Here is a 54672-nt window from a genome sequence, read left to right as displayed (position 1 = left end):
TCAGAAGGTGAGCGGCGCGACGCGCTGCCGGGCTGGTTGCACTTCTACAATCATCACCGGCACCACTCCGCGATCGGTGGCCCGCCCTTCAGCAGACTCAACAACCTGCCCGGACATCACACCTAGGAGTCATGCGCTCCCGAGCTGCCGAGCTCCGCCCCGGCGGCCACGAGCTGGTCGAGAGCCGCGCTGCTCGTGTCGGGGCCGACGCCGGCGATGAGATCGGTGAAGACCCGTACGCGGCGCCCGGCGGCCAGAGCATCGCGTGCCGAGGCGAGGACGCAGTGATCGGTCGCGATGCCGACGACGTCGACCTCCGTGATGCCCTCGTCGTCGAGGATCTGCGGCACCGTGGATCCGTCGTCTGTCGCTCCCTCGAACATCGAGTAGGCGGGAACGCCCTGCCCCTTCTTGACGTGATGGGTGACGGCGGCCGAGTCGAACCAGGGGTCGTACTCGGCGCCGGGCGTGCGGGCGACGCAGTGCACGGGCCACGTGTCGACGTAGTCGGGACTCTCGGAGAAGTGACCGCCGTTGTCGCTGTCGGGATCGTGCCAGTCGCGCGACGCGATGATCGCGGCGTAGTCACGCGCGCGAGCGGTGAGGAGCCTCGTCACCCCCACCGCGACCGCGTCCCCTCCCGCGACGGCGAGCGCGCCGTCCTCTGTGAAGTCGTTCTGCACGTCCACGATCAGCAATGCCCGGCTCATGTCCCGAGCCTACGTGGCCGCGCCCCGCGCGTGAACAGGCATCCGACGAAGCTCGCCGACTGCACTCCGCTCACCAGCCGCACCGTGTCCCAGGACACGCCGTCTCGAGGGAGTCGAGACGGCGTGTCCTGGGACATGGGGGTCAGCTCGTGAGCGCCTGCTCGATCGGGACGTCGCCGTTTCCGAAGGCGATCGTGCGATGCGCCGTCACGGGCTCCGCGAGCGTCGCCGCGATCACGGCGGCGACATCGGCACGGGAGACCTGACCGCGGCCCGGCTCGCGCGTCTCGATGAGCCCCGTGGGCTCGTCGAGCGTGAGGGGACCGGGCCCGAGGACCGTCCACTCGAGGTCGCTCGCTCGCAGGTGCTCGTCGGCCGCGACCTTCGCCTCGGCGTAGTGGTAGAGCGCGTCGGCCTCGGTGAGACCGTGATCGCGCTTCGCCCCGAGGAACGACACCATGACGTAGCGCTTCGTGCCCGCGTCGGCGGCCGCGTCCATGGAGCGGATCGCGGCATCGCGGTCGACGGCGTACGTGCGCTCCTTGCCGCCGGCGCCGCCCGCACCCGCGGTCCACACGACCGCGTCGTGCCCGGCGAGGAGCTCGGCGAGCTGCGCCCGGTCGAGATCCGAGACGTCGGCGACCTGCGGAGTCGCCCCCGTCGCCTCGATGTCGGCCGACTGCTCGGGATCGCGGATCACGCTCGTGACCTCATCACCGCGACCGGTGAGAAGAGGAGCGAGGCGGAGGGCGACCTTGCCGTGACCGCCGATGATCAGAACGCGCGCCATGGCGTCTCCTTTCGTGAAAGAACGAGGTCCTCCCACGCTATCCGCGCGTGGAGCGGGCGGATCCGCTGTGACGAATCGCGTCACGCGATCGGCGCGTGCTGCTCCAGGAACTCGTAGACGTCGGTCGTGTCAACCCCGGGGAATGCGCCCGTCGGCAGCGTCGCGAGCAGCGTGCGCGGCGTCGCGACGTTGGGCCACGCGCCGTCGCGCCAGCGCTGCTCGAGCTCCTCCGGCGGCCGACGGCAGCACACCTCGTCGGCGTGACGGGAGACGCCCCGATTCTGCGTGTCGCGCCCGACGAACCACCGAGTGTCGTCGAACCGCACGCCCACACTGACCGAGTGCGCGCCCTGGCTCGAGTGCTCGACCCGCGCCGTGCACCAGAACGTGCCGCCGCCCGTGTCGGTGTACTGGAAGTAGGGGTTGAACCGGTCGTCGACGTCGAAGACCGCCCGACTCGTCCATCGGCGGCAGCAGAGCTGACCTTCGATGGATCCGATCCGGTCGGTCGGGAAGTTGACGTCGTCGTTCTCGTACGCCTTCGTGATCGTGCCCGACTCATGCACCTTCAGGAAGTGCACCCGGATGTCGAGGTGCCACGTCGCGAGGTTCGTGAACCGGTGGGCCGCCGTCTCGTACGAGACGGAATAGGCGTCGCGCAGATCCTCGATCGAGATCGCCCGCCGTTCCTTCGCCTCGCGCAGGGCGCCGACGGCCTTCTGCTCGGGGATGAGCAGCGCGCCCACCAGGTAGTTCTGCTCGACGCGCTGCCGCAGGAAGTCGGGGTAGGAGGTCGGCGCGGTGTGTCCGAGGATCCGGCTCGCGAGCGCCTGCAGCATGGGGCCGCGCGGATCCGTCGACACGCGATTCGGCAGGTACAGCCGGCCGTGACGCAGGTCGACGACGCTGCGGGTCGTCTGCGGCAGGTCGGGGACGTAGTGCAGCGTGATGCCGAGGTGCGCGGCGATGTCGCCCGCCGCGCGCTGCGTGAGCGGACCCCCCGGATGATCGATCGTCGCGAGCAGGTCGCGCGCGGTCTCCTCGAGCTCCGGGAAGTAGTTGTCCTGCGCGCGCATGAGGCGGCGCAGCTCGAGGTTCGCACGCCGGGCCTCCTCCGGCGTCGCCTGCCGCTCGTCGCGCAGCCGGTCGATCTCGCCCGTCAGCCGCAGGATCGCCTGCAGCGCCTCGTCGGGCATCCCCTTGGGGATCCGGAACGGCTCGAGCCCGAGCTCGCGGAACCGCGGCGAGCGCATCTCCCGCTCGAGGGAGATCTCGAGCTCGCTGCGCGGATCGAGCTCCTCCCCGGCGAGGAGCTCGTCGGGCGACACCTCGAGCGCCCGTGCGATCGCGCGCAGCATCGACAGGCGCGGTTCGCGGTGGCCGTTTTCGATCATGGACAGCTGGCTCGGCGCGCGGCCGACCTGAGCGGCGAGCTCCGAGAGCTTGATGCCGCGTGCGGCGCGCAGCGCACGGATCCGTCGGCCGACCGCGATGGCGTCGGCGCTGTCGTCGATCTCCTCGTCGAGCATCGTCATGTGGCAGATCCTGCCACACGGATCCGCGGAGCAGAAGAACCACAGAAGTTCTGTCCAGCAATCCTCGCAAAAGGGGTTGCGGTTCACACATCGTGGACTCATCAGCCAGCGCGGCACCCGCCGCCCACCGGAGGAGATCACCGATGACCACCACCTCGAACCGTCCCGGAGCCCAGAACCAGACCGCCGACGAGCTGCGCCTCGAGTGGGCCGCCGACCCGCGCTGGAACGGCATCACGCGCGACTACAGCGCCGAGGACGTCATCCGTCTGCGCGGCAGCGTCCGCGAAGAGGCGACGCTCGCGAAGCGCGGCGCCGAGGTCCTCTGGGAGCGGCTGAACAGCGACGAGTACGTCCGCGCGCTCGGCGCCCTCACGGGGAATCAGGCCGTGCAGCAGGTGCGCGCGGGCCTGCAGGCGATCTACCTGTCGGGCTGGCAGGTAGCCGCCGACGCGAACCTGTCCGGCCACACGTACCCCGACCAGTCGCTCTACCCCGCCAACTCGGTTCCCGCAGTCGTGCGCCGCATCAACAACGCGCTGCTGCGCCAGGACCAGCTCGAGACCGCGGAGGGCGCGCTCACCCGCGACTGGCTCGCCCCGATCGTCGCCGACGCGGAGGCCGGCTTCGGCGGCCCCCTCAACGCGTACGAGCTGGCGCACGGCATGATCCAGGCCGGCGCCGCGGGGATCCACTGGGAGGACCAGCTCGCGAGCGAGAAGAAGTGCGGCCACCTGGGCGGCAAGGTCCTCGTGCCGACGAGCCAGCACATCCGCACGCTCAACGCGGCCCGCCTCGCGGCCGACGTCGCCGGCGTGCCGACGATCCAGATCGCTCGCACCGATGCCCTCGCCGCCGACCTGATGACGAGCGACGTCGACGAGCGCGACCAGCGCTTCGCGACGGGCGAGCGCACGAGCGAGGGGTTCTATCGCGTGAGGAACGGCATCGAGCCGGTCATCTCCCGCGGTCTCGCGTACGCGCCGTACGCCGACCTCCTCTGGGTGGAGACGGGGACCCCGGACATCGAGCTGGCGCGCGAGTTCGCGAACGCGGTCCACGCCGAGCACCCCGGCAAGATGCTCGCGTACAACTGCTCGCCGAGCTTCAACTGGTCGGCGGCCCTCGACGACGCGCAGATCGCGTCGTTCCAGGCCGAACTGGCCGAATTGGGTTACCGCTTCCAGTTCATCACCCTCGCAGGCTTCCACGCCCTCAACCATTCGATGTTCCAGCTCGCGCGCGGCTACGCCTCGACGGCCATGACCGCCTACGTGGAGCTGCAGAACGCCGAGTTCGCCGCCGAAGCCGACGGCTACACCGCGACCAAGCACCAGCGCGAGGTCGGCACCGGCTACTTCGACCACGTGTCGACGGCCCTCAACCCCGAGGCGTCGACCCTCGCTCTGGTGGGATCCACCGAGTCCGAGCAGTTCTGAGACCGGCCGCCCGAGAGGCGCCTGGCTCCATTCCGACAACGGCGGATCCGGCCCGCCGTCCGCTGCACTTCAGAGGAGACATCATGACTCTCATCGACACCACCACCGACCGTCCGACCGACCGCGTGTCCGAGCGCACCTTCCCCGCGATCGACATCGTCGGGCCCCTGCGGGAGCGCTATGAGGAGATCCTCACCCCCGACGCGCTCGCGTTCCTCGCCCAGCTGCACGACCTGTTCGCCGGGGCGCGCTACGACCGTCTCGCGGCGCGCATGCGCCACGGATACGAGATCGGCAACGGCCGGGATCCGAAGTTCCGAGAGGACACGGCGCGGATCCGCGAGCGGGCCGACTGGCGCGTCGCAGGCGCGGGCCCCGGCCTCGAGGACCGCCGCGTCGAGATCACGGGTCCGACGGATCCGCGGATGACGATCAACGCGCTCAACTCGGGAGCGAAGGTTTGGCTCGCCGATCAGGAGGATGCGACGAGCCCCACCTGGGGCAACGTCATCGGCGGGCAGCTGTCGCTGTTCGACGCGATCCGGGGCCAGCTCGAGTTCACGGCGGACAACGGCAAGCACTACGCGGTCACGGCCGATGAGACGCCGACGATCGTGATGCGCCCGCGTGGGTGGCACCTCGAGGAGCACCACCTGCACTTCACCGACGCGCACGGCCGCACGATGGCCGCGTCGGGATCGCTCGTCGACTACGGCCTCTATGTGTTCCACAACGCGAAGGAGCTCATCGCCCGGGGCCGCGGTCCGTACTTCTACCTGCCGAAGATCGAGCAGGCCGAGGAGGCGCGCCTCTGGGATCAGGTCTTCACCTTCACCGAGCAGTACCTGGCCCTCCCGCACGGCACGATCCGCGCGACCGTGCTGATCGAGACGCTGCCGGCGGCCTTCCAGATGGAGGAGATCCTCTACGAGCTGCGCGACCACTGCGCGGGCCTCAACGCCGGTCGCTGGGACTACATCTTCTCGATCATCAAGACCTACCGCGGTCGCGGGTCGCGCTTCGTGCTCCCCGACCGCAACGAGGTCACGATGACGGTGGGCTTCATGCGGGCATACACCGAGCTGCTCGTGAAGACCTGTCACAAGCGCGGCGCGTTCGCCATCGGCGGCATGAGCGCGTTCATCCCGAGCCGCCGCGACCCAGAGGTCAATGAGAACGCGGCGCAGAAGGTGGCGGCCGACAAGAAGCGCGAGGCCGGCGACGGCTTCGACGGCACCTGGGTCGCGCACCCCGACCTCATCCCGATCGCGCGCGCCGAGTTCGACGCAGTGCTCGGCGACCGGCCGAACCAGCTCGATCGGCAGCGCGACGACGTCACGGTGCGTGAGCGTCACCTGCTCGACCTGTTCATCGGGCGCGGCATCACCGACGAGGGCGTGCGAGGCAACGTCGACGTGGCGATCCGCTACATCGAGGCGTGGCTGCGCGGCCACGGTGCCGTCGCGATCAACAACCTCATGGAGGACGCCGCCACCGCCGAGATCTCGCGTTCGCAGATCTGGCAGTGGATCCGTCAGGACCGCATCACCGAGGAGGGCACCCCGATCACGCACGAGTACGTCTCCGGCCTGATCGACGACGTCCTCGCCTCGGCGGAGCGCACCGATGGCGACCGGTTCGACGAGGCGGCGGCGGTGTTCCGAGACGTGGCCCTGTCGAGCACCTTCGCACCGTTCCTCACCACCAAGGCCTACGCCGACCACCTCGTCGAGCGGGCCTGATCGCGAGGCGAGCTCGACCGGCGGCGCCGGGCATCGTCCCCACCCGGGGAGGGTGCCCGGCGCTCTCGTGTGCGCGAGACTGGATCCATGACTCACGCACGTGCGCCGCGTCGCGGTGGGGGCTTCCTCGCCCGCGCCGCGCAGCCGATGGTCCTCCTCGCGATCATGTGGGCGGTCTTCCTCCTCGATGCGATCCTGCCGGGCAGCTTCAGCGCCGCGTTCGGCATCGAGTCGTGGATGCTCCGTGGTCTCGACGGGGTGCTGCTGTCGCCCCTCCTCCACTCGAGCCTCGGGCATCTGATCGCCAACACCGTGCCGTTCGCGATCCTCGGCGTGATGGTCGCCCTCGACGGCGTCGGGCGCTTCTGGGCGGTGACCGCGATCATCGCCCTCGTCGGCGGCCTCGGCACGTGGGTCGTGAACGCCCCGGGCACGCTGACGGTGGGCGCGTCAGGCCTCGTGTTCGGCTACTTCGGCTACCTGCTGCTGCGCGCGTTCGTCGCGCCGTCGCTCGGGCACGGCATCGGCTACGCCATCATCGCGGTCGTCGTCGCCGTCGTCTACGGCGGATCCATGCTGACGGGGATCTTCGGCGCGGCGAGCGGGATCTCGTGGCAGGCGCACCTCTTCGGCGCGATCGGCGGCGGGATCGCGGCGCTCGCGCTGAGGCCGCGCGGACGCCCCTCGACGCGCGACGGGGCGGCGCGCTCGTCATGAGCCCGGCCGCGCCGCGACGGGCTCACCGGTGCGCGCGGATGTCCGCGAGCGCGAGGGCGCGCGAGCGGTGTCCCCAGATCTCCTCCGCGACGACCTGCGTCACGGGGGCGAGGCCGGCGATCGCAAGGCCCACGACGAGCGGCACGCCCGCCGAGACGAGCAGGATCGCCCCGACGAGGATCACGACCGACGCGATCATCGCCCAGGTCTCCGCGCGGGAGTGGGCCCAGCCGAGAAGCAGCACGCGCATGACCTCGAACCCGATCAGCGTGAGCGAGAGCGGCGCCGCGACGGCGATGAGCGCCCGCGCCGGGTCGGCATGGGCTGGGTCCTCGATCGCGTACGCGGCGACGTGCAGCCCCGCGCCGATCGCGGCGACGGCGGCGAACACCAGGATGTGACCGTAGCCCCACGCGAACGCCCGCTGGCGACGCGCGTGGAGCGCATCGCCGGCCGGAGTGAGGAACCACAGCCACCAGAGCGAGAACGTGATCGTGAGGCCCGCGAGGGCCAGGACGATGATCTCGATCGACCACCCCGTCGTCTCGAGCACGGTCGCGACGGCGACCTCGGTGCCGACGACCCCCTCGCCGAGCGCGATGATCATGAGCAGCCCGTATCGCTCCGCGATGTGATGCGCGTGCCACGGCGTCGCACCCCGACGCTCGGCGAGAACCGGCCCCGCGAGCTCCACGGAGTAGAGCACGACGGATCCCACGAGCATGACGAGCGGCGTCGTCTCGATGAACGCGAGCACGACCCACCCGACCTGGGCGATCGCGAGCGCGGCCGCATAGCGCAGCGCCGTCGGGCGGTGCGCCGGACTCTGCACCGCCACGCGCAGCCACTGCAGGAGCATCGCCACGCGCATGATCACGTAGCCGATCACGATCCCCGTGTTGTCGAGCGCGCCCGCACCGGATCCGAAGTCCTCCAGCGAGGCGAACAGCTGCGGGATGGACACCGCGAGCACCACGACGCCGACCATCTGGAGCAGCGTCAGGGCGCGGAAGAGCCAGTCGTCGGTGTCGAACGCGGAGGCGAACCAGGTGTAGTTGATCCATGCCCAGACAGAGGCGAACATGGCGAAGCCGAAGCCGATGAGGCCGCCCGCGAGATTGTCATGGTGGATCAGATCCGCCAGGCCGTCCGCCGCCTGCGCGAACGAGATCACGAAGACGAGATCGAACAGCAGCTCGAGGGAGTTCGCGACGCGCCCGCGCTCGTGCGGATCGCGCCCCGTCATCCGTCGGATGTGGTGGTGCAGGGGATCAGCGCTCATGATTCCGTACGGTAGCGCTCAGACCCGCCGCTCGGCGGGCGCCACGTCAGCGCGGGACGCGATCCTCGCCCGCGGCGGAAGGAGCGACGGCCACGTCGATCGGGTCGGCGCCGCGGCGAGACGACCACTGCAGCTCGCGCCCGTCCGCGGCGTGATGCGACGCGCGCACAGCGCGCTCGTCGGCCCAGCTGTTGAGACGATGCCCGGCGTGGCCACGCACGTGCTCGAGCTCGGCGTCGGGCAGGCCCTTCTCGCGTCGCTCGTCGCGCGCCACGATGAGCGCCTCGAGGATCTCGCGGTTCTTCACGGGCTTCTTCGCCGACGTCTTCCATCCGCGACGGCGGTGACCGTCCATCCACTTCGTGTAGGTGTCGATGACGTACATCGAATCGGCCTGCACTGTGAGGTGCTCGATGTCCGCGTGATCGCGCAGCGCCTGAAGCAGCGCGATCAGCTCGCCGATGTTGTTCGTCCCCTCGAGAATGGATCCGGCCGACCACTGGCCGTCCTCCCCCACCCACGCCCAGCCGGTGGGACCGGGGTTGCCCTTGCAGGCACCATCTGTCGCGAGCACGTAAGAAGACATGCCTTCCAGCGTATGCGCTCGAATCCGCGAAGAAACCGCGCACCGAGGCGACAGGGCGATTCGAGGTGTACCATCGGCGCGTTGTGTCCACGAGTGCCCCTGCGGGGAGTGAGGAGGTCGTCGATGCGCTCTGCGTCGACGGACTCGAGAGCCTGACCGGCCCTCATCTTCTGCGCGCGTCCGATTCGGACCGCGCTCCTCACCCGTACCTTCCGCACAGAAAGCACCACTCGATCATGCGCGTCATCGACGCTGCCCGCATCCGGGCCTCCTTCATCAATGTCTCCGTCCGAGAGCGCAAGTCGCTCGTCCTCCCCGACCTCTCTGCCGTCGCGTGGGACCGCATCGACTACCTCGGCTGGCGGGACCCCAAGCTGCCGCGCGTCGGCTACGTCGTCGTGATCGTCGACGACGAGCCCGTCGGCATCATGCTCACGCAGACCGAGGCGTCGCCGCGCAGCCGCACCCAGTGCGTCTGGTGCGCCGACGTGCAGCTGCCGAACGACGTCGTCCTCTTCAGCGCGAAGCGCGCGGGAGCGGCCGGACGCCGTGGCGACACCGTCGGCACCTACGCGTGCGCGGCGTTCGAATGCAACGCCAATGTGCGCAGGAAGCCCCGCACGGCCTACATCGGCTTCGATGTCGAGGCCGCGCGACAGGCGCGCATCGCGGCGCTGGGCGCCAACGTCGAGCGCTTCGCGCGGGACGTCGTCTCGACGGCCTGAGACCGGTCGGTGCCCGGCGAGGTCTCTCGTCGCCGGGCACCGGCACGTCATCGCCGCGAGCGTCGACCGCGCGGGCGGGACGACCCGCCGGTTGTCGGGGTGCGACAACGCGACTGCGTTCCCGTGCCGCGCCCGGATAGCATCGCCGATCGTGAACGTTCTCTGGCGCACTCTGTTCGTGATGGCCCGCGCGATGCTGCGCCGACGGCGCGAAGGCACCCTCCCCCTCGACGCCGTCACGAGGGTGCGGCTCACCACACTGCCCACCGACATCGACCTCCTGCGCCACATGAACAACGGCCGATACCTGTCGCTGTTCGACCTCGGGCGCTGGGACATGACGACGCGCACGGGCCTCGCCGACACGTTCCGTCGCAACGGGTGGTACGCGGTCGTGTCGAACGAGACGATCACCTTCCGCAAGTCGCTCGAGCTGTGGCAGCGATTCGACATCGAGACGCGCTGGATCGGCCACGACGACCGCGCGCTCTACCTCGAGCACCGCGCCGTCGTCGGCGACGAGATCTACGCCCGCGCGGTCATCCGGGCCCGGATCGTCCGGCGCAGCGGCGGATCCGTCTCGCACGAGGAGTTCTTCGCGGCCCTCGACCTGCCCGACGAGCTGCCGGAGGTCGACGCCTGGCTGCACGACTGGGCCGAGGCCTCGCGCCTGCCGAGCACCCGTCGCCCCGCGCCGAGCGACTGGACGTAGCGGGAGCAGAGGAAAGGCCCCCGGAGTGGAGTCCGGGGGCCTGACCGAGCCACCTGTCGGAATCGAACCGACGACCTATTCATTACGAGTGAATCGCTCTGCCGACTGAGCTAAGGTGGCGTCTCGCACCGCAAGCGGCACGATCAACCATATTACTCGGCCGCGAGCGATCTCGCGAATCGCACGCGGATCCCGGGCGCGCCGCAGACTCTCGTCAGTCCATCTGGCAGGCGAGTCCGTCTTCCGGCACCGTGCCCTCGACGAGATACCCCTCGACCGCGTCGTCGATGCAGGAGCTGCCCGTCTGATAGGCAGTGTGTCCCTCGCCTTCCTTCGCGACGAGCACCCCGCTCGAGAGCTGGTCGGCGAGGGACTCGGCCCACGCGAACGGGGTGGCCGGGTCGCCCGTCGTGCCGATCACGACGATGGGCGGCGCGCCGTCGGCGGCGATCGCCTCGCGCTCGCCAGACGGCGGATACGGCCAGAACTCGCAGACGTCAGCGCCCATCATGTACTTCCACGTGACGGGTGCCTCCTTCTGGAGGATCTCCTTGTCGCGCTCCCACTGTGCGTCCGACTCGGTCGGATAGTCCATGCAGTTATACGCGTTGAAGGCCTCCGTCGAGTTCGACGTGTAGACGCCCTGCTCGCGCCCGTTGTAGAAGTCGGCGAGGAACAGCGCGGGCGTCGGGTCGCCCTCGAGCGCACCGGCGAAGGCCTCGGTGAGGTAGGGCCAGTTCTCCTCGCTGTAGAGCGCGGCGACGACGGCGGTCATCATCGTGTCGCCGCCGAGCTCGCGCCCGTCCGGCGCGGCGAGCGGGCGCCGATCGAGCGCGGCCAGGAGCGACGCGACCTCGTCCATCGCCTGGTCGACGGATCCGCGGAACGGGCACGAGGATCCATCGAGACAGGTCTGCAGGTAGGCGCGCAGCGACTGCTCGAAGGCGATCACCTGCACGCGGCCGACCTCGCCGCCGGAGACCGAGGGGTCGAGGGCGCCGTCGAGGACGAAGCGGCCCACCTTGTCGGGGAACAGCTCGGCGTAGGTGGCGCCGAGGTACGTGCCGTACGAGTAGCCGAGGTAGTCGAGGGCCGTGTCTCCGAGCAAGGCGCGCAGCAGATCCATGTCGCGCGCCGCCTGCTCGGTCGTGATGAACTCGAGCTCCTCGCCCGTGTTCGACTCGCACGCCTCGGCGAACGTCTGGGCGCTGTCCTCCTGGCTCTTCTCCCACTCCGAGGAGCCGCGCTCGCCCTCCGGGACGCCGTAGAGGTACGCGTCCATGCCCTGCGCGTCGAGGCATGTGACGGGAGTCGATCGCGCGACGCCGCGCGGGTCGAACCCGACGACGTCGAAGGTATCGAGAAGCGGCTCGCCGAATCCGCCGTACTCGAGCGAGCTGTGCAGCATGTCAACACCGGAGGCGCCCGGACCGCCCGGGTTGACGAGCAGGGATCCGCGAGGGTCGTCCGGCCGGTCGGCGGGACGGGAGATGCTCAGCTCGATGTCGCCGCTCTGCGGGGCGCTCCAGTCGAGCGGGGCCGTGACCGTCGCGCATTCGACGGGCTCACTTGTGAGCGGCTCGTCGCACGAGCCCCATTCGAGGATCTGTCCGTAGTACGGCAGAAGCTCTTCCGGGACGCCGTCGGTGATCGGCGCCTTCTGTTCGTCGGCGCCGGCGCCGCCCACGAACGGGGCGAGGGGATTCGCGCACCCCGCGAGGAGTGCGAGACCGGCGAGGGATGCGACGGCGGCTGTCGCCACGCGGCGGATGCGGGAGTTCACGGTTTCCTTCCGCTGACGATCGTGACCAGGAGGCTCTCGAGGGCGAGCGCGGGCTGCACGTTGTGCGCGAGCGCGGCGCGCGTGGTGGCGATGTCGTCGAGCGCGAGCAGCGTGCGGCGCGGCGTCCACGCGTCGGCCGTGGCGCGGAGGCCGTCGAGCATCTCGAGGTTGATGATGCCCGTCTCGCGGCCGAGCTGCAGCAGCAGCACGTCCCGGTAGAGCGACTGGAGGTCGGTGAGCACGCGGTCGAGGCCGTCGCGCACGCTGCGCTTCGCGCGGCGCTCCTGCTCGTCCTTCAGCGCGTTGATCTGCGACCGCACCGCCGGCGGGACCTTGCCGCCCTCCGCGACTCCCACCGTGCGCAGGAGCGAGGCGCGCTCCGCCTCATCGCGCTCCGCCGTGAGCGCCTTCGCGTCGTCGTTGGCCGCCTGCACGATGCGGCCGGCGACCTCGACGACATCGCCGATTCCGCGGACGTGCAGCACATCGCGCAGCGTCTCGTCGCGACGCCGGCGGGACGACTCGTCGGTCGCCAGGCGCTGAGCCATGCCGATGTGCCGCTGCGCGTGCCGCGCCGCCTGCTCGGCCACGGAGGGGTCGGCTCCCGTGCGTTCGACGAGCAGCCGTGCGACGTCGTCGATCTCGAGCTCGCGCAGGCGCATCGAGCGCACACGCGAGCGGATCGTCGGCAGCAGATCGGCTTCGCTGGGCGCGCACAGCACCCACACCGTGTGCTCCGGCGGCTCTTCGAGCGCCTTGAGGAGGACGTTCGACGTGCGCTCGGTCATGCGGTCGGCGTCTTCGACGACGATGACGCGATGGCGGCCGACCGACGGCGCGTAGTACGACCGCTCGACGATCTCGCGCGCCTGCTTGATCGTGATGATGACGCCCTCGGTGCGGAGGCGCGTGAGGTCGGGGTGCGTGCCGGCGATGACCTGCGACATCGTCGCCGTGTCGTCGTCGCCCTCGGCGATGAGCGCAGCCGCGAAGGCGAGCGCGAGCGTCGAGCGCCCGGAGCCGGGGGGCCCAGTGAGCAGCCAGCCGTGCGCGAGCTGCTGGGGATCGGACGCCGCACGTCGGAGCGTCTCGACGGCCTCGTGCTGACCCAGAACGTCGCCCCACGGAAGGGCGGGTGCGGCGGTGACGGTCATGGATTCAGCCTAGGCGGGACCTCTGACAAACGACGACGCGGCCGGCCGTCAGGATGACAGGCGATCCGTGACACGCGCGCGGATCGCGGCCGCGATCTCGTCGACGGGCCGCACCGCGTCGAGCACGAGGAACCGCTCGGGCTCGGCATCTGCCAGAGCGAGGTATCCGTCGCGCACGCGCGCATGGAACTCCGCCTTCTCGGCCTCGAGGCGATCGAACGGCTTGTCATCGGCGTCGAGGCGCTCGCGCGCGGCGGCGGGCTCGATGTCGAGCAGCACCGTCACATCCGGCAGGGCGCCCTCAGTCGCCCACAGAGAGAGCCGCCGCACCTCGTCGGGCCCGAGCGACCGCGCCGCCCCCTGATACGCGACGGACGAATCGAGGTAGCGGTCCTGGATGACGACCTCGCCGCGCTCGAGCGCCGGCGTCACAAGCGACGCGACGTGGTGCGATCGATCGGCCGCGAACAGCAGCGCCTCGGCCCGCGGGCCGATGTCGCCGCGGTGGTGCAGCACCAGCTCGCGAATGGTGCGTCCGACGTCGGTGCCGCCGGGCTCGCGCGTGCGCACGACCCGGTGACCGCGCCCCTCGAGATGCGCCCGCAGCAGTTCAGCCTGGGTCGTCTTGCCCGATCCGTCGCCGCCCTCGAAGGTGATCCAGAGCCCGCGCGCGGCCATCAGCTCTCGTCCGCGGCCTGTGCGGCCTTGGCCGCCTTGTTCGCCGCACGCGTGGCGGCGGCCTTCTTCGCCGCCTCGGACCGCGACGCCGAAGTCGCGGTCTTCTTCTTCGCCGTCGTCGCCTTCTTCGCGGGGGCCTTCTTCGCGGGGGTCTTCTTTGCGGGCGTCTTGCCCGTCGTGCGCTTCTTGGCCGGGCCCTTCGCGCGCTTGTCGACGAGCAGCTGCACGGCGCGGTCGAAGTCGATGTCCTCCACGTTCTCGCCGCGCGGAACGGTCGCGTTCGTCTCGCCGTCGGTGACGTAGGGGCCGAACCGGCCGTCGCGGATCTTGATCGCCTTGCCGCTCGTCGGGTCCTCCTTCTCGAACTCCTTGAGCGAGCTCGCTGCACGGCGCGCCCCGTACTTCGGCTTCTTGTAGACCTCGAGAGCGTCCTCGAGGGTGATGTCGAAGATCTGCTGCTCGGTCTCGAGCGACCGCGAATCGGCGCCCTTCTTGAGGTACGGACCGTAGCGGCCGTTCTGCGCCGTGATCGGCTCGCCGCTCTCGGGATCGTCGCCGACCGTGCGCGGCAGGTTCAGCAGCTGGAGCGCCGTGTCGAGCTCGATCGTCTCGGGAGACATGCTCTTGAACAGCGACGCACGACGCGGCTTCGGAGCGGCCTTCTTCTTCGTCGGCTTCTTCTTGGGCGCCTCATCGGAGACCTCGCCGGTGGCCGCGTCCGCCTCGTCGGGATCCACGGGATCCGTCTCCTCGAGATACGGGCCGAAGCGGCCGTCCTTGACGACGACGATCTTGCCGCTGTCGGGGTTCTCGCCGAGGACGCGGTTGCCGGCGACCGGGGCTTCGATGAGCTCCTGCACCTTCTCCTGCGTGAGCTCGTCGGGCGCGAGCTCCTCCGGCACGTTGATGGTGCGCGGCTTCGCGTCGGGCGCCTTCGGATCCGTCACCTCGAGGTACGGGCCGTACTTGCCGAAGCGCAGGATCGCCGTGTCGGTGATCTGCGTCGCGTTGAGCTCTCGCGCGTCGATCTCGCCGAGGTTGTCGACGATCGTGCGCAGGCCGGGGTGGCCATCGCCGCCGAAATAGAACGACTTCAGCCAGTCGGATCGATCGGCCTCGCCGCGCGCGATGCGGTCGAGGTCCTCCTCGAGCTCTGCCGTGAAGTCGTAGTCGACGAGGTCGCCGAAGTGCTGCTCGAGCAGTCGGATGACGCTGAAAGCGAGCCACGTCGGCACGAGCGCCTGGCCGCGCTTGGTCACGTAGCCGCGATCGAGGATCACTCCGATGATGCTCGCGAAGGTCGAGGGACGGCCGATGCCCTTCTCCTCGAGCGCCTTGACGAGGCTCGCCTCGGTGTAACGCGGCTTCGGGGAGGTGCTGTGGCCCTTGGCCTCGGCGTCCTTGACATCGAGCACGTCGCCGGCCGTGACCTGGGGCAGCTGCTGGTTCGCGTCTTCGTCCTTGTGGCGCTTCTCGTCCGCACCCTCTTCGTAGGCGTCGAGGAAGCCCTTGAACGTGTAGACCGTGCCGGAGGCCGTGAACTCGAGAGCCTTGCCCGCCACGTCGGCTGCGAGCGTGACCGTGGTCGTCTCGAGTTTCGCGTCGCTCATCTGGCTCGCGATCGTGCGCTTCCAGATGAGGTCGTACATGCGCTGCTCGTCGCGGCCGAGCTGTCCGGCGACGTCCTTGGGCGTGCGGAAGGTCTCACCCGAGGGACGGATCGCCTCGTGCGCCTCCTGCGCGTTCTTCGACTTCGACGCGTACATGCGCGGCTTCGCCGGGACGGCCCTGTCGCCGTACAGCCCGACCGCCTGCGACCGCGCGGCCTGCACCGCCTGGGCGCTGAGGTTGGTCGAGTCGGTGCGCATATAGGTGATGTATCCGCGCTCGTACAGGCTCTGGGCGACCGACATCGCGACCTTGGCCGTCATGCCGAGCTTGCGGCCGGCTTCCTGCTGCAGCGTCGAGGTCGTGAACGGCGCATACGGGCGGCGCGTTCCCGGCTTCGCCTCGACCTTCGCGACCGTCGCGGATCCCGCCTCGTCGATCGCGGTCGCGAGCTCGGACGCCGCCTTCTCGTCGAGGACGACGACGGCGCGCGTGAGCTGACCCTTGTCATCGAAGTCGCGCCCGGAGGCGAGAGGCGCCCCGTCGACGCGGGCGAGGCGGATCCGGAAGTCATCGGAGGACCGCTGGGCCATCGCGCCGATCGACCAGTAGTCGGCCGACACGAACGCCATGCGCTCGCGCTCGCGGTCGACGACCATGCGCGTCGCGGCGGACTGCACGCGGCCGGCGCTGAGCGCCTGACCGGAGGCGCCGGATCCGACCTTGCGCCAGAGAACCGGCGAAACATCCCAGCCGTAGAGCCGGTCGAGCACGCGGCGCGTCTCCTGCGCATCGACGAGGGACGTGTCGAGCTCGCGCGTCTCGTCGACGGCCTTCTGGATCGCGTCCTTCGTGATCTCGTGGAAGACCATGCGCTTGACAGGGACCTTGGGCTTCAGGGTCTCGAGCAGGTGCCACGCGATGGCCTCGCCCTCGCGGTCGCCATCAGTCGCGAGCACGAGTTCGCTCGCTCCCTTCAGTGCGCGCTTGAGCTCGCTGACGGTCTTCGTCTTGCGGTCGCTGACCACGTAGTACGGCACGAAGCCGCCCTCGATGTCGATCGAGTACTTGCCGTACGTCGCGCGATCCTTCTCGGGGATATCGCGCTTGCCCGCGAGATCGCGGATGTGACCCACCGAGCTCAGCACCTCGTAGTCGTCCCCGAGGTACCCCTGGATCGAGCGCATCTTGGTGGGCGACTCGACGATCACGAGCTTCTTGCCGTCTGCCAAAGGGGGCGTCCTTTCGTCGTTGCACACCATACACACCGTGGACGGGGCGCCGAGACCGGCGTCTCCACGCGAATCTCCGGGGTCACGAGGGCGGATCTTCGCGAGACGACGCACCATCGGGCGGCGGGCCGGCGCGGGCCGTCGCGACGACGGGGATTCCCGCGTAGTCGCCCGCGACCTCGATCGTGGCCGTTCGACCTGAGAGTTCGCACATCCGCACCGTCGCGCCCTGCGCGGTCGCCACCTCGCCGGCCCTCCCGCACGCGTCTCCCGTGGCGTAGCCGGCGAGGACGTCGGCCGCCGCGAAAGCCGCCGCGTCGGCGACCCCGCTGAGGCGCTGCGCCTCGACGGAGCCCGCGCCGACGGCGGCGAGCGCGAGCGCAAGCGCGGCGGCCGCGCCGATCGAGATGGCGCTGAATGCCGACGCACCCATCAGAGGCCCCCGGCGAGCGCACAGCTCGTCGCCGAGAGCGGCACCCGGGCGGATCCGACTCCCACCTCGATCGCGGCGCTGACGCAGATGAGATCCCCCTCGTCTGACAGGGAGGACGTCGCGCCGGCCACCGCATGCTCGATGACGGACGCGGCGCGGTCGGGCTCCCCGCGGGCGGCGAGCCGTGCCGCGTCCGCCGCGGCGTCCTGCAGGCGCACGTGCGTCGAGGAGGCCAGGAGCGCGCCGACGCCGAGCAGGATCACGAGGATGAGGGCGGGCAGGGCGACCGCGAACTCCGCAGAAGCGGAGCCGCGGTCGCCGAGCGGGTGTCGCGTGGTCACGGCACCTGCAGCGCCTTCTCGACGATGCCGCTGAGCAGCGACTGCACCTCGCCGGATCGCATGACGGCCACGAGCACTCCCGCGATCGCCACGGCGGCCATCGTCACGATCGCGTACTCGGCGGTCGAGGCCCCCTCTTCGTCGTTCCACAGGTCGGTCATGTGCGTGTCCTCTCTATATAGGGGTGTGTTGAAGCCCGCCGGGTCATCCGGCGAACGCGGGGATCGGAGTCGCGGTGATGACGCTGAGCAGCATCGGCGCGACGCCGAGAAGCAGGAAGGCAGGGAGGGTGCAGACGCCCATCGGCAGCAGCAGGCGCGTGCCGAGGCGGGCACCGCGCAGACGTCCGTCGGTGCGCGCCCGGTGCCGGGCATGGGCGGCCGATGCGCGCAGCAGCTCCACGGCCGGAACGCCTGCCTCCCGCGAGAGCGCGAGCACGCGATCGGCGTCGCCGGGCGCGCCGGTGACGGCGGCGGTCCATTCGTCGCATCGCGCCAGAACGTCGCGCGCCCGGCGCACCGAGACGCCGCCCGAGAGGGCGACGGCGAGCAGCTCCTCGTGCATGCCGGGGGTGCCCGGCGCGGGCTGGGCCGCGCGGACGAGTCGCCGTGTCCAGACGCGCGCGAGCACGATCAGCGCGAGCCCCAGGACGAGACACACGACGCCGATCGTGTTGCCCACCAGCACTCCGAGCGGGTCGAGCCCGAGGCCGATGCCGACGACGATGCCCAGGACGGGCAGCCACGTCATGAGTCGTGCGGAGGCGAGCGGCTCCGCGAGGGCGACGCGCACGTCGTCGCGCAGCTCGCCGGCGTCGCGCAGGGATCCGGCGATGGCCCGGAGCGTCTCGGCGAGCGGCGCCCCGACCGTCTCGGCCGTCTCCCACGCCGCCGCGACGTCTCCCCACGCGGTGTCGCCGGCGGATCCACGCGTCTCCGCGGCGATCGCGGGCACCAGGGCGGATCCGCTCTCGAACCGCTCCACGATGCGGCGCGCGATCGCGTCTCCGCTGTCGGCCAGGTGACGCCACGCGGCGACCGGGCTCGCCCCCGCGCTGAGCAGGACGGCGAGCGGGAGCAGCGTCGCGGCCGGATCCGCCGCCGGTGCGCCGCGACGCCGCCTGCTCACTCCCACGGCCGCACCTCCTCGATCTGCAGGCGTCCTCCGTCGATGCGCAGCTCTCCGGCAGCGGCGAGACGACGGGATCCGTCCGCGTCGCGCGACAGGTGGAGCACGACGTCGAAGGCGCTGGCGGCCTGGCGAGCGACCGCATGGTCGTCCCACCCGGCGAGCGCGCCGAGCGCTTCGAGCCGGGCGGGGACGTCGGCGAGGCTGTTGGCATGAAGCGTGCCGGCGCCCCCGTCGTGGCCGGTGTTGAGAGCGGTGAGGAGGTCGCGGATCTCCTCACCACGGCACTCCCCCACCACGATCCGGTCGGGCCGCATGCGGAGGCTCTCGCGCAGCAGCCGCGCGAGGCCGATCTCGCCCGCTCCCTCGCGGTTCGCCTGGCGCGCCTCCAGCGAGATGTGGTGGGGATGGTCGAGCCGGAGCTCTGCCACGTCCTCGATCGTGACGATGCGCTCCGAGCGCGGCGCGGATCCGAGCAGCGCCGACAGCAGGGTCGTCTTGCCGCACCCGGCGCCTCCGGTGATGAGCACGTTCGCCCGCTCGCGCACGAGCGCGCCGAGCCATCCACAGGTCTCCGGGGAGAAGGAGCCGCCCGCACGCAGGTCGTCGAGCCCGATCTGCGTGAGCCGCGGCACGCGCACCGAGATCGCCGTCCCCGCGGTCGCGACGGGTGCGAGCGCGACGTGCACGCGCACGCCGCCCGGGAGCCGCACATCGACCAGCGGCGAGTGGTCGTCCACGTGCCGCCCGCCACGCCCCACGAGCTCCGTCGCCAGATCGCGCACCTCGCGCTCCGAGGCCCGCCATTCGGGCACCCGGTGCGCCCCGGCGCCTCGATCGACGAAGAGTCCGGCCGATCCGTTCACGAACAGATCGGTCACGCGCTCGTCGGCGACGTACGGTGCGAGCGCGCCGAACACATCGTCGTGCGAGGCAGGCACGCCTGACGACGACGGTGCGGCGGGCCGCCGAGGGCCGCGGCGTTGGACGACGAAGGGTTCCGACATGCAGGCGACGCTAGGAATCGCGCCGCTCCCTCCGTACGGCCAGAGGGTCGGATCCTCAGATAACTCGGCCGGATCCGCGAATGTGGACACGCTGACCCCAGGCGACACGCCCACCCCACTTTCGGAGGTAGTCGCACCGGCGCGCGCGCCGTACCGTCGTCGTCAGGGCAGTGCCGCTCTGCGCACGACAGTTCCGCAGCCAGGTGGTCACGGCCCCACCCGTCCCCGTCGCAAAGGAGCGCACCATGTCCCAGCAGATCGACCACCTCCTCAACGAGGACCGTCGGTTCGCCCCCCGCCCCGAGTTCGCGGAGAATGCTGTCGCCGGGCCCGGCATCTACGACGCGGCGAAGGCCGACCGTCTGGGCTTCTGGGCCGAGCAGTCGCGCGAGCTGCTGCACTGGCACAAGCCGTTCACGAACGTTCTCGACTGGACGAGCCCGCCGTTCGCGAAGTGGTTCGACGACGGCCAGCTCAACGTCGCGTACAACTGCCTCGATCGACATGTCGAGGCGGGCAACGGCGACCGCGTCGCGATCCACTTCGAGGGAGAGCCGGGCGACTCGCGCTCGATCACGTACGCCGAGCTGACCGATGAGGTGAAGCGCGTCGCGAACGTGTTGCAGAGCTTCGGCGTCGGCCAGGGCGACCGCGTCGCGATCTACCTGCCGATGATCCCCGAGGCGATCGCCTCGCTGCTCGCCGTCGCTCGTCTCGGCGCGGCGCACTCGGTCGTCTTCGGCGGCTTCAGCGCCGACAGCCTGCGCGCGCGCATCGACGACGCCGGCGCGAAGGTCGTCATCACGGCCGACGGCGGCTATCGCAAGGGCAAGCCCTCGGCCCTCAAGCCCGCCGTCGACCAGGCGCTCTCCGATCGCGGCGAGGGCGAGCAGGCGACGGTCGAGAAGGTGCTCGTCGTGAAGCGCACCGAGCAGGACGTCGAGTGGACGGAGGGCCGGGACGTGTGGTGGAACGATGTCGTCCCCGACGCGTCCGCCGACCACGAGGCCGAGGCCTTCGACGCCGAGAACCCGCTCTTCATCCTCTACACCTCGGGCACCACCGGGAAGCCGAAGGGCATCCTCCACACCTCGGGCGGATACCTCACGCAGGCCGCGTTCACGCACCGGAACGTGTTCGACCTCCACCCGGAATCCGACGTGTACTGGTGCACGGCCGATATCGGGTGGATCACGGGCCACAGCTACGTCGCATACGGCCCGCTCGCGAACGGCGCGACGCAGGTGCTCTACGAGGGCACGCCCGACTTCCCGAACCCGGGTCGCTGGTGGGACGTGATCGAGAAGTACGGCGTCACGATCTTCTACACGGCGCCGACCGCCGTGCGCAGCTTCATGAAGCAGGGCCGCGAGATCCCGCAGCAGCGCGACCTGTCGAGCCTGCGCCTGCTGGGATCCGTCGGCGAGCCGATCAACCCCGAGGCGTGGATGTGGTTCCGCGATGTCATCGGCGGCAGCGTCTCGCCCGTCGTCGACACGTGGTGGCAGACCGAGACGGGCGCCATCATGATCTCCGCCCTCCCCGGCGTGACCGAGACGAAGCCGGGATCCGCGCAGGTCGCCATGCCGGGCATCTCGATCGACGTGGTGGATGAGAAGGGCGAGGCGGTCGGCAACGACGCGGGCGGTCTGCTCGTCGTCACCGAGCCGTGGCCGAGCATGCTGCGCGGCATCTGGGGTGACCCGGATCGCTTCGTGGAGACGTACTGGAAGATGTTCCAGGACAAGGGCTACTACTTCGCGGGCGACGGTGCGCGCCTCGACGAGGACGGCGACATCTGGCTGCTGGGCCGTGTCGACGACGTCATGAACGTCTCGGGCCACCGCCTCTCGACGGCCGAGATCGAGTCGTCGCTCGTCGCGCACGAGGCCACGGCCGAAGCCGCCGTCGTGGGAGCGAACGACGAGACGACGGGACAGGCGGTCGTCGCGTTCGTGATCCTCAAGGAGAGCTTCCTCAAGGAGCACTCCGCCGAGGGCCTCGCGAACACGCTGCGCACGTGGGTCGGCGAACAGATCGGCCCGATCGCCCGCCCCCGCGACGTGTACATCGTCGGCGAGCTTCCGAAGACGCGCTCGGGGAAGATCATGCGCCGTCTGCTGCGCGACGTCGCCGAGGGCCGCGAGGTCGGCGATACCCAGACGCTCGCCGATACGGCGGTCATGAGCGTCATCAGCGCCCAGGTCAGGTAGGAGAACGAACGACGCGGCCCGGGATCCTCAGCGAGGGTCCCGGGCCGCGTCGTTCGTCAGGGCGTCAGGCGAACGTGAAGGCCACCTCGACCTCGACGGGGGCGTCGAGCGGCAGGGCCGCGACGCCGACGGCCGAGCGGCTGTGCGCGCCGGCCTCGCCGAAGATCTCGCCGAGGATCTCGCTCGCGCCGTTGATGACGCCGGGCTGGCCCGTGAACGACGGGTCGGAGGCGACGAAGCCCGTGACCTTGAAGACGCCCGTCAGGCGGTCGACGTCGCCGATGGCGGCCGCCGCCGCCGCGACCGCGTTGAGCGCGCAGATGCGTGCGTGCTGCTGCGCGTCGCCGGCCGAGACGGATCCTCCGCCCACCTTGCCCGTGGCGGGGAGCTCGCCCGCCACGAACGGCAGCTGACCCGAGGTCCACACGAGGTCACCGTGGACCTTCGCCGGGATGTAGGAGGCGACCGGAGCCGCGACCGTCGGCAGCTCGATGCCCAGCTCGCCGAGGCGAGCCGAGATCGTCACTGCTGACCCTCGAACTGCTTCGCCGCCTCGGCCGCGGCACCGAGACCTGCATTCTGCTCGCCGGCGCCCGTCGGACGCTTCATGTAGGCGACGAGGCCGCCGTCGGCGTTCTGCACGATCTGCACGAGCTCCCAGCCCTGCTTGCCCCAGTTGTTGAGGATCGCCGCCGTGTTGTGGATCATCAGCGGTGTGGTCAGATACTCCCAGGTGGTCACGGGTTTTCTCCTGTGGGTGTGAGGTGTCGAAACACTGTGGATCGCGTCGAAGAACGGTATGCGCGCGCGACGGCTGGCAGGCATCTCGCCTACCATCAACCCTATGCCTCATGCGAAAAGGACGGCCAGCGGTGTGCTCGGCGGCTTCCTGGGACTCATCGGTCTCAGCGCCATCGCCGGCATTCTCGTGACCGCGACCGTGACCCCGGCCATCGCCGTCTCCGGCTACGCGGCCTCGAGCGCGATCTCGCTGTTCGACAGCCTCCCCGGGTACCTCGAGGTCGACCGGCCGATGGAGCCGACGACGATCTACGCGTCGACCACGGGCGATTCCGACGAGGACTACTACGAGCTCGCGTCGTTCTACGACCAGAACCGCGAGCCCGTCGAGTACGACGAGGTCTCCCCCCAGATCTACGATGCTGTGCTGTCGAGTGAGGACCCGCGCTTCTACGAGCACGGCGGCGTCGACCTGATCGGCACCTCGCGTGCCCTCATCAGCAACACCCTGAGCGAGAACACGCAGGGCGGATCCTCGATCAGCCAGCAGTACGTCAAGAACGTGCAGGTGCAGGCCTGCGAGCGCGAGGCGGAAGACGACGAAGAGCGCATCGAGTGCTACAACGAAGCGATCGACTCGACGGGAACCGACGGCTACAAGCGCAAGCTGCAGGAGATGCGCTACGCCATCACGATCGAGCAGGAGTACTCGAAGGAGGACATCCTTCTCGGCTACCTGAACCTCGCGAACTTCGGCGGAATCACCTACGGCATCGAGGCCGCCGCCCAGTACTACTTCGGCGTCTCGGCGAAGGATGTCAGCCTGTCGCAGGCGGCCACCCTCGCGGGCATGGTGCAGAATCCCAACACGTACCGCATCGACAGGCCCGAGGGCTCCACGACGAACTCGTCGGGCGATGCCGTCAACAGCAAGGAAGACGGCTACGCGCTCACGCTCGACCGACGCAACTACGTGCTCAACCGCATGCTCACCGAGGGCGTCATCACGCAGGAGGAGCACGACAAGGCGCGGGAAGAGGGCATCGAGCCGAACATCAGCCCCAGCCAGCAGGGCTGCGCCGCGGCCGCCGGCACCGCGTACTTCTGCGAGTACGTCAAGAACACGATCCTCTACGACGACCGCTACGACGCCGCATTTGGCGACACCCTCGAAGAGCGCAGCGACCTGCTGACGCGCGGTGGACTCGAGGTCTACACGACGCTCGACAACGACCTGCAGTGGCAGGCGCAGCAGACGATGCAGAACCATGTGCCGTCCGAGGTGGAGGGCCTGGACCTCGGCGGCGCGACGGTCCAGCTCGACCCGAAGACCGGGAACGTCCTCTCGATGGCGCAGAACACGCGCTTCAACGAGACCGAGAGCTCCGGGCCCGACGAGTCGGCCCTCATCTACGCGGCCGACTCGCAGCACGGCGGCGGAAGCGGGTTCTCGGCGGGTTCGACCTACAAGATGTTCACGATCATCGACTGGCTCGAGAACGGCCGCAGTGCGAACGAGGTGCTCGACGGCCGCGCCGGACAGACCCTGCCCTTCACCTGCAACGGGGCACCGGCCGCGAGCTACACCACCCAGCGCACCGACAACTTCGCGGGCGCGGGCGGTCAGGTCGACACCGTGCGTGATTTCACGGGCCTGTCGCTCAACACCGGCTTCTACGCCATGGCATCGCAGCTCGACATCTGCGAGATCCACGAGGTGGCCGCCCGCATGGGCGTCACGCTCGGCGACGGCAAGCCCCTCACCGGGATGAGCGGCTATGACGGCGCCTTCAGCATCGTCGGATCTGCCAACATCGCTCCGATCGACATCGCCTCCGCCTACGCGACGGTGGCGAACGGCGGCGTGCGGTGCGAGCCGACAGCGATCCTGGGCGTCACCGATGCCGGGGGCGACGAGCTCGAGATGCCCGATGAGCAGTGCGAGCAGGTGCTCGATGCGAACATCGCTGCGACGACCGCCTTTACGATGTCGCGGGTCATGGAGGGGGGCCAGACCGGATCCAGCGCGAACGTCGGCGACGGCATCGCCACGTTCGGCAAGACAGGTACTCACCAGTGGATCCAGTCGTGGATGGTGCAGTCGACGACGAATGTCGCCACGGCCGCGTGGATCGGCAACGCCACGGGCGGTGACCCCACACGCGAAGGTGGTCAGGGTGACCTCTTCAGCAACTGGGCGCCGAACGGGTCCCGTCTCTCTGATCTCCGCTACGTGGTGTCCCGGGAGAACCAGGCCGCGGCGAACGCCAAGTACGGCGGCGAGGCCTTCCCCGAGCCCGACTCGAACCTCACTCAGGTCGTCGAGAAGGACGTCCCGAACGTGGCAGGCATGTCGCCCGATGACGCGATCGCGACACTCCAGGCTGAAGGCTTCCGCGGAGTCGTCGGATCCGAGGGCCCGGGTGAGCAGGACAAGGGCCGCGTCGAGAGCACGGACCCCTCGGGCACCGCGCCGGCGGGCAGCCTCATCACGCTGAACATCTCCGATGGCAAGGGCGTGGTGACTGTTCCGGATGTGACAGGAATGTCAGCCGCGGACGCTGCCTCCGAGATCTTCAGCGAGGGGCTTCGTGCCGAACTGTCGTGTAAGCAGGCGAAGGACGTCGACGGCCGACGTGTGACGCATACGGAGCCAAGCGCCGGGTCGCAGGTTTCAGATGAGGCCACAGTCAAGGTCTTCTACGAAGCCACGAAGTGCGGCCTCAAGGGCCGCGAGAACGACGGGGACGACGACTGATGCCCGCGCGCCGCAGCGCGCTCACCGCTCTCAGCGCGGTGGGCGCGCTCGGCGCCGCGTGCGCGGTGTGGGGCATCGGCATCGAGCGCTACCGCTTCACGGTGCGCCATCACACGGTGCGCGTGCTCGACCCCGGCTCCGCGCCCATCCGGATCCTGCACCTCAGCGACATGCACCTCGCACCGTGGCAGAGGCGCAAGCGCGAGTGGGTCGCGAATCTCGCGTCGCTGCGCCCGGATCTCATCATCGACACGGGCGACAACTTCGGACACCCCGACGCGCTCGGCGCGATCCGCGGTGCTCTCACCCCGTTCGCGGGAACGCCGGGCGTGCACGTGCACGGATCCAACGACTATTGGGCGCCGAAGCCCCGCAATCCGTTCCGGTACATCATCGGGCCGTCGCTGCAGCCGCCGTCCGTCCCCCGTCTCGATACAGAGGGGCTCGACGCGTTCTTCGAGGGCGAGCTCGGCTGGTTCGGGCTCGACAACGACTCCGTCGCGTTCGACGTCCGGGGACATCGTCTGCGTTTCCTCGGCACAGACGATCCGCACCTCGAGTACGAGGACTGGGACGCGCTCGACACGTCGCGCGAGACGCTCCCCGACGCCGAGCTGACGATCGGCGTCACGCACGCGCCCTATCGCCGCGTGCTCGACGATTTCATGGACCGCGGCGCCGACATGGTGTTCGCGGGGCATACCCACGGCGGCCAGGTGCGTGTCCCCGGCTTCGGCGCGCTCGTCGCCAACTGCGACCTGCCGCTGAACCAGACCCGCGGCCTCTCGACGTGGTCGCACGGCGGCCGTGAGATCCCGCTCAACGTGAGCGCGGGCCTCGGCCACTCGATCTACGCGCCGGTCCGCTTCGCGTGCCCGCCCGAGGTCTCGCTCATCACGCTCGCGCCGCGGCGCTGACGGCTGCCGGCCCGCATCCTCACCCCAGGCGCGTGACCTCGGTCCCGTCCTCGGTGTCGGCGATCGTGTAGATGTGACCGCCCAGCAGCGCCCAGTCGTCGCTGAGCTGCCAGACCGGATCCGGCTCGTCCTGCGCCAGCGCCGTCAGCCCTCCACCGCGCGCAACGGCGTAGATCATCTCGTCGCCGAGGCGCACGCTCGCGCCGCCCTGCTCCTGGGCGACATCGCTTTCGAGTTCGGGCAGCGTCGCCGCGACGGCGTCCGTCCGCTCTCCCGTCTCGACATCGACCCAGCGCAGCTCCCCCGTCTGCTCCTCGGAGATCAGCAGACGCCCGGCATCGCCCGCCACGGGGCGCCAACCGGCGCTCCCCGCCGCGGTCCAGACCACGGATCCGTCCGCGACGCGGGAGACCCCGGCGTCGCCCGTCAGATACAGCTCGTCTCCGATGATCGTCGGGCGATCCGTCGTCTCGACGGACCACTCGGCGTCCCCCGTCTGCGGGTCGAGGCCGCGGACGACACCGTGCTCGGCGACGACGATCTCCTCCCCGCGTTTGGGCGCGATGACACCATTCGCGCGGGGATCCTGCTCGGCGTCGAGCACACTCTCCACGACGTAGCCAGCTCCTGACGTCCAGTCGAGGACGTCGCCCTCCGCCGCATCGATGAGCACGTCGCCGCCGTCGCCCATCGCCGCGACGACGCCGTCGGCGATCGGCGACAGGTGCGCAGGGGCGGCGATCGGAGCTTCCCACAGCGTGCCCGCCGCGTAGTCGCTCGGGTCGTACGCCGTGACACGGGGATCACCCGTGCGCGAGACGAGCACCGCATCCCCGCGAGTGTCGACGTCGACGATCGCCCCCGTCAGCGAGACGCGCGAGAGGGTCTCGCCGGTCGCGACATCGATCGTCGCGAGCCCCGTCGTCACCGAGTCGGCGTGGGTGCCCGAGGGGGCCGCGCCCTGCGCGTGGCCCGTCGTCCAGACCACGACCTGATCGGATCCGTTCATCGCCGCCTGCCACGTGTCACCCGCGAGATAGCCGTCGACGACCCCTGCGACGTCGATCGCCCAGCGCTCCTCGCCGGACTCGCCGTCGATCAGCGCCAGCCGCGGCTCGTCATCCACCGCGGACATGTCCGCGGGCAGGGAGTATCCGTGCCAGTCGCCGTTCGTCGCATCCAGCCATCCTTCGAATGCGCCCGCGCGGGCGGTCGTCACCTCCCCCGCCTCGTAGGCGGCGGGCTCGGCTCCCCCGAACTGACTCGGGTGGTAGTCGCGCTCCGCGACGAACGCCAGCGGATCGGATCCGCTGATCAGGCTCTGCTCGTACTCGGCGTACGCCGCGAGGTACTCCTGCGCGGCGTCCCAGCCCGCCTCGTAGTCGCGCCCGACGCCGTCATACCATGCGATGTCCGCGCCCTCCGCCGCCCCGGGCTGGTCGGCGATCCAGGACGCCTGATCGAATGAGGTGCCGACCAGCGCGTCCTCGCCCGCGGCCTCGATCCAGACGTCGTGGTGGGCGGGGCGCGGAACGTCGACGGTCCACGTGCTGGTCGGGTCCTCGGTGATGTCCTGCACGAGATCCGCCTGCGTGTCGGTCGCGGTGAGAACGGGCAGAGCGAATGCGCCGGCGACGGCCACGACGGCGGCCGCACCGACGCCGACTCCGATCAGCAGGCGTCGCGGACGGCGTCGCCGCAGCGACGGCGCCGGCTCGACGTGGACCTGTTCGGGAGCGGCGGGCACCTCCGGCGCCAGGCGCTCCCGTGTGTCGATGAGTTCCTCGGGCATGTCGCGCAAGACGGGAAGCGACGACGTCTGCGTACCGTTGGCGTCCTCGCGCGCGAACGCATGATCCGCGTGCGCGTCGGCGTACTCTCTCTGCTGAACGGCGTCGAGGGGGATCCCCTGCTCCGCCGCCCATCGCGCGTACCAGTCGGCGTAGTGCTGATGGAGCTGCCGGTAGCGCTCGGACCCGCGTGCGGGCATTCTGATCCCTCCCTCGCGCGCGCCGAAGGGGGAGGTCGCGCGCGCGACCCCTCAGTCTGTCAAGGACACGCCCGAGACGGCCATGGGGAGAACTGCCCGTGTCCGCCGGGTGCGTCAGTCCTCGAGCTCGCGCCTGATGGCGTCGAGGTTGCGATCGGCCTGCTCGAGGAGCGCCGCCGTAAGCGCGAAACGGCGGTTGATCTCGGGGTTCGGCGGCTCGCTCTGGGGCTTGTACCGGAAGTCGTGCTCGACCTCGGCCCACACGTGCTCGAGCATCGTGCGGATCTGCACCTCGACGGGGAGCCCCGCCGGGAAGTCGGCGAACACTCCCTGCCCGCGTGTGCGCCCGACGAACTGCACGCTCCGGTATCCGAAGCTCTCGTCGCCGAGCAGATCGCCCTTATCGATGTACGACTCCTCGACCACCTCGAACAGGCGTCGCGTCATCTTCTCGACCTGCGCGAGATCGCTGCGGAAGAACGCCATGACGCGCACGCCGACCATGTCGAGGACGGGCTTCGTCGGATCCCTGCGGACCTTCTCCTCGAAGGAGCCGCGCTTCTTCACTCGGGCCTCGACACGGAAGTAAGGCACGCCCCACTGACGCAGGTGCAGGGGGATCTCCTGCTCCAGCGCCTCGCGCAGCCCGCGGTACTCGACGAGGGAGCGGTCGTAGGCGCGCAGCGCGTCCTTGACCTCGGCCTCGATATCCATGGAAACAAGGGTAGGCGCAGAAGGTGAGGTCAGCCGGAGCCACGCGAAGAGCTGGCCGCGGTGCCCGAATCCAGCGACGCTTCCGCTCTCTGGGCGTCGGCTGTCACATCCATGCCGTGGACCCGTCCCTTCGCACCGGCACACGGCGCTCCCAGTGCACCCAGTCGTCGTTCGCCAGCGCCGTCTCGTCGATCTCGATGCCCCACCCTGGCCGGTCCGGCCGCAATTCGATGTGTCCGTCGACGGGGATGTAGGGATCATGACACCAAGCCACATCGTCTGGCTTGTACTCGAGAATCGAAAAGTTCCACGTGGCCGCCGCGAAATGCACGTTCGCCGCCGTGGCGAGCGGCCCGAGCGGATTGTGCGGCGCCACGGGGACATCGTGTGCTTCCGCGAGCGCCGCGATCTTGCGCATCTGAGTGAGTCCGCCGACGACGCAGATATCCGGCTGGATGATGTCGGCCCCCTGGACCGACAGCAGACCGAGGAACTCGTTCGGCGAGTAGAGAGATTCTCCGGTCGCGAGCGGAACAGCGAGCTCGCTGCGGATCCGTCCCCAGGCAGGCAGATACTCGGGACGGAGGGGCTCCTCGAGGAAGAGAGGCTCGTGGGGTGCGAGCGCGGCCGCGAGGTCGACGGCTTGCCTCGGTTCCCACAGGCACGCATGCGCGTCGAACGCGAACTCCCATTCTGCTGGGTGCGTGGCGCGGATCTCTCCGAACCAGTCGCCGAGTTCCCGCGCCACGAGGCCGAAGCGTGACCGGTGCAGGTTGCGTCGATAGGGACTCAGCTTGAACGCGTCCACTCCGAGACTCTCGTGGAGGCCGGCAGTGGTGTCGACGAGCTGGTCGACGTCTGGGGCCGAATAGAGGCCGGCGTAGACGCGCACTCGATCACGGACACGTCCGCCGAGCAGCTGGTAGACGGGAACGCCGACCGCCTTCGCGGCGATGTCCCAGAGCGCGTGGTCGACGGCGGCGATCGCGGCGAGTCCGAGCGCCCCCTGCGGAAAGCGCGCGGATTGATGGAGAAGCTGGTTCACGAAGGCGACTCGGGTGGCGTCGATGCCCGCGATCTGCGCGGCGAGATACTCGACAATCGCCGGGTATGCGAGATCGGGTCCATGGTTGTAGATCTCGGCCCACCCATCGATGCCGTCGTCCGTCGTGACGCGCAGCAGCACGCGCGGTCGGTCGCCGACCCGCTGCAGGTAGGTGGTGACGCGTTCGATGATCATGCGCTCGCCTTCCAGCTCGCCAGGATGGTGGAGACCTCGCGCCGGTCGTCTTCCGAAAGCACCGTGCTCGGCGGACGAACCGACCGGTCGCAGAGGCCGAGCTGATGCATGGCCTCCTTGACGACCGAGACGTTGTCTGCGCTTCGGTCGCGTGCGCGCAGCTGCTCGAAGCGGTGGATGGTCGACCAGGTGGCTTCGACCGTCTCCGTATCGCGCCCACGCAGGGCATCGAGGAGAACCAACGGGATGTCGGTGGTCACGTTCACCAGGCCGGAGGTGAAAGCGCGCGCACCGGCTTGCCATGCCGAAGGTGCGTACGATTCGGCGAGGCCGGCGATCCACAGCACATCGACCGCGGCCTCGGTCACCGTCTCGGCGAACGTCACCGGGTCGGGCACCGAGTACTTCACACCAACGACGTTGGGGGCTCTCTCGACGAGCTGCGCGAGATCCGCTCCTCGAATCGCCGGCGAGCTCACATACGGCAGCACCGCGACCCCGGGGACGGAACACGCGATGTCCGAGACGTAGTCGATCCACCCGGTCCGTGACATGTAGGGCACGACGGGCTGGTGGACCATGATCGCGTGCGCGCCGAGGTCCGCCGCCGCGGCGGCCTCCGCCTTCGCCGACGCGAGATCGAGCCCGACCCCCACGATCATCACCGCGCGGTCGCCGCCGGCATCGATCACCGTGCGCATCACCTCGGCTCGCTCGCGGGGAGACAGTGCATAGAACTCACCGGTGTTGCCGTTGGGCGTGAGCGCGGTCATACCGCCGGCAACCAGCCGATCGGTGAGCTCGGCCGCACGGGCGAGGTCGACAGATCCGTCTCGTGCGTACGGGACGACGGGGATCCCGACGACCGTGCGAAGGCGCTCGGCCGTCTCTTCAGACGTTGTCATGGTGCTCCGTTCTGACGTCCGCGGGGTCCGTCCCCTCGGAGATGGCCACAATCGGCTTGATGCGCACCCAGAAGCCGTAGATCGCGGCACTCACGAGGCAGCTGATCGCGGCGAAGACGAGCGGGCCCTGGTACGAGCCGCCCGAGAAGGTGAGGAAGATGCCGATCGCGATCGGACTGATGAGATTGCCGAGCTGCGAGCCGAAGTTCTGGAACCCGGCGAGCGAACCGACCTGCTCGGGCGAGCGCGACACCTCCGCCGGCAGGCTCAGGATGGCGGCCCCCGCGAAGGAGTGAGCCGCGCTCGAGACCGTGAGGATCACCATGAGAACGACGTTGCTCTCGACGAAGGGGCTGAAGCCGATGCACGCGCTGAGCACAAGCCCGGCGATGATCGGCACCTTGCGAGCCACGTTCGGCGACAGGCCGGAGGCGAGCATCCGATCGGACACGATCCCGCCGAGCACCGTCGACCCGATCCCGATGACCGCCGGGAGCGCCCCGACCATGCCGAACTCAGCTTCGGTGAAACCCCGCGCGTTCAGCAGGTAGCTCGGGTACCAGGTGAGAAAGAAGGCCCCCGCAAGTGAGCGGAAGACATAGCCGAACATGAGCGCCCACACCTGATTGTCGCGCAGGAGGTCGCGCCACCGCGGAGCGTCTCCGGCGGCCATGACCATCTCGGCCTGGTCAGAGCGAATGTATGCGAGCTCTTCAGCGTTGACGAAGCGATGGTTCTCCGGCGCGCGGTAGACGGCAAGCCAGCCCACGATCCAGAGCAGACCGACCGCGCCGATGACGACGAACGCCCACCGCCACCCGGCGAACACGGCGATCGCGGTGACGACCGGGATCGACAGCGCCGATCCGATCTGCTGCCCCATATCGAACAGACTGGAGGCGAAGGCCCGCTCGCGGCGCGGGAACCATTTCGAGACGACCTTGACGTTCGCGGGTTGCACCGGGGCCTCGCCGATCCCCAGACCGAGGCGGAAGACGATCACACTGGTGACGCCGGTGGCAACTGCGGTCAGGGCGGTCCAGATCGACCACCAGCCGACCGCGATCGGATAGATGACACGCGGACCGAACTTGTCGAGCAGCCACCCCGATGGCAGCTGGAACAGGGCGTACGTCCAGAAGAACGACGAGAGGAGCACACCCTGCACGGCGGGGCTGACGTGGAACTCTTCAGACATGAACGGCAGCGCGACGCTGAGCGCAGCCCTATCGAGATAGGCGATCGTGAGACCGAGCGCTGAGAAGGCCACGATGGCCCAGCGCATCTGGCTTCGGCGGGCACGCGCGGCGATGCGCGCCCCAGAATTTGTACGATGAAGCATCGTTGCTCCTTGAGTGACGTGTGCTCCGAAGTGAGCACGGTTCCAGAGGTGCGGTCCGGGATCTTGGCGGTGAACGGGCCGCACCTCGCTGTCAGGTAGTCGCTCCTCCCTGGCGAAGCCGTTCGAGGAAGCCGGCAATGTGCCGACGGGTCAGCTCGGCGGCGCGGTCGGCGTCGGCCGCCTCGACCGCGGCGAGGATGCGGTCGTGCTCATCTGCTTCGCCGCGCCAGCTGGGGTCACGTGACCAGGTGCCGACTGCCGCGAGAGCAGTCTGGTCGCGCAGCCCCTCCAGGATCCCGGTGAGGACGGCGTTGTGTGCACCCGCCCAGAGCGACGCATGGAAGGCACGATTCGCAAGACTTCGAGTGGGCGCGTCCGATGCGAGCTGCGCCTCCTCGAGCGCTGTCCGGGCACGCGCCGAGTCGACGCCACGGGCGACGCTCCGGCGCACAGCCTCAGGCTCAAGGAGCAGCCGTGTCTCGTAGATCGCGATCGCGTCAGCTTGGCTGAGCGATCGGACGCGGACGCCGATGTACGGCTGCACGACGACGAGACCGCTCGTCTCGAGCGTCTTGAGCGCCTCGCGCACCGGCGTCTTCGACATCGCGAGCTCGTGAGCGAGCTCCGATTCCACGAGAGCTTCACCCGGGGCGAACTGACCGCTGAGGATGCGCTGCTTGATCGTCTGGAGAGCGAACTCCGTCCGAGAGGGCGGGGAGGCGGGAAAGGCAGGCATCGTGGACACGTCGTACATCATATATGAGAGGAGGGGCGATGGCACCCCTCCCGCCTGAGCGGATCGCACGCCCCGCAGTTCTCGGGCCCCGGACACGAAAAGAGGGCCCAGCCGAAACGGCTGGGCCCTCTGATGCTGATGTCGGGGTGACAGGATTTGAACCTGCGACCTCGTCGTCCCGAACGACGCGCGCTACCAAGCTGCGCCACACCCCGTGGCAACCAGATAAGTCTAGCCGATCCGGATACCACCGTCGAACCGAGGTCGGCCCGCGCGCGTCGCGCTCCTACGCCACAGGCACGAGCCGGGCGAGCTGCGTGACGTGGCGCGGCTCGAGCTCCTCGATCGACGAGACGCCGAGCAGCGCCATCGTGCGACGCACCTCGCTGCCGAGGATCTCGATCGTGCGATCGACACCCTCGCGCCCACCGGCCATGAGGCCGTACAGGTAGGCGCGGCCGATGAGAGTGAACTTCGCGCCGAGGGCCATCGAGGCGACGATGTCCTGCCCGTTCATGATGCCGGTGTCGACCATGACCGTCGCGTCCTGGCCGACCTCCTTCACGACCTTCGGCAGCAGGCGGAACGGGATCGGGGCACGGTCGAGCTGGCGGCCGCCGTGGTTCGAGAGGATGATGCCGTCGACGCCGAGGTCGATGAGCTTGACCGCGTCGGGGACGTTCTGCACGCCCTTCACGACGATCTTGCCGGGCCACATCTCGCGGATCGTCGCGAGGTCGTCGTAGCCGATCGTCGGATCCATCGCCGAGTTGAGCAGGTCGCCCACGGTGCCGCCCGTCGACGACAGCGACGCGAACTCGAGCTTCGGGGTGGTGAGGAAGTCGATCCACCACCACGGCCGCGGGATCGCGTTGGCGATCGTGCCGAGCGACAGCTGCGGCGGGATCGAGAACCCGTTGCGGGCGTCGCGCATGCGGTTGCCGGCGATCGGGGTGTCGACCGTGAACTGCAGCGTGTCGAAGCCCGCCTGGGCGGCGCGTTCGACGAGGCCGTAGGAGATGTCGCGGTCGCGCATCACGTACAGCTGGAACCAGTTGCGCCCGTTCGGGTTGGCCTTCTTGACGTCCTCGATCGACGTCGTGCCGAGCGTCGAGAGCGTGAAGGGGATCCCCGCGGCACCGGCCGCGCCCGCACCGGCGGTCTCGCCCTCGGTCTGCATGAGGCGCGTGAATCCGGTCGGTGCGATACCGAACGGGAGCGCAGAGGATCCGCCGAGGATCTCGGTCGTCGTGTCGACGTTCTCGGCCGGCGTGAGCACGTCGGGATGGAACTCGATGTCCTCGAACGCCTGTCGTGCGCGCTGGATCGACAGCTCGTAGTCGGCCGCGCCGTCGGTGTAGTCGAACGCCGCGGCGGGCGTGCGCCGCTTCGCGATGCTCCGCAGGTCGGAGATCGTCAGCGCCTTCTTCAGACGGGCGTCCTTGCCGAACTCGGGCATCTTGATCTTGAGGAACTCCAGCACGTCTGCCGGGTTCGGGATCTGTCGCTGAACCATGTGTGTCCTCTCGTCGAGCGTCTAGGAGCGGGCGCGCGTCTGCGCGTAGTACCCGCTGATGTGGTCGTGGATCCGGGAGCGCGCCCCGTCGGCGTCGCCGGCGTCGATCGCGTCGAGCACCGCGCGGTGCTCGCTCTGCAGTCGGTCGCGCGTGGCCGGCCAGTCGTCGATCTCGTGCGCGCCGTGGCGCACGTACGCCTCGATCGCCGCCCGCAGTCCCGTCATGATCGTGCCGAAGACGGCGTTGCCGGTGGCCTCCGCGAGGATCCCGTGGAAGCGCGCGTCGAGCGCGAGGAACTCGTCGGATGCGAGGGAGACGTCGTCCATCGCGTCGAGCAGGATCGCCGCCTCGTCGAGGTCGGGACGGACCGCCGCGAGCGACGACACGACGGCGGCCTCGATGACGAGGCGCGTCTCGACGACATCGTCGAAGTCGAAGGCCTGTGCCGCGGCCTGCAGCCCCAGCACCTGCGCGACGCCCGACCCGGCCGACGTGGTGATGACGGCCCCCGCACGCGGGCCGGATCCGGTCGCCGTGTGCAGTACGCCCATGACCTCGAGCACGCGCAGCGCCTCGCGCACACTCGAGCGCCCGACGCCCAGCTGCGTCGCGAGGTCGCGTTCGCCGGGAAGTCGAGCGCCGGGCCCGAGGGATCCATCGCGCAGCGAGCGCTCGACGTGCTCGAGAACGACGCGCCACGCCTTCGTCTCCGCCATCGTGCTCCCGCCTGAATATGTGGTCTGACCACAGTAGCGCGCCGCGATCGCGGACGACAATCGACGCCGATGCGATGTGTCGAGATGTTGCGGCCCGCTTTGGCACCGTCAGCCCGCGCGGTCATCCTTGATGCCATGCCCGATTCCGCCGTCTCCGCACGCCGCAGCGCCCCCGCCGGCGCCGTGCGCATCGACGGCGTCGAGCGCACGTTCCCGACGAAGGAAGGCCCGCGCACGGTGCTGCGCGACGTCGACGTCGCGCTCGCACCGGGCGAGATCGTCGCGGTCGTCGGCCCCTCCGGCTGCGGCAAGTCGACACTCCTGCGCCTCATCGGCGGCCTCGACTCCCCCTCGGCCGGGTCGATCACGCTCGACGGCGACACGGCGCGGGCCCACGACGAGGCGACGGCGATCGCATTCCAGGAGCCGCGCCTGCTGCCGTGGCGCACGATCGCGCAGAACGTCGCCCTCGGACTGCCGCGCGGCACGAAGCGGGGCGCGGCAAAGACGCGCGTCGCCGAGCTGCTCGACCTCGTCGGCCTCACCCACGCCGCCGGCCAGCGCCCGCGCGAGGTGTCCGGCGGCATGGCCCAGCGCGCCTCGCTCGCCCGGGCCCTCGCCCGCAGCCCGCGCGTCCTGCTGCTCGACGAGCCGTTCGGCGCGCTCGACGCCCTCACGCGCCTGCGCATGCACGATCTGCTGCTCGACATCCATCGGGCGCAGCCGACGACGATCCTCCTCGTGACGCACGACGTCGAAGAGGCTCTCTACCTCGCCGATCGCGTCCTGCTGCTGCGCACCCTGCACGGGCCCGCCGCCGCCGAGCCCGCGCGCCCGCGCGCCAAGGTCGTCGCTCTCGGCTCCACCTCCGGCATCGGCGCGCTCGGCTCCGCAGGTCCGCACGGATCCGCGTCCGAGACCGCGCGGGACGAGCCGCGACGCGACGGATCCGTCGCCCGCGTCGTCCCCGTCCCCGGCGCCCGCCCGCGCGACCGCGGCGCCCGCGCCCTCACCGACCTGCGCACCAGCCTGCTCGACGGGCTGGGCGTGACCCACAATCCGCTCGCATCCAAGGAGAACCCATGAGCACCATCACCCGCCGAATCATTCCCGCGACCGCCGTCGCCGGAGTGATGGCGCTCATGACGACCGGCTGTCTCGCGGGCGAGTCGGCCGGATCCGATGCCCCGGCGGAGGGGAGCGACTGGTCGACGAGCGAGCTCACCGTCGACTGGGCGACCTACAACCCGCTGAGCCTCGTCATCCGCGATCAGGGCCTTCTCGAGGAGAAGCTCGAGGGAGTCGACGTCGAGTGGGTGCAGTCGGCCGGCAGCAACAAGGCCAACGAGTTCCTGCGCTCCGGATCCGCCGACATCGCGTCGACCGCGGGATCCGCGGCGCTGCTCGCGCGGGCGAACGGCTCCCCCATCCAGGTCATCGACATCTACTCGCAGCCCGAGTGGTCGGCGATCGTCGTCGGCCCCGACAGCGACATCGCGGAGCCCGCGGATCTCGAGGGCGCGAGCATCGCCGCGACGAAGGGGACGGATCCGTACTTCTTCCTCTTGCAGACGCTCGAGGAGGCCGGCCTGACCGTCGACGACGTCGAGGTGCAGAACGTGCAGCACGCCGACGGGCGTGCGCTCCTCGACGGCGGATCCGTCGACGCGTGGGCGGGCCTCGACCCGATCATGGCGGCCGCCGAGGTCGAGTCGGGCGACGTACTCGCCTACCGCAACGTCGACTTCAACACCTACGGCTTCCTCAACGCGACCGAGAGCTTCATCGCCGACCACCCGGACGTCGTCCAGGTCGTCGTCGACGCCTACGAAGAGGCCCGCGCATGGGCGCTCGACAACCCCGACGAGACAGCGCAGCTGCTCGCCAACGCCGCGAGCATCGACATCGAGGTGGCCACGACCGTGATCGAGGAGCGCTCGAACCTCGACGTCTCCGGCGTCCCCGGCGACGACCAGCTCGCCGTCCTCGAGGTCATCGCCCCCGTGCTCGTCGAGTCGGGCGACATCCAGGGCGGCCAGGAGGCCGTCGACGAGGCGCTGTCGACGATCGTCAACGACGAGTTCGCGCGCAAGGCGACGGAATGACCTCAGGCACGACCGCGACCAGAGGGGCGGAGCGACAGCTCACGCCCCTCTGGTCGCTTCCGTGGGTGAAAGTCGTCGGCGGGCTCGTCGTACCGATCCTCATCCTCACCGCGTGGCAGTACGTCACATCGACCGGCCTCGTCCCGCCCTATCGACTCCCCGCCCCCTGGACGGTCGTCGAGGCCGGCATCGAGCTGCACCAGCGCGGAGAGCTCTGGCAGCACGTCGCGATCTCGCTCCAGCGCGTCGTCCTCGGGTTCCTGTTCGGATCGGTCGTCGCGCTCGGATTCTCCGCGATCGTGGGCCTGTCCCGCGTCGGCGCGATCCTGTTCGCGCCGACGCTCGTCGCCCTGCGCGCCGTGCCGTCGCTCGCATGGGTGCCCCTCCTCATCCTGTGGTTCCAGATCGGCGAGGAGTCGAAGGTCATCCTCATCTCGATCGGCGCGTTCTTCCCCGTCTACACGACCGTCGCCGACGCGCTCCGTCACGTGAACCCCCAGCTCGTCGAAGCCGGCCGGTCGTTCGGACTGCGCCGCTGGTCGCTCTTCCGCACCATCCAGCTGCCCGCCGTGGTCCCGTCCGTGGTCTCCGGACTCCGCCTCGCCCTCGCGCAGGCCTGGCTGTTCCTCGTCGCGGCCGAGCTGATCGCCGCATCAATGGGCCTCGGCTGGATGCTGGACGACGCCGGATACTCGGGCCGCGTCGATCGGATCCTTCTCGCCATCGTGCTGCTGGCGCTCATGGGCACCGTCACCAACGCGATCCTCGTGCTCGTCGAGCGCTCCGTCCTCAAGAGGTGGGTGTGATGACCGAGGCACGGCTCCACGAGACGCGCGCGTACCCCGCGCCCGCCGCGTTCGCCGCCCAGGCGAACGTCGGGCCCGGCATCTACGACGAGGCGAGCGCCGACCCCGTCGCGTTCTGGGAGCGCGCCGCGGAGCGCCTCGTGTGGACGGATCCGTGGCACACCGCACACACGTGGGAGCCGCCGGTCGCAGGGTCCGACGGAGTGCTCAGCGTGCCGGCCGCGCGCTGGTTCGACGGCGGCCGCCTCAACGTCGCGTACAACTGCGTCGACCGCCACGTCGACGAGGGCCGCGGCGACAAGGTCGCCCTGTTCTTCGAGGGCGAGCCCGGCGACCGCGAGGCCGTCACGTACGCGGACCTGCAGCGGCGGGTCTCCCAAGCGGCCAACGGACTCCTGTCGCTCGGGATCCAGCCAGGTGACCGCGTCGTCGTCTACCTTCCCGTCCTCGTCGAGACGGTCGTGATCGCCCTCGCGTGCGCCCGCATCGGGGCCGTGCACTCGCTCGTGTTCGGCGGGTTCTCGGCGGAGGCCGTGCGCTTCCGCCTCGAGGACACCGGCGCGAAGCTGCTCGTCACGACCGACGGCCAGAACCGTCGCGGGAAGCCCGTCGAGGTGAAGTCGGCCGCCGACGAGGCCGCGCGCGGTCTGCCCGACCTCGAGCATGTGCTCGTCGTGCGCCGCACAGGCCAGGACGTCCCGTGGACCGACGGGCGCGACGTGTGGTGGCACGACGTCGTGGACACCGCGAGCGACGTGCATGAGCCGGAGCCGTTCGACGCCGAGCACCCGCTGTTCATCATCTACACCTCGGGCACGACCGGGAAGCCCAAGGGGCTCGTGCACACGTCGGGCGGCTACCTCACGCAGGCGAGCTGGGCGCACTGGGCGCACTTCGACGCCAAGCCCGACGACGTGCACTGGTGCACCGCCGACCTCGCGTGGGTCACGGCGCACACGTACGAGATCTACGGCCCGCTCTCGAACGGCCTCACGCAGGTCATCTACGAGGGCACGCCCGACACCCCGCATCGCGAGCGCCACCTCGAGATCATCGAGCGCTACGGCGTCACCGTCTATTACACGGCCCCCACGCTGATCCGCACGTTCATGACGTGGTTCGGCGACGCGCTCCCGACGGGCCACGACCTCTCGACGATCCGCCTCCTCGGCACGGTCGGCGAGGCGATCAACCCCGAGGCCTGGGTGTGGTTCCGGAGCCGATTCGGGCGCGACGAGACGCCCGTGATCGACACGTGGTGGCAGTCCGAGACGGGCGCCGCGATGATCGTCCCGCTCCCCGGCGTCACGACGCTCAAGCCCGGATCCGCCACCGTCGCGCTCCCCGGCATCGACGTCGCGGTCGTCGACGAGCAGGGCGGCCCCGTCCGTCCTGGCACGTCGGGCACGCTCGTCGTGCGCCGCCCCTGGCCCGGCATGGCCCGCACCGTGTGGGGCGATCCGGAGCGCTACCGCGACTCGTACTGGGCGCCGTACGCCGGTACCGGCGAGTTCGGCGCGTACTACGTCGCGGGCGACGGCGCGACGATCGACGACGACGGCTGCATCTGGATCCTCGGCCGCCTCGACGACGTCGTCAACGTCTCGGGGCACCGACTCTCGACGATCGAGATCGAGTCGTCGCTCGTCGCGCACCCCGCCGTCGGCGAGGCCGGAGTGACGGGGGTCGCGGATCCCGTCACGGGGCAGGCGGTCGCGGCGTTCGTCGTCGACGGATCCGCCGGGTCCGCCGATCACGCCGATCTGCGCCAGCAGGTCGCACACGACATCGGCCCCATCGCGAAGCCGAGGCACATCGTGCGCGTCCCCGAGCTGCCGAAGACGCGCTCGGGCAAGATCCTGCGCCGGCTGCTCGCCCAGCTGTGGCAAGGAGATACGCTCGGCGACACCACGAGCCTGCAGAACCCCTGGGCGATCGACGGCGTGCGCGAGGCCGTCCGACGCGCCCGCGAGAAGGAGACCACATGAGCGAGCATCAGTTCGGATTCCGCACGCGCGCCCTGCACGCGGGCGGGACTCCCGACGCCGCGACGGGCGCCCGCGCCGTGCCGATCTACCAGACGACGTCGTTCGTGTTCGACGACGCGAAGGACGCCGCGAACCTCTTCGCGCTGCAGAAGTACGGCAACATCTACTCGCGCATCGGAAACCCCACCGTCGCCGCGCTCGAGGAGCGCATCGCGTCCCTCGAAGGCGGCATCGGCGCCGTCGCCACCGCCAGCGGCATGTCGGCGGAGTTCATCACGTTCGCCGCGCTCGTCGGCGCGGGCGACCACATCGTCGCCTCGGCGCAGCTGTACGGCGGCACGGTCACGCAGCTCGACGTGACGCTGCGCCGCTTCGGCGTCGACACGACGTTCGTCGCGAGCGACGACCCCGAGGAGTTCCGCAAGGCGATCCGGGCGAACACCAAGGTCGTCTACACCGAGGTGATCGGCAACCCCGGCGGCGAGATCGCCGACCTCGAAGGCCTCGCCGCGGTCGCGCATGATGCGGGCGTGCCGCTCGTCGTCGATGCGACCCTCGCGACTCCGTACCTCGTGCGCCCGATCGAGCACGGCGCCGACATCGTCATCCACTCGGTCACGAAGTTCCTCGGCGGCCACGGCACGACCCTCGGCGGCGTCGTCGTCGAGGCGGGCACGTTCAACTGGGGCAACGGGAAGTTCCCGACGATGACCGAGCCGGTCGAGTCGTACGGCGGGATCCGCTGGTGGGACAACTTCGGCGAGTACGGCTTCCTCACGAAGCTCCGCAGCGAGCAGCTGCGCGATGTCGGCCCCTCGCTCAGCCCGCAGTCGGCGTTCAACCTGCTGCAGGGCGTCGAGACGCTCCCCCAGCGCATCGAGGCGCACGTCGCGAACGCGCGCATCGTCGCCGAATGGCTCGCCGCGGATCCGCGCGTCTCGTTCGTCACGTGGGCCGGCCTCGACGGGCACCCGCACCAGGAGCGCGCGCAGAAGTACTTCCCGCTCGGCCCCGGATCCGTCTTCGCCTTCGGCGTGCGGCCGTCCGGATCCTTCGACTCCGACGACGCGCAGCTCGCGGCCGCGCGCGAGACCGGCGAGCAGGTCATCGAGTCGATGCAGCTCGCGAGCCACCTCGCCAACATCGGCGACGCGCGCACGCTCGTGATCCACCCCGCGTCGACGACGCACCAGCAGCTCACGCCCGAGCAGCTGACTGCCGCGGGCGTGCCCGCCGACCTCATCCGCATCTCCGTCGGGCTCGAGGATCCCGAGGACATCATCTGGGATCTCGACCAGGCCCTCACGACCGCGACAGGAGAGAGCCGATGAGCGACGCCTGCGAGTTCACCCCGCCCGCTGACGCCTGCGCGCTGCCCGCACCGGGCGGATCCGACCCCGCGCACGCGGGCCGCACCTGGCAGGGCCCGAACGCCGCATCCCGCCTCGGGATCCTGCGCCGCGCGAGGTCGATCGCGATCGTCGGCGCGTCGAGCAACCCGGCCCGCGCGAGCTACTTCGTCAGCACCTACCTGCTGTCGAGCTCGCCGTACGACGTGTACTTCGTCAACCCGCGCGCCGACGAGATCCTGGGCCGCCCCGCCTACGCATCGCTCGCCGATCTCCCCGTCGTGCCCGACATCGTCGATGTCTTCCGCCGGCACGACGACCTCCCCGGCGTCGCGCGCGAGGCCGTCGAGGTCGGTGCGAAGGCGCTCTGGCTGCAGCTCGGATCCTGGAACGAGGAGGCCGCGAAGATCGCCGAGGATGCGGGGCTCGAGGTCGTCATGGACCGCTGCATCAAGATCGAGCACGCCCGGTTCCACGGCGGCCTTCACCTCGCGGGCTTCGACACGGGCGTCATCTCGTCGAAGCGCCAGGTCGTCGCGCGGTAGACATCCCCGCACGCCGTCGCAGCGTCGGAGATATCCCCTCGATCGGAGAACTGAGCGCGAATCCTCCGATCGAGGGGATATCTCCGATCCTGCGGCTGCTTCACTGGGCACATGCCGGGCTTCCACCACGTCGAGATCTGGGTCGACGACATCTCCGTCGCGCGCCGCTCGTGGGGATGGCTCCTGGGGCGCCTCGGGTTTTCGCCTGAGCAGGAATGGCCCGAGGGATCCTCGTGGCGGGCCGGCGGCGCGTACCTCACCCTGACGGAGTCGCCGAACCTCGCGGATCCTGCGCATGACCGGCGTCGGTCGGGCCTGAATCACCTCGCGTTCCGCGGCGGGATGCGGACAGAAGTGGACGCGATCGTCGCCGACGCACCCGACCACGGCTGGGTGCAGTTGTACGCGGACCGGTACCCGCACGCCGGCGGCCCCGACCACTACGCGGGCTGGATCGAGAACGCCGAGGGGTTCAAAGTCGAGGTCGTCGCGGACCGCTGAGCCGAAGACTTCGACAGGCCCGACCCAACGGAGACCTCCCGCATCGCCGATGCACAACGGACGGCAGTGCTTCGCCCGGTGCAGCGCCCGCCCGCGAGACTACGCGGGCAGCGCGGGGTGGAGTGGAGGATCGACGTCGTTGTGTCGGAGCAGCCGCGCCGGAGCGCGTGCCAGGATCGAACACATGCCGTCTGCTCTCGCCCGTGTCGCCCCCGTCTTCGCGCTCGTCGCCCTGTTCGCCCTGACCTCGTGCTCCGGGCAGCCGGATCCCGTGGGGACGACCGATTCCGGCGTGCCCGACGGCTACGCGCACCCCGACAGCCCGACCGACGCCGCGCTCGTGGCGCTCGATGGGGGCGACGGCGACCTGCGCGTCGTCACCTGGGGCAGTTCCTCGTGCGTGCCCTCCATCACCGAGGCGACCATCGTCGACGACATCCCGACGCTGACCCTCACCGCCGAGGACGCCGAGTCCTGCACGGACGACCTCGCGCCCACGACGCACACGCTCGAGGGCCTGCTCGAGGGGATCGACCCCGAGCACGTCGACATCATCGAGGATCCGGGCGGCGTGACGATCTCCGTGGTCCTCGAGACCTACTGACCGCGAGGGTGGGCCCTGCTGCCGTGAGTGGGCGCGCCACCCCACCCGCTCTCAGCAGGAGCGCCTGCTTTCGGTGACTCCCTCCCCCGTGCGCGCCGCCGCGCCCTCTGGCTCCGCGTCGAGGGGCTCGCGTCCGCCGCCCCGCTGCGCCATCGCGCCGGCGACGATCACCAGCACGATGCCGATGACCTGCAGGGCGTTCGGCACCTGGTGCAGCACGGCGAAGCCGAGCAGCAGTCCGAAAGCCGGCTCGATCGACATCAGGGTGCCGAATGCGGTCGCGTTCATACGACGCAGGGCGAGCATCTCGAACGCCCACGGGATCACCGGGAGCAGCACCGCGAGGCCGGCCCCGATGAGCAGGTGGATCGGCTCGAACGATCCGATCATCTGCGGCACCCCGACGGCGGCGACGAGGATCGCGGCGATCGGCACCGTGAGCGACAGCGCGCTGACGCCCTCGAAGCGGTCGCCGATCTTCTGCATGAGCACGACGTAGGCGCCCCATCCGATCGCGGAGAGGAAGGCGAGCCCGACGCCGACGACGTCGACGGATCCGGCCCACGGCTCGTTCATGACGACGACGCCGACGAAGGCGACCGCGGGCCAGACCACCGTGCGCAGGCTGCGGCTCGCGAACGCGGCGACCGACAGCGGCCCGAGGAACTCGATCGCGACCGCGGTGCCGAGGGGGATCCGCTCGATGGCGGCGAGGAACGTCACCGTCTGGAGGCCCTGCGTGAAGCCGAGCCCGACGATGATCGGCACGTCGCGACGCCGCACCTTCGTCAGCGGCGGACGGGCGATGAGGAGGAAGATGGCGGCGCCGAACAGCAGCCGCAGCCAGGCCGTGCCGCCGGGGCCGATCGCGGCGATGAGCCCGATCGACAGCGATGCTCCGAGCTGCACGGAGAGCATCGCGCCGACCGCGAGCGTCCACGCGGGAGCCCTCATGATCCGACTCCCGGCTCGAACACCGTGAGGATGAAGCGCGCGCCGTCGTCGCTGACGTAGGCGTGCACGATGTCGCCGTCGAATGCGAGAGCATCGCCCACTGCGAGCTCGTACGCCTCCCCCGCGACCTCGACGGTCATCGCACCCGACTGCACCTGCAGCAGCTCCTTCGTGCCGGCGGAGTGCGCCTCGCTGTCGTGGCGCTCACCCGGGGCGAGGGTCCAGTCCCAGAGCTCGAGGACGTCGGGAGGCTGCGTGCCCGCGACCAGGATGCCCTCGCCGCCGTTCTCGCCGCGCGACAGCACGGCGCCCTTCCCCGCGCGTGTGACCTTGGCGACCGCACGCTGCGGAGGTTCGACGAGCGCGGGCAGTCCGATGCCGAGCGCATCGCTCAGGCTCAGGAGGATCGCGACGCCGGGGCTGGTCCCGCCCTTCTCGACGTTGACGATCATGCGACGGCTGACACCCGACGCCTCCGCAAGCTGATCGAGAGTCCAGCCGCGCGACTGGCGCGCGGAGCGGACCCGGGACCCGATCGTCTGGGCGAGAAGGCGGGAGGCGTCATCCATGAAGTGCACGATAATGCACTTGCGAGTGCAGGGTCAAACGGGAGGCCGCTACGCTGACGAGATGCAGCCCACCGGCCTCAGCGCCTTCCCCCTCACGCCGCTCGTCGACGACGAGCTCGACGCCCACGCGTACGCGGCCCTCGTGGGGCGGCTCGCCGACAGCGGCGTCGACTCGATCACGGCGCTCGGATCCACGGGGTCGTACGCCTATCTCTCGCGCGGAGAGCGCGCGAAGGCCCTGCGCGTGGCGATCGACAACGCGGGCGACCTGCCGGTGCTCGTCGGCGTCGGCGCGCTGCGCACGCGCGACGTCATCGCGCATGCGGACGACGCGGCACGAGAAGGCGCCGCCGGGATCCTCGTCGCGCCCGTGTCGTACCAGCCGCTCTCGGACGACGAGGTGTTCGCGCTGTTCGACGACATCACCCGCTCGACCGACCTGCCCGTCATCGTCTACGACAATCCCCGCACGACCGGCTTCACATTCTCGCTCGAGATGTACGAGCGCGTCGCCCAGCTGCCGAGCATCGCATCGATCAAGATCCCGGGCGTCCCGTCGGATCCGGAGGAGGCCGCGGCGCACGTCGAGCGGATCCGCGAGAGGATCCCCGGATACGTCACGATCGGGGTCTCCGGCGACGCGTTCGCGGCGGCCGGCTTCGCGGCCGGGTGCGATGCCTGGTATTCGGTGATCGCCGGAACGCTCCCGGAACCGGCGGTGCGCATCGCGCAGGCGGCCCGGCGAGGCGACCTCGACTCGGCGCACGCCGAGGTCGCGCGGCTGCGGCCGCTGTGGGATCTGTACGCCGAGGCGGGCGGCGGAGTGCGCGTCATGGCCGCGATCGCCGAGCGTCTGCGCTGGACGCAGCGCTCGTGCCTGCCGCGGCCGCTGCTCGGCCTCGACGACGAGCAGCGCGCACGCCTCGCGCAGATCCTCGACGACCTCGAACTGGTGCCACCCCGCGCCTGACGAGGATCAGACCTGGCGCAGGCGCACCGTGTTGCCCGCCGGGTCGCGGAAGGCGCAGTCGCGCACACCGTACGGCTGATCGGTCGGCTCCTGCACGACCTCGGCCGCCTCGTGCGCCTGGATCCGCGCGAAGTCGGCGTCGACGTCGTCGCTTCCGAGCATGATCCAGCCGAAGGTGCCCTTCGCCATCATCTCGGTGACGGTCTTTCGTTCGATGTCGGTGATGCCGGGATCCGCGAACGGCGGCTGAAGGAGCACGCACGTGTCGGTCCCGCCGACCGGGCCCACCGTGATCCAGCGCATGTCGCCCTGCCCGACGTCGCTGCGGACCTCGAACCCGATGGCGTCGCGCCAGAAGGTGAGCGACGCCTCGGGATCGACGTGCGGGAGCTGGGTCGTGTGAATCGTCATGTTCGTCATGACGCTCACGTTAGGCGGGAGGCGGCGCCGACGCTTCTCGAATCCTGACCGGCCTCTGGGCCCGCTTGACGACGCAGGAGGGGAGGTCATGCGGATCCGTCCTCACGCGCTCGCGGAACGCGCTCGGCGACATCCCCACAAGCTCGCGAAAGCGCGTGCTGAAGGTGCCGAGAGAAGATCCGCCGACCGCGAAGCAGGCCTCCGTGACGCTCACGTCGCCGCGCCGCAGCAGCGCCATCGCGCGCTCGATCCGCCGCGTCATGAGGTACGAGTACGGCGATTCCCCGTACGCCCGGCGGAACTCGCGACTGAGATGCCCGGCCGACATGTGCGCCCCGCGGGCGAGATCCTCGACGTCGAGCGGCTGCGCGTACTCGCGATCCATGCGATCGCGCACCCGCCGCAGCGCGACGAGGACGGGGTCGAGTCGCACCGCGCCCGTCAGCCCTCGTAGCCGCCGGGGTTCTTCTGCTGCCAGTTCCAGACGTCCCGCGTCATGTCGTCGATCGTGCGCGTCGCCTTCCAGCCCAGCGCGCGCTCGGCCTTGATGGGCGTGCAGTACGTCGCGGCGAGGTCGCCCGCCCGGCGCGGCTTCATGGCCTTCGGAAGCTCGCGGCCGACGGCCTTCTCGAACGAGGTGATGAGCTCGAGCACACTGACCGGGTTTCCGGTGCCCAGGTTGTACGCGACGAGCCCGGGGTGAGCGTTCTCGAGCGCCTTGACGTGCCCCTCGGCGAGGTCGACGACGTGGATGTAGTCGCGCTGCCCCGTGCCGTCGGGGGTGTCGTAGTCGTCGCCGAAGACGCCGACCTCGGGGAGCACGCCGACGGCCACGCGGGCCACGAACGGCATGAGATTGTTCGGCACGCCCTTCGGGTCCTCGCCGACGAGGCCCGACTCGTGTGCGCCGACGGGGTTGAAGTAACGCAGGAGCGTGACGTTGAGCTCGGGGTGCGCGTTCTGCACGTCTGCGAGCACCGTCTCGTTCATGAGCTTCGACTTCGAATACGGGTTCGACAGCTCGACGAGGTCGCGCGTGGCCTCCTCGGTGAACGGCAGGTCCGCCGGGTCCGAATACACCGTGCCGGTCGATGAGAACACGAACGAGCGGATCCCCTTCGCGAGCCCCACACGCAGCAGCGCGTAGGTCGTGTCGAGGTTGTTCGCGTAGTAGTCGAGCGGGCGCTCGACCGACTCGCCGACGGCCTTGAGCGCGGCGAAGTGGATGATCGCCTCGAAGGGGCCGTGCTCGTCGAAGACGCTCTCGATGATCTCGTCGTCGGCCGCATCGCCGACGACGAGCGGCACCGACGTGCCGGTGATCTCGGCGACGCGCTCGGTCACGACGCGACTCGTGTTCGACAGATCGTCGAGCATGACGGGCTCGTGACCGGCCTCGAGGAGGGCGATGGCCGTGTGGGTTCCGACGTATCCGGCTCCGCCGGCGAGAAGAACGCGCATGGGACCAGCCTATGGGGTCAGCGTCGATCCGGCCCGAGCCGCCCGCCCGATTCCTCGAGATAGCACGTCCCGCAGAGCGACTCGTAGGTGACGAAGCGCTCATCGCGCACGGCCGCGCTCGCGGCGTCGATCGCCACCTGGTCGCCGTCGAACACGAACTCGCCGCCGAGCTTGCGCCCGTTGAACATCGCCTTGCGCCCGCAGCGGCAGATCGTCTTGAGCTCCTCGAGCGTGTGCGCGACTTCGAGGAGGCGGCGGGATCCGGGGAACGCCTCCGTCTGGAAGTCGGTGCGGATCCCGTAGGCCATGACGGGGACGCCGCCCTCGACCGCGACGCGGAAGAGCTCGTCGACCTGCGTGCGGGAGAGGAACTGCGCCTCGTCGATGAGCAGGCACGCGACGTCAGCGGTGCGATCGGAGTCGAACAGTCCCTCGCTCTCCGTGCGGCGGACCCGCTCCCGCTCGCGCGCGAACAGCTCCCGCACGTCGTCGCCCGGCTGGATCAGGAAGTCGACGCGACGCGTCACGCCGAGACGCGATTCGATCTGGTCGGCGCCCTTGGTGTCGATCTCGGGCTTGGCGAGCAGGACGACCTGGCCGCGCTCCTCGTAGTTGTAGGCCGCCTGCAGAAGTGCGGTGGACTTGCCGGAGTTCATCGCTCCGTAGCGGAAGTACAGTTTGGCCACCGAACCAGCGTAGTCGGCTGTGCGGGCGGGTCAGCCGAGGATGTCGAGCTTCTCGGCGGTGATTCCTGTGGCCTGCCGCGCGAGCGCGGCATCGTCGTTGAGCTTCTGGCCGAGCGTCGGGATGAGCTCCTGGAGCTTCGGCTCCCACGCGGCCTTCTGATCGGGGAAGCAGCTCGAAAGCAGGTCCAGCATGATCGAGACGGTCGTCGACGCACCGGGCGACGCGCCGAGCAGGCCCGCGATGGATCCGTCGGCCGAGGAGACGACCTCCGTGCCGAACTGGAGCTTGCCGTTCTTCATCACCTGGGCGCGCTGACCGGCCTGGATGAGCTCCCAGTCGTCGCCCTTCGCGGTCGGGACGAACTCGCGGAGACTGTCGACCTTCTTCGAGAAGTTCTTCATGAGCTCGCCCACGAGATACTTCACGAGATCGAGGTTCGTCGCACCGACCTTCAGCATCGAGCCGAGGTTGTTCATGCGCACCTGCGCGACGATGTCTGTCCAGCGCCCGGTCTTGAGGAACTTCGGACTGAACGTCGCGAACGGACCGAACATCAGCGATCCCTCGCCCTCGACCATGCGCGCGTCAAGATGCGGCACCGACATGGGCGGCGCGCCGACGGCGGCCTGCGAGTACACCTTGGCCCGGTGCTTCTCGACGAGCTCGGGCTTCGTCGTCTTGAGGAACTGGCCGCCGATCGGGAAGACGCCGTATCCCTTGATCTCGGGGATCTTCGCGCTCTGCAGCAGCTTGATCGCCCAGCCGCCTGCGCCCACGAAGACGAACTTCGCGTTGACGGTGCCCGTGGCGCCGCCGACGCGGCGGCGATAGCGGACATCCCACGTGCCGTCGCTCTTCTTCTTGAGCTTCTTCACCTCGGTGTCGAGGCGCAGGTCCGCGCCCTGGCCCTCGAGATGCCGGAAGAGCTGACGCGTGATCGCGCCGAAGTCGACGTCCGTGCCCGACGGCACGCGCGTCGCCGCGAACGGCTCGCCCGCGCGGCGCCGGTTCATGAGCAGCGGCGCCCACTGATTGATGACGCGCGAGTCCTCGGAGTACTCGATGCCCTGGAACAGCGGCTGCTCCTTGAGCGTCTCGTAGCGCTGCCTGAGGTATGCGACATCCTTCTCGCCGCGCACGAACGTCATGTGCGGCGTCGCATTGATGAAGGTCTCGGCCTCATCGAGGATGCCGCGATCGACGAACGACGACCACAGCTGGCGGCTCAACTGGAACTGCTCGTTGATGCCGACGGCCTTGCTCGGGTCGTCGGCGTTCGGCATGTAGTTGAGCTCGCACAGCGCGGCGTGGCCGGTTCCGGCGTTGTTCCACGGGTTCGAGCTCTCCTGAGCCACCTCGCCGAGGCGCTCGAAGGCGACGATGTTCCAGTCGGGCTGAAGTTCTTTGAGGAGGGTGCCCAGGGTGGCGGACATCACTCCGCCGCCGATGAGCACGACATCTACGGATTCGCTCACGATGTTCCACCCTACTCCCGGCGACTGAGCGTCTTTCGCGACGGGCGCCCGGCAAGAATCAGGGTTCTTGCCCGTGCGTCACGCGCACACCGACATCGGATCAGGCGGGCTGACCGACCTTCGCTGCGACGAGCTCGGCGATCTGCACGGTGTTGAGCGCCGCGCCCTTGCGCAGGTTGTCGTTCGAGATGAACAGCGCGAGCCCCTTGCCCTCCGGCGCCGCCTGGTCGGCGCGGATGCGTCCGACGAAGCTCGGGTCCTTGCCCGCGGCTTCGAGCGGCGTGGGGACGTCGGCGAGCGCGACCCCGGGGGCGGCGCTGAGGATCTCGCGCGCACGCTCGGGAGTGATGCCCTCCCGGAACTCGGCGTTGATCGTGAGCGAGTGCCCTGTGAAGACCGGGACGCGCACGCACGTGCCCGAGACGCGCAGGTCGGGGAGCTCGAGGATCTTGCGGCTCTCGTTGCGGAGCTTCTTCTCCTCGTCGGTCTCCCCCAGGCCGTCGTCGACGAGGTTGCCCGCGAGCGGCAGCACATCGAAGGCGATCGGCGCGACGTACTTCTCGGGCGCCGGGAAGTCGACGGCGGATCCGTCGTGTACGAGCGCCTGCAGGTCGCCCTGCGCGACCGCCTGCTCGACCTGCCCGCGCAGCTCGTCGACCCCGCCGAGCCCGGAACCCGACACAGCCTGGTAGGTCGACACGACGAGGCGCTCGAGCCCTGCTTCGGCGTCGAGGACCTTGAGCACGGGCATCGCGGCCATCGTCGTGCAGTTGGGGTTCGCGATGATGCCGGTGACGGCCTCGTCGATCGCGTGCGGGTTGACCTCGCTGACGACGAGCGGGACCGACGGATCCATGCGCCAGGCGCTCGAATTGTCGACGACGGTCGCGCCGGCCCCGGCGAAACGCGGTGCGTGCTCCTTCGAGGCGGATCCGCCCGCAGAGAACAGGGCGATGTCGATGCCGCCGAGGTCGGTGCTGTTCACGTCCTCGATCACGATGTCGCTCCCGCGATAGGTGAGCGTCTTCCCGGCCGAGCGGGGCGAGGCGAACAGGCGCAGGTCGCGAATCGGGAAGTCGCGCTCCGCGAGGATCTCGAGCATCTTGCCGCCGACCTGACCGGTGGCGCCGACGATGGCGAGCGAGACTCCGGATTCTGCGATGCGCGTCATGGGGGTTCCTCGGGGTCGTGCGGTGCGCACGGCGTCCCCGTGCGCAGGATGGCGGCCAGTCTACCGGCGGCTCCGACGGGTGGTCACCCCGCCGGCGGCGCGATGTAGGTGAAGAAGGGCGAGCGCGCCGCGATGCGCTCGTACAGGCGCTGCGCGTCGACGTTCGTCTCGGAGGTGATCCAGCGCACCTCCGTCAGCCCCTCGGCGTCGGCGACGCGCTGGAGATCCGCGATGAGCGCGGATCCGACGCCGCCTCCACGCTCGTCCGGCGCGGTGAACAGGTCGTCGAGGAAGATCGCCGTCCCGCCGCGAGAGGGGCGCGCGAATCGACGCCAGTGCGCGAGGCCGATCGGGTGACCGTCTCGGACCGCGAGGTGGCCCTGCAGCTCGTGCTGCGGATCCATCAGCCACGCCCAGACCGTCTCGATCACACGGTCATCGTGCTCGAGAGCGTAGAAGTCGCGATACCCGCGGAACAGCGCGGCCCACGCGTGCCGATCGGCGGGCTCGACCGTCCGGATCCGGACCTCGGCGGCCATGATGCTGTCGGGCGCCGGCGCGCTCAGCGGCCGGTGCCGGCGTAGACGGTCGCCTCGACGTCGCCGTCGAGGTGGTAGGCGGTGTGGACGGTGCGCGCCGCCTTGTCGAGATCGGTCTCGCGCAGCAGCACCGAGATGCGGATCTCACTCGTCGAGATCATCTCGATGTTGATCGCATCGCGACTGAGCGCCTCGAAGAGCGTGAGCGAGACGCCGGAGTGCGAGCGCATGCCCGCGCCGACAACCGAGAGCTTGCCGACCTGGTCGTCGTGCACCAGGTTCTCGAAGCCCAGCTCGGACTGCTCGGCCTGCAGCTGCTTCGCGACATCGGGCGCCTGCTCCTTCGGGAGCGTGAACGAGATGTCCGTACGGCCGGGGCTCGCGGACTGCACGTTCTGCACGATCATGTCGATGTTCGCGCCCGTCTTCGAGACTCGCGAGAAGATCGCAGAAGCGGATCCGGGGACGTCGGGCACGCCGACGACCGTGATCTTCGCCTGGCTGCGGTCGATCGCCACGCCGGCCACGACGGGCTCCTCCTTGCCGATGACGTCGGTCATGTCTTCTCCCTCTGCCAGGCGGGGGTCTGCCATCCCCTCACCGAGTACGTACGTGCCCTCGTTCGATGTGAAAGTCGAGCGGGCGTGGATGAGAACGCTGTGACGCCGCGCGTACTCGACGGCGCGGATGTAGAGCACCTTGGCGCCGTTGGCGGCGAGCTCCAGCATCTCCTCGGCGCCGATCGTGTCGAGCTTCTTCGCGAGCGGCACGACGCGCGGGTCGCACGTGAAGATGCCGTCGACGTCGCTGTAGATCTCGCAGACGTCGGCGTTGAGAGCCGCGGCGAGCGCGACGGCCGTCGTATCGGATCCGCCACGGCCGAGCGTCGTGATGTCGCGGGTGTCGCGGTTGAATCCCTGGAAGCCCGCGACGATGACGATCGCCCCATCGTCGAGCGCCTCACGCAGGCGCACCGGCGTGACGTCGACGATGCGCGCGGACCCGTGATCGGCCGTCGTGATCATGCCCGCCTGGCTGCCCGTGAACGAACGCGCCTCCAGGCCCATCGAGTGGATCGTCATGGCGAGGAGCGCCATCGAGATGCGCTCTCCGCTCGAGAGCAGCATGTCGAGCTCGCGCGGCGCCGGGTTCGGGGCGACGTCGCGCGCGAGTTCGAGCAGCTCGTCCGTCGTGTCGCCCATCGCGCTGACCGCCACGACCACGTCGTTGCCGGCGCGGCGTGTGTCGACGATCCGCTTCGCGACGCGCTTGATGCTCTCGGCATCCGCGACGCTGGATCCGCCGAACTTCTGCACGATCAATGCCACTGCTGTGCTCCCAGGAGATGCTGCGGGTAAGGGGGCGCTGGCGCCCATCCGCCTAGCTTAGGGCGGAATCTCAGGTCGTCTGGAATCGCGTTACGCGGAGCGACGCCCCTCGAAGGCGCGCCCGAGGGTGATCTCGTCGGCGTATTCGAGGTCGCCGCCGACGGGCAGGCCGGAGGCGAGACGGGTGACGGTGATGTCCATCGACGCGAGCAGGCGGTTGAGATAGGCCGAGGTGGCCTCGCCCTCGAGGTTGGGGTTGGTCGCGAGGATGACCTCCTGCACCGTGCCGTCGGCCAGCCGCGTCATCAGCTCGCGGATGCGGAGGTCGTCGGGGCCGATGCCGGCGATGGGGCTGATCGCGCCGCCGAGCACGTGATAGAGGCCACGGAACTCGCGCGTGCGCTCGATCGCCGAGACGTCCTTCGCGTCCTCGACGACGCAGATGAGCGCCTGGTCGCGTCGCGGGTCGCGGCAGATCGTGCACAGCTCGCTCTCGGACACGTTGCCGCACCGCTCGCAGAACTTCACGCGCTCGCGCACGTCGCGCAGCAGGTCGCTGAGACGCGAGACGTCGAACGAGGGCGTCTGGAGGATGTGGAACGCGATGCGCTGCGCCGACTTCGGCCCGACGCCGGGAAGGCGACCGAGTTCGTCGATGAGCTCCTGGACGATTCCGTCGTACATAGGGTGTCCTTCTCGTGGGAGCTGCTACTGGAACCGGGTGGGTGGCTCGTGCTCCTCCTCGTGGAGGAACCTCGCGCCGAGCTTCTGGCGAACGACCGCCTCGCCGTAGCGCTGCACCCCTTCGTCGAGGCGCACCTGGCGCGCCTGCACCGTCGGGCCCCGCGGGGGGCCGGTCGGCTCGTCGGCGGGAGACGGCTCGTCGTCACGCTCAGGCGGGATCTCCGCGGCCAGGACGTCGCCGTCGCGCACGGGCGTCGCGGCCCGCGCCGACGGCGATGCCGCGGCCTCGGCGGGGTCGTCGTCGACCGCCAGAGCCGTCGCGCCGGCGAAGGGCGGCGGCGCGGCGGCAGCCGGCGGCGCCGAATCGTCGGACGGGATCGGAGCGACGGCCCAGCCCGTGACAGGCGCCGACGCGTACGCGCTCGTCTCCGGACGCGGGGGCGCGTCGGCGCGCGCAGGGGCCGCAGGGCGTGCGGAGGCGGCCGTTGGCCCGCCGGGAGGCTCGTCTGGTGCCGGCGGCTCGTCGTCGTACGGCGGCTCCGAGGGGGCGGGCGGCTCCGGCGCCGACGCAGCCGCACCGGGCACGTGCTTGGCGAGGAACTTCACGCGCACGCCCATCAGGCCGTCGATCGCGGTGCGCAGATCTTCGCTCACACCGGATCCGTCGGGTGCGCGTGTCTTGAAGCGCCCCAGATCGGCCTGATTCGTGAACGCGAGCCCCACGACGTCGTCGGCGACGTGCGCCGGCGCGGCGGACTGCAGCACCAGCCACGATGAGCGATCGATCTCCTCGATCGCGCCGATGACTCTCGGCCACGCGTCGCGCAGGCCCTCGAGCGTGAAGGGCGGGCGATCCGCTGCGGGAGCGGGCGCAGCCGCCGACGGCGGGGTGTCATCGGGCTCGTTCGGAGCAGAGGCGCCGGCCGTGTCCGGAGCAGAGCCGTCGGGCGACGCCGGCGCATCGTGCTCGGGAGCGCGGGAGGCGGGCGCCGCCCCCGGTGCGGCCGCGTCGGGCACGCGAGCCGCAGGTGCCTGTCCCGGCGCCACGGCGGCCCACCCCGCGGCCGGGACGTCGTCGGCCGGCTCGGCCGGCGCCGCGGACGGCGCAGCCGAGGCGTGCGCGGC

Annotated in this window: 53 protein-coding genes, 2 tRNA genes and 1 pseudogene; 18 read left to right on the top strand and 38 right to left on the bottom strand. The window is 70.0% G+C overall.

The genetic code is table 11. From position 1 onward, the window contains the following. Positions 1 to 126: pseudogene (locus KOL93_RS15760) on the top strand (IS481 family transposase); the annotation flags it as partial. Here the strand turns inward: KOL93_RS15760 and KOL93_RS15755 are convergent. The 3 genes from KOL93_RS15755 to KOL93_RS15745 form a co-directional block, all read right to left on the bottom strand. Continuing rightward, complete coding sequence (locus tag KOL93_RS15755; RefSeq protein WP_221586377.1) at positions 123 to 710, bottom strand: isochorismatase family protein; 588 nt, start codon at positions 708 to 710, stop codon at positions 123 to 125. The pseudogene KOL93_RS15760 and the gene KOL93_RS15755 overlap by 4 nt on opposite strands. 142 nt (positions 711 to 852) lie before the next feature. Next, entirely contained in the window at positions 853 to 1500 is a 648-nt protein-coding gene (locus tag KOL93_RS15750) for an SDR family oxidoreductase (protein WP_221586376.1), read from the bottom strand. Between the two features lie 80 nt (positions 1501 to 1580). Further along, a complete protein-coding gene (locus KOL93_RS15745; RefSeq protein WP_221586375.1) occupies positions 1581 to 3035 on the bottom strand; it encodes an XRE family transcriptional regulator in 1455 nt (484 codons plus the stop codon). Between the two features lie 143 nt (positions 3036 to 3178). On the opposite strand from KOL93_RS15745, the gene aceA reads away from it, so the two are divergent. The 3 genes from aceA to KOL93_RS15730 all read left to right on the top strand — a co-directional run bounded on the left by aceA (position 3179) and on the right by KOL93_RS15730 (position 6933). After that, entirely contained in the window at positions 3179 to 4474 is a 1296-nt protein-coding gene (gene aceA, locus KOL93_RS15740) for an isocitrate lyase (RefSeq protein ID WP_221586373.1), read from the top strand. 83 nt (positions 4475 to 4557) lie between these two features. After that, entirely contained in the window at positions 4558 to 6216 is a 1659-nt protein-coding gene (aceB, locus tag KOL93_RS15735; RefSeq protein WP_221586368.1) for a malate synthase A, read from the top strand. Positions 6217 to 6303: 87 nt separating this feature from the next. Beyond that, complete coding sequence (locus tag KOL93_RS15730; protein WP_221586367.1) at positions 6304 to 6933, top strand: rhomboid family intramembrane serine protease; 630 nt, start codon at positions 6304 to 6306, stop codon at positions 6931 to 6933. A 22-nt stretch (positions 6934 to 6955) separates the two neighbouring features. Here the strand turns inward: KOL93_RS15730 and KOL93_RS15725 are convergent, their stop codons facing one another. Together KOL93_RS15725 and KOL93_RS15720 are read right to left on the bottom strand one after the other, a co-directional pair. Next, a complete protein-coding gene (locus KOL93_RS15725) occupies positions 6956 to 8215 on the bottom strand; it encodes a low temperature requirement protein A (RefSeq protein WP_221586366.1) in 1260 nt (419 codons plus the stop codon). Positions 8216 to 8261: 46 nt separating this feature from the next. Continuing rightward, complete coding sequence (locus KOL93_RS15720; RefSeq protein ID WP_221586365.1) at positions 8262 to 8801, bottom strand: ribonuclease H family protein; 540 nt, start codon at positions 8799 to 8801, stop codon at positions 8262 to 8264. Positions 8802 to 8884: 83 nt separating this feature from the next. On the opposite strand from KOL93_RS15720, the gene KOL93_RS15715 reads away from it, so the two are divergent. Together KOL93_RS15715 and KOL93_RS15710 are read left to right on the top strand one after the other, a co-directional pair. Further along, positions 8885 to 9526, top strand: a complete 642-nt coding sequence (locus KOL93_RS15715; RefSeq protein ID WP_308291663.1) for an FBP domain-containing protein — start codon at positions 8885 to 8887, stop codon at positions 9524 to 9526. A gap of 151 nt (positions 9527 to 9677) precedes the next feature. Next, positions 9678 to 10238: a thioesterase family protein gene (locus KOL93_RS15710; protein ID WP_221586364.1), complete on the top strand. Its 561-nt coding sequence runs from the start codon at positions 9678 to 9680 to the stop codon at positions 10236 to 10238. A 47-nt stretch (positions 10239 to 10285) separates the two neighbouring features. Here KOL93_RS15710 and KOL93_RS15705 read toward each other — a convergent pair. From KOL93_RS15705 to KOL93_RS15660, 10 genes are all read right to left on the bottom strand, one after another. Further along, positions 10286 to 10358: transfer RNA gene (locus KOL93_RS15705), tRNA-Thr, on the bottom strand. A gap of 94 nt (positions 10359 to 10452) precedes the next feature. Further along, positions 10453 to 12021 carry an alpha/beta hydrolase gene (locus KOL93_RS15700; protein ID WP_221586363.1) on the bottom strand — a complete coding sequence of 523 codons (1569 nt, stop codon included), beginning with the start codon at positions 12019 to 12021 and terminating at the stop codon, positions 10453 to 10455. Then, positions 12018 to 13175 carry a DNA polymerase III subunit delta' gene (locus KOL93_RS15695; RefSeq protein ID WP_221586362.1) on the bottom strand — a complete coding sequence of 386 codons (1158 nt, stop codon included), beginning with the start codon at positions 13173 to 13175 and terminating at the stop codon, positions 12018 to 12020. Before KOL93_RS15695 ends, KOL93_RS15700 begins: the two co-directional genes overlap by 4 nt. A gap of 48 nt (positions 13176 to 13223) precedes the next feature. Next, entirely contained in the window at positions 13224 to 13853 is a 630-nt protein-coding gene (tmk, locus tag KOL93_RS15690; RefSeq protein WP_221586361.1) for a dTMP kinase, read from the bottom strand. Then, complete coding sequence (gene topA / locus KOL93_RS15685) at positions 13853 to 16693, bottom strand: type I DNA topoisomerase (protein ID WP_221586360.1); 2841 nt, start codon at positions 16691 to 16693, stop codon at positions 13853 to 13855. The genes tmk and topA overlap by 1 nt, the downstream gene beginning before the upstream one ends. Positions 16694 to 16775: 82 nt before the next feature. Then, entirely contained in the window at positions 16776 to 17126 is a 351-nt protein-coding gene (locus KOL93_RS15680; protein WP_221586359.1) for a hypothetical protein, read from the bottom strand. Further along, positions 17126 to 17467 (bottom strand): TadE family type IV pilus minor pilin, encoded by a 342-nt coding sequence (locus tag KOL93_RS15675; RefSeq protein ID WP_221586358.1) that lies wholly within the window; start codon positions 17465 to 17467, stop codon positions 17126 to 17128. The genes KOL93_RS15680 and KOL93_RS15675 overlap by 1 nt, the downstream gene beginning before the upstream one ends. After that, the gene (locus KOL93_RS15670) at positions 17464 to 17628 is read right to left on the bottom strand and encodes a DUF4244 domain-containing protein (protein WP_221586357.1); all 165 of its coding nucleotides are present in this window, start codon (positions 17626 to 17628) and stop codon (positions 17464 to 17466) included. Before KOL93_RS15670 ends, KOL93_RS15675 begins: the two co-directional genes overlap by 4 nt. A gap of 43 nt (positions 17629 to 17671) precedes the next feature. Continuing rightward, a complete protein-coding gene (locus tag KOL93_RS15665) occupies positions 17672 to 18601 on the bottom strand; it encodes a type II secretion system F family protein (protein ID WP_221586356.1) in 930 nt (309 codons plus the stop codon). Then, entirely contained in the window at positions 18592 to 19602 is a 1011-nt protein-coding gene (locus KOL93_RS15660) for a TadA family conjugal transfer-associated ATPase (protein ID WP_221586355.1), read from the bottom strand. Before KOL93_RS15660 ends, KOL93_RS15665 begins: the two co-directional genes overlap by 10 nt. A gap of 245 nt (positions 19603 to 19847) precedes the next feature. Here KOL93_RS15660 and acs (KOL93_RS15655) point away from each other — a divergent pair, with 245 nt between their 5' ends. Further along, on the top strand, positions 19848 to 21815 hold the full coding sequence (gene acs, locus KOL93_RS15655) for an acetate--CoA ligase (RefSeq protein ID WP_221586354.1): 1968 nt from the start codon (positions 19848 to 19850) through the stop codon (positions 21813 to 21815). Positions 21816 to 21879: 64 nt separating this feature from the next. On the opposite strand, the gene KOL93_RS15650 is transcribed toward acs (KOL93_RS15655), so the two are convergent. Both KOL93_RS15650 and KOL93_RS15645 read right to left on the bottom strand, forming a co-directional pair. Beyond that, positions 21880 to 22341: a RidA family protein gene (locus tag KOL93_RS15650; protein ID WP_221586353.1), complete on the bottom strand. Its 462-nt coding sequence runs from the start codon at positions 22339 to 22341 to the stop codon at positions 21880 to 21882. Continuing rightward, on the bottom strand, positions 22338 to 22556 hold the full coding sequence (locus KOL93_RS15645) for a DUF4177 domain-containing protein (RefSeq protein WP_221586352.1): 219 nt from the start codon (positions 22554 to 22556) through the stop codon (positions 22338 to 22340). Before KOL93_RS15645 ends, KOL93_RS15650 begins: the two co-directional genes overlap by 4 nt. Before the next feature lie 103 nt (positions 22557 to 22659). On the opposite strand from KOL93_RS15645, the gene KOL93_RS15640 reads away from it, so the two are divergent. Then, positions 22660 to 25314: a transglycosylase domain-containing protein gene (locus tag KOL93_RS15640; RefSeq protein WP_221586351.1), complete on the top strand. Its 2655-nt coding sequence runs from the start codon at positions 22660 to 22662 to the stop codon at positions 25312 to 25314. Then, the gene (locus KOL93_RS15635; RefSeq protein WP_221586350.1) at positions 25314 to 26231 is read left to right on the top strand and encodes a metallophosphoesterase; all 918 of its coding nucleotides are present in this window, start codon (positions 25314 to 25316) and stop codon (positions 26229 to 26231) included. Before KOL93_RS15640 ends, KOL93_RS15635 begins: the two co-directional genes overlap by 1 nt. Before the next feature lie 19 nt (positions 26232 to 26250). On the opposite strand, the gene KOL93_RS15630 is transcribed toward KOL93_RS15635, so the two are convergent. The 9 genes from KOL93_RS15630 to KOL93_RS15590 all read right to left on the bottom strand — a co-directional run bounded on the left by KOL93_RS15630 (position 26251) and on the right by KOL93_RS15590 (position 35391). Then, entirely contained in the window at positions 26251 to 28221 is a 1971-nt protein-coding gene (locus KOL93_RS15630) for an outer membrane protein assembly factor BamB family protein (protein WP_221586349.1), read from the bottom strand. A gap of 114 nt (positions 28222 to 28335) precedes the next feature. Further along, positions 28336 to 28935: a GTP pyrophosphokinase gene (locus KOL93_RS15625; RefSeq protein ID WP_221586348.1), complete on the bottom strand. Its 600-nt coding sequence runs from the start codon at positions 28933 to 28935 to the stop codon at positions 28336 to 28338. A gap of 103 nt (positions 28936 to 29038) precedes the next feature. Next, a complete protein-coding gene (locus KOL93_RS15620; protein WP_221586347.1) occupies positions 29039 to 30175 on the bottom strand; it encodes a mandelate racemase/muconate lactonizing enzyme family protein in 1137 nt (378 codons plus the stop codon). Continuing rightward, positions 30172 to 31080, bottom strand: a complete 909-nt coding sequence (locus KOL93_RS15615) for a dihydrodipicolinate synthase family protein (protein WP_221586346.1) — start codon at positions 31078 to 31080, stop codon at positions 30172 to 30174. The genes KOL93_RS15620 and KOL93_RS15615 overlap by 4 nt, the downstream gene beginning before the upstream one ends. Further along, positions 31067 to 32422, bottom strand: a complete 1356-nt coding sequence (locus KOL93_RS15610) for an MFS transporter (RefSeq protein WP_221586345.1) — start codon at positions 32420 to 32422, stop codon at positions 31067 to 31069. The genes KOL93_RS15615 and KOL93_RS15610 overlap by 14 nt, the downstream gene beginning before the upstream one ends. 91 nt (positions 32423 to 32513) lie before the next feature. Next, positions 32514 to 33158 carry a GntR family transcriptional regulator gene (locus KOL93_RS15605; RefSeq protein WP_260406666.1) on the bottom strand — a complete coding sequence of 215 codons (645 nt, stop codon included), beginning with the start codon at positions 33156 to 33158 and terminating at the stop codon, positions 32514 to 32516. A gap of 141 nt (positions 33159 to 33299) precedes the next feature. After that, a tRNA-Pro gene (locus KOL93_RS15600) sits at positions 33300 to 33373 on the bottom strand. 71 nt (positions 33374 to 33444) lie between these two features. After that, on the bottom strand, positions 33445 to 34674 hold the full coding sequence (locus KOL93_RS15595) for an alpha-hydroxy acid oxidase (protein ID WP_221586343.1): 1230 nt from the start codon (positions 34672 to 34674) through the stop codon (positions 33445 to 33447). A gap of 21 nt (positions 34675 to 34695) precedes the next feature. Further along, positions 34696 to 35391, bottom strand: a complete 696-nt coding sequence (locus tag KOL93_RS15590; RefSeq protein ID WP_221586342.1) for a FadR/GntR family transcriptional regulator — start codon at positions 35389 to 35391, stop codon at positions 34696 to 34698. 135 nt (positions 35392 to 35526) lie between these two features. On the opposite strand from KOL93_RS15590, the gene KOL93_RS15585 reads away from it, so the two are divergent. The 8 genes from KOL93_RS15585 to KOL93_RS15550 all read left to right on the top strand — a co-directional run bounded on the left by KOL93_RS15585 (position 35527) and on the right by KOL93_RS15550 (position 43289). Next, positions 35527 to 36477 (top strand): ABC transporter ATP-binding protein, encoded by a 951-nt coding sequence (locus KOL93_RS15585; protein ID WP_260406664.1) that lies wholly within the window; start codon positions 35527 to 35529, stop codon positions 36475 to 36477. After that, entirely contained in the window at positions 36474 to 37496 is a 1023-nt protein-coding gene (locus KOL93_RS15580) for an aliphatic sulfonate ABC transporter substrate-binding protein (RefSeq protein WP_221586340.1), read from the top strand. The genes KOL93_RS15585 and KOL93_RS15580 overlap by 4 nt, the downstream gene beginning before the upstream one ends. Beyond that, positions 37493 to 38302 carry an ABC transporter permease gene (locus KOL93_RS15575; protein ID WP_221586339.1) on the top strand — a complete coding sequence of 270 codons (810 nt, stop codon included), beginning with the start codon at positions 37493 to 37495 and terminating at the stop codon, positions 38300 to 38302. The genes KOL93_RS15580 and KOL93_RS15575 overlap by 4 nt, the downstream gene beginning before the upstream one ends. Beyond that, a complete protein-coding gene (acs, locus tag KOL93_RS15570; RefSeq protein ID WP_221586338.1) occupies positions 38302 to 40290 on the top strand; it encodes an acetate--CoA ligase in 1989 nt (662 codons plus the stop codon). Before KOL93_RS15575 ends, acs (KOL93_RS15570) begins: the two co-directional genes overlap by 1 nt. Continuing rightward, positions 40287 to 41621: an O-acetylhomoserine aminocarboxypropyltransferase/cysteine synthase family protein gene (locus KOL93_RS15565; RefSeq protein ID WP_221586337.1), complete on the top strand. Its 1335-nt coding sequence runs from the start codon at positions 40287 to 40289 to the stop codon at positions 41619 to 41621. The genes acs (KOL93_RS15570) and KOL93_RS15565 overlap by 4 nt, the downstream gene beginning before the upstream one ends. After that, positions 41618 to 42184, top strand: coding sequence for a CoA-binding protein (locus tag KOL93_RS15560; RefSeq protein ID WP_221586336.1), 567 nt, complete (start codon positions 41618 to 41620; stop codon positions 42182 to 42184). Before KOL93_RS15565 ends, KOL93_RS15560 begins: the two co-directional genes overlap by 4 nt. 111 nt (positions 42185 to 42295) lie before the next feature. Then, complete coding sequence (locus tag KOL93_RS15555) at positions 42296 to 42685, top strand: VOC family protein (protein WP_221586335.1); 390 nt, start codon at positions 42296 to 42298, stop codon at positions 42683 to 42685. A 184-nt stretch (positions 42686 to 42869) separates the two neighbouring features. Next, positions 42870 to 43289, top strand: coding sequence for a hypothetical protein (locus KOL93_RS15550; protein ID WP_221586334.1), 420 nt, complete (start codon positions 42870 to 42872; stop codon positions 43287 to 43289). A 51-nt stretch (positions 43290 to 43340) separates the two neighbouring features. Here the strand turns inward: KOL93_RS15550 and KOL93_RS15545 are convergent, their stop codons facing one another. Both KOL93_RS15545 and KOL93_RS15540 read right to left on the bottom strand, forming a co-directional pair. Beyond that, positions 43341 to 44243 carry an EamA family transporter gene (locus KOL93_RS15545; RefSeq protein WP_260406663.1) on the bottom strand — a complete coding sequence of 301 codons (903 nt, stop codon included), beginning with the start codon at positions 44241 to 44243 and terminating at the stop codon, positions 43341 to 43343. Continuing rightward, a complete protein-coding gene (locus KOL93_RS15540; protein ID WP_221586333.1) occupies positions 44240 to 44812 on the bottom strand; it encodes a helix-turn-helix domain-containing protein in 573 nt (190 codons plus the stop codon). Before KOL93_RS15540 ends, KOL93_RS15545 begins: the two co-directional genes overlap by 4 nt. A gap of 61 nt (positions 44813 to 44873) precedes the next feature. On the opposite strand from KOL93_RS15540, the gene KOL93_RS15535 reads away from it, so the two are divergent. Beyond that, positions 44874 to 45782: a dihydrodipicolinate synthase family protein gene (locus tag KOL93_RS15535; protein WP_221586332.1), complete on the top strand. Its 909-nt coding sequence runs from the start codon at positions 44874 to 44876 to the stop codon at positions 45780 to 45782. 6 nt (positions 45783 to 45788) lie between these two features. Here KOL93_RS15535 and KOL93_RS15530 read toward each other — a convergent pair whose 3' ends face one another. The 10 genes from KOL93_RS15530 to KOL93_RS15485 form a co-directional block, all read right to left on the bottom strand. Then, on the bottom strand, positions 45789 to 46202 hold the full coding sequence (locus KOL93_RS15530; RefSeq protein ID WP_221586331.1) for a VOC family protein: 414 nt from the start codon (positions 46200 to 46202) through the stop codon (positions 45789 to 45791). 10 nt (positions 46203 to 46212) lie between these two features. Further along, positions 46213 to 46587, bottom strand: a complete 375-nt coding sequence (locus KOL93_RS15525) for a helix-turn-helix transcriptional regulator (RefSeq protein ID WP_221586378.1) — start codon at positions 46585 to 46587, stop codon at positions 46213 to 46215. 56 nt (positions 46588 to 46643) lie between these two features. Continuing rightward, the gene (gene galE, locus KOL93_RS15520) at positions 46644 to 47663 is read right to left on the bottom strand and encodes a UDP-glucose 4-epimerase GalE (RefSeq protein ID WP_221586330.1); all 1020 of its coding nucleotides are present in this window, start codon (positions 47661 to 47663) and stop codon (positions 46644 to 46646) included. A gap of 17 nt (positions 47664 to 47680) precedes the next feature. Then, a complete protein-coding gene (locus KOL93_RS15515) occupies positions 47681 to 48349 on the bottom strand; it encodes a thymidine kinase (protein WP_221586329.1) in 669 nt (222 codons plus the stop codon). A 30-nt stretch (positions 48350 to 48379) separates the two neighbouring features. Then, positions 48380 to 49825: a malate dehydrogenase (quinone) gene (gene mqo, locus KOL93_RS15510; protein WP_221586328.1), complete on the bottom strand. Its 1446-nt coding sequence runs from the start codon at positions 49823 to 49825 to the stop codon at positions 48380 to 48382. Between the two features lie 100 nt (positions 49826 to 49925). Further along, positions 49926 to 50996: an aspartate-semialdehyde dehydrogenase gene (locus tag KOL93_RS15505; protein WP_221586327.1), complete on the bottom strand. Its 1071-nt coding sequence runs from the start codon at positions 50994 to 50996 to the stop codon at positions 49926 to 49928. Between the two features lie 83 nt (positions 50997 to 51079). Next, the gene (locus tag KOL93_RS15500; protein ID WP_221586326.1) at positions 51080 to 51535 is read right to left on the bottom strand and encodes a GNAT family N-acetyltransferase; all 456 of its coding nucleotides are present in this window, start codon (positions 51533 to 51535) and stop codon (positions 51080 to 51082) included. 23 nt (positions 51536 to 51558) lie between these two features. Then, on the bottom strand, positions 51559 to 52863 hold the full coding sequence (locus tag KOL93_RS15495; RefSeq protein WP_221586325.1) for an aspartate kinase: 1305 nt from the start codon (positions 52861 to 52863) through the stop codon (positions 51559 to 51561). Between the two features lie 90 nt (positions 52864 to 52953). Beyond that, positions 52954 to 53547 carry a recombination mediator RecR gene (gene recR, locus KOL93_RS15490; protein ID WP_221586324.1) on the bottom strand — a complete coding sequence of 198 codons (594 nt, stop codon included), beginning with the start codon at positions 53545 to 53547 and terminating at the stop codon, positions 52954 to 52956. Between the two features lie 24 nt (positions 53548 to 53571). Continuing rightward, positions 53572 to 54672, bottom strand: a 1101-nt coding sequence (locus tag KOL93_RS15485) for a DNA polymerase III subunit gamma/tau domain-containing protein (protein WP_459558710.1), incomplete at its 5' end; no start/stop codon positions are given.

The organism is Microbacterium salitolerans (genome assembly GCF_019720895.1).
GTDB lineage: Bacteria > Actinomycetota > Actinomycetes > Actinomycetales > Microbacteriaceae > Microbacterium.
Note: the sequence above shows the minus strand (reverse complement) of the source record. Positions and strands in the feature narration are given on the sequence as shown.

Excerpts from the sequence above, each read along its gene's own strand:
- KOL93_RS15755 (WP_221586377.1), bottom strand. The coding sequence starts at position 710 with ATGAGCCGGGCATTGCTGATCGTGGACGTGCAGAACGACTTCACAGAG.
- KOL93_RS15750 (WP_221586376.1), bottom strand. The coding sequence starts at position 1,500 with ATGGCGCGCGTTCTGATCATCGGCGGTCACGGCAAGGTCGCCCTCCGC.
- KOL93_RS15745 (WP_221586375.1), bottom strand. The coding sequence starts at position 3,035 with ATGACGATGCTCGACGAGGAGATCGACGACAGCGCCGACGCCATCGCG.
- aceA (WP_221586373.1), top strand. The coding sequence starts at position 3,179 with ATGACCACCACCTCGAACCGTCCCGGAGCCCAGAACCAGACCGCCGAC.
- aceB (WP_221586368.1), top strand. The coding sequence starts at position 4,558 with ATGACTCTCATCGACACCACCACCGACCGTCCGACCGACCGCGTGTCC.
- KOL93_RS15730 (WP_221586367.1), top strand. The coding sequence starts at position 6,304 with ATGACTCACGCACGTGCGCCGCGTCGCGGTGGGGGCTTCCTCGCCCGC.
- KOL93_RS15725 (WP_221586366.1), bottom strand. The coding sequence starts at position 8,215 with ATGAGCGCTGATCCCCTGCACCACCACATCCGACGGATGACGGGGCGC.
- KOL93_RS15720 (WP_221586365.1), bottom strand. The coding sequence starts at position 8,801 with ATGTCTTCTTACGTGCTCGCGACAGATGGTGCCTGCAAGGGCAACCCC.
- KOL93_RS15695 (WP_221586362.1), bottom strand. The coding sequence starts at position 13,175 with ATGACCGTCACCGCCGCACCCGCCCTTCCGTGGGGCGACGTTCTGGGT.
- tmk (WP_221586361.1), bottom strand. The coding sequence starts at position 13,853 with ATGGCCGCGCGCGGGCTCTGGATCACCTTCGAGGGCGGCGACGGATCG.
- KOL93_RS15680 (WP_221586359.1), bottom strand. The coding sequence starts at position 17,126 with ATGGGTGCGTCGGCATTCAGCGCCATCTCGATCGGCGCGGCCGCCGCG.
- KOL93_RS15670 (WP_221586357.1), bottom strand. The coding sequence starts at position 17,628 with ATGACCGACCTGTGGAACGACGAAGAGGGGGCCTCGACCGCCGAGTAC.
- KOL93_RS15660 (WP_221586355.1), bottom strand. The coding sequence starts at position 19,602 with ATGTCGGAACCCTTCGTCGTCCAACGCCGCGGCCCTCGGCGGCCCGCC.
- acs (WP_221586354.1), top strand. The coding sequence starts at position 19,848 with ATGTCCCAGCAGATCGACCACCTCCTCAACGAGGACCGTCGGTTCGCC.
- KOL93_RS15640 (WP_221586351.1), top strand. The coding sequence starts at position 22,660 with ATGCCTCATGCGAAAAGGACGGCCAGCGGTGTGCTCGGCGGCTTCCTG.
- KOL93_RS15635 (WP_221586350.1), top strand. The coding sequence starts at position 25,314 with ATGCCCGCGCGCCGCAGCGCGCTCACCGCTCTCAGCGCGGTGGGCGCG.
- KOL93_RS15630 (WP_221586349.1), bottom strand. The coding sequence starts at position 28,221 with ATGCCCGCACGCGGGTCCGAGCGCTACCGGCAGCTCCATCAGCACTAC.
- KOL93_RS15625 (WP_221586348.1), bottom strand. The coding sequence starts at position 28,935 with ATGGATATCGAGGCCGAGGTCAAGGACGCGCTGCGCGCCTACGACCGC.
- KOL93_RS15620 (WP_221586347.1), bottom strand. The coding sequence starts at position 30,175 with ATGATCATCGAACGCGTCACCACCTACCTGCAGCGGGTCGGCGACCGA.
- KOL93_RS15615 (WP_221586346.1), bottom strand. The coding sequence starts at position 31,080 with ATGACAACGTCTGAAGAGACGGCCGAGCGCCTTCGCACGGTCGTCGGG.
- KOL93_RS15610 (WP_221586345.1), bottom strand. The coding sequence starts at position 32,422 with ATGCTTCATCGTACAAATTCTGGGGCGCGCATCGCCGCGCGTGCCCGC.
- KOL93_RS15605 (WP_260406666.1), bottom strand. The coding sequence starts at position 33,158 with ATGCCTGCCTTTCCCGCCTCCCCGCCCTCTCGGACGGAGTTCGCTCTC.
- KOL93_RS15595 (WP_221586343.1), bottom strand. The coding sequence starts at position 34,674 with ATGGTTCAGCGACAGATCCCGAACCCGGCAGACGTGCTGGAGTTCCTC.
- KOL93_RS15590 (WP_221586342.1), bottom strand. The coding sequence starts at position 35,391 with ATGGCGGAGACGAAGGCGTGGCGCGTCGTTCTCGAGCACGTCGAGCGC.
- KOL93_RS15585 (WP_260406664.1), top strand. The coding sequence starts at position 35,527 with ATGCCCGATTCCGCCGTCTCCGCACGCCGCAGCGCCCCCGCCGGCGCC.
- KOL93_RS15580 (WP_221586340.1), top strand. The coding sequence starts at position 36,474 with ATGAGCACCATCACCCGCCGAATCATTCCCGCGACCGCCGTCGCCGGA.
- KOL93_RS15575 (WP_221586339.1), top strand. The coding sequence starts at position 37,493 with ATGACCTCAGGCACGACCGCGACCAGAGGGGCGGAGCGACAGCTCACG.
- acs (WP_221586338.1), top strand. The coding sequence starts at position 38,302 with ATGACCGAGGCACGGCTCCACGAGACGCGCGCGTACCCCGCGCCCGCC.
- KOL93_RS15565 (WP_221586337.1), top strand. The coding sequence starts at position 40,287 with ATGAGCGAGCATCAGTTCGGATTCCGCACGCGCGCCCTGCACGCGGGC.
- KOL93_RS15560 (WP_221586336.1), top strand. The coding sequence starts at position 41,618 with ATGAGCGACGCCTGCGAGTTCACCCCGCCCGCTGACGCCTGCGCGCTG.
- KOL93_RS15555 (WP_221586335.1), top strand. The coding sequence starts at position 42,296 with ATGCCGGGCTTCCACCACGTCGAGATCTGGGTCGACGACATCTCCGTC.
- KOL93_RS15550 (WP_221586334.1), top strand. The coding sequence starts at position 42,870 with ATGCCGTCTGCTCTCGCCCGTGTCGCCCCCGTCTTCGCGCTCGTCGCC.
- KOL93_RS15545 (WP_260406663.1), bottom strand. The coding sequence starts at position 44,243 with ATGAGGGCTCCCGCGTGGACGCTCGCGGTCGGCGCGATGCTCTCCGTG.
- KOL93_RS15540 (WP_221586333.1), bottom strand. The coding sequence starts at position 44,812 with ATGGATGACGCCTCCCGCCTTCTCGCCCAGACGATCGGGTCCCGGGTC.
- KOL93_RS15535 (WP_221586332.1), top strand. The coding sequence starts at position 44,874 with ATGCAGCCCACCGGCCTCAGCGCCTTCCCCCTCACGCCGCTCGTCGAC.
- KOL93_RS15530 (WP_221586331.1), bottom strand. The coding sequence starts at position 46,202 with ATGACGAACATGACGATTCACACGACCCAGCTCCCGCACGTCGATCCC.
- KOL93_RS15525 (WP_221586378.1), bottom strand. The coding sequence starts at position 46,587 with ATGGATCGCGAGTACGCGCAGCCGCTCGACGTCGAGGATCTCGCCCGC.
- galE (WP_221586330.1), bottom strand. The coding sequence starts at position 47,663 with ATGCGCGTTCTTCTCGCCGGCGGAGCCGGATACGTCGGAACCCACACG.
- KOL93_RS15505 (WP_221586327.1), bottom strand. The coding sequence starts at position 50,996 with ATGACGCGCATCGCAGAATCCGGAGTCTCGCTCGCCATCGTCGGCGCC.
- KOL93_RS15500 (WP_221586326.1), bottom strand. The coding sequence starts at position 51,535 with ATGGCCGCCGAGGTCCGGATCCGGACGGTCGAGCCCGCCGATCGGCAC.
- recR (WP_221586324.1), bottom strand. The coding sequence starts at position 53,547 with ATGTACGACGGAATCGTCCAGGAGCTCATCGACGAACTCGGTCGCCTT.